Raw genomic sequence first — 55200 nt, forward strand, 5'->3', positions numbered from 1 at the left:
ACTGTTCAGGTTGAACGAGCGAAGCGGGAAGGGACCAGGCCATGCCACGATCTCCCGAAGGGCGATCCGGATCCCGTCGGTCTCCTTCCCGCACCCTTCATACACCAAGCCAAACACACAGGATCCCGGGTCAGGCCCGGGATGACGATGCGGTGATGGCGCCACCTCTTCCGGGGTGCGACTCCGGCGGCAGCCAGTTCAGATGCTCGCGCCAATCCGCGCGAAGGCCATCGAAGCGCGAAAGCGACAGCTTCGACAGATCCGCAAAGCTGCAGACCCCATCCATCACCAGATCGCGGATCGCATGGCCGCTCGCCGGCGACAGGCCGAAGCCGACGCTCGACATCGTCGCCACCGTGACGTTGTCCGGCGAGGACAGCCGTTCGAGCACCGGCCGCCCGTCCGGGGTATTCTCGATGACGCCGGCCCAGGAGCGGATCACCCTTGCATGCGCCGCTTTGGGCAGAAGCTCGGCGACCCGCCTGGCGAGATTGCGGGTGACCGAGCCGGAAGGACGCGGCGGCTCGCGGTCGAACGGCACGTCGTCCATCCATTCGTGCGGCCCGCCGCCATAGGCGAGGTTGCCGCGCAGGGTCTGGCGGCCATAGAGCCCGTTGCCGTCGACACCGGTGATCGGCATCATCGGCAGCGGCTCGGTGACGATCATCTCGGCCCGTGCCGCCGCCATCGGCAGGTCGATGCCGAGCATCGCCGTCAGCTTACCGGTCTGCGGCCCGGCAACGATCACCAGCGCGTCGCAGCCGATCGTCCCTCGCGCGGTCTCGACGGCCGTCACCCTGCCGCCGGTCGTGGTGATGCCGGTGACGACGGTGTGCTGGAGGATGCGCGCGCCGTGGTCCTGTGCGGCCCAGGCATAAGCCTGCGAGGTCCGTTGCGGGTTGGCATGGCCGCCGAAATGGAAGCGCACGCCGGAGACGACGTTGTCGCCGGCCAGCGGCACCAGTTCGCGAACCTGTTTCGGGTCGAGAACCTCCCAGTCGTAGCCCTTGGGCAGGCGCAGCGCGAGCCCTTCGTGAAAGCGCTCCTTGCGCGGATCGACCTGGAAGATCAGGCGACCGCGCCGATATTCCGTCGGATAGCCGAGAAGCTCGTCCATCTGCGGCCACAGCCGCTGCTCCTCGTGGAAGAGCGGGCTCTGATAGTGGGTGCAGCCGCCGCCGTTGCGGCCCGAAGCCTCGAAGCCGACGATGCCCTTTTCGACGACGGTGACGGAAACGCCGGAGCGCGCCAGCCACCAGGCGGCGGAAAGCCCGGTGACGCCGCCGCCGGCGATGACGACCGAAGTGCCTCTTTCGCTCATCGCCGTCTCCTCAATAGGGCATGCCGGCGCGAAGCTGCTCGGCCTCGCGTTCGGTGCCGATGTCCTCGTAGCCGATCCACTGGGTGGCGATGCCGAACCAGACGTTCCAGCCGGCGTCCATGTCGGCCCCTTCCTGCCAGTCGGCGAGCACCGACAAAGGCAGCGGGCGCACCGGCGCGCGATAGCCGGCGAGCGGCACCGTCTCGGGCGCCACGCCGGCCCCGAGCGCCATCATCACCGCCACCTGCTCGCGGCAGCGCCGCGCCTGGCACGGCCCCATGCAGGCCCGGGTTAGCCGCTTGATCTGGTCCTGGTTGACGGGCCCGTCCTCGGCCAGCGTCGTCAGGTCTCTCCGGGCGATGGCATTGGAACGCCAGTCGAGATAGCGGGGCGGCTTGACGCCGAGGAGGTCGCCGCGCGTCACGTCTTCGCAGATGCAGGCAAGAACGTCCTCGCCGCCGGTGGCGAGCATCGCCCGTGCCCAATCGAAGTGATAATCGAGGCCGCCGCTCCCGGTCGGCAGTCCGGCTGCGTCGGCATGCGCCTCGGTGTCGCTTGCTGCCGCTTCGACGGCCTTGCCGAGGGAGCGCAACGCCGCCCGCCCTGCCCGCTTGCCCGATGCCGCCGCGTCGCCGCCGAGCCCGGAGCAATCGCCGGCGGCGAAAACGCGCGGCAACGACGTCGCGCCGTCTTCCGAAACGATCGGCACGTGGCCGCCGCGCTCCGGCGCCAGCGTACGCCTGGCGCCGAGGACGTCGAGAAGTTCGATGGCCGGCACGCTGCCGATCGCCATCACCACCGTGTCGCAGGCGACCTCGCCGCAATCCTCGGGATCCGAGCATCTGGCAGCGACGAGGCCCGTGATGCCCTCGGCATTGCCATGCGCCCTCAGCGGCACATGGCCGTTGACGACCCCGACCCCGCGTGCGGCCAGCGCCGCAACCTTCTCGACCGATCCCTGCGGCGTGTCGCGCACCTCGATCAGCGCCACTACGTCGAGCCCGCGATCGAGCGCCAGCGCGGCGGTGTCCAGCGCCAGGTCACCGGAGCCGACGACGACGATGCGCCGGCCGGCGAAGGCGTCGTAACGCGCGAGAAGCGTGTGGAAGCCTTGCGCCCCCATCACGCCCGGCCGGTCGGAGCCGGCGAAGGTGAAGTTGAGATCGCGCGCGCCTGTGGCCAGAACCAGCCGGTCGAAGCCGACGAGCCAGCTCTTTTCCTCGTCTGCGAGGCCCGCGATGCCGGACGCAAGACCGTTCAGCCCCGGCGCCTTCACCCAAGCACCCCAGACGCTGGTGGAAAGCCGCACGTCGACGCCGACGTCGAAGGCTTCCGCCAGCGCCGAGTTGGATTCCAGCACCCGCTCGACCAGCCGCTCGGGCGTCTGCACGGCGTTGGTCGCGCGACCGCCGAAATGGAACGGTACGTCCATGCCGACCAGCCCGGCCGGGACCGGGTTCTCGTCGACCAGCAGCACCGAAGCGCCCGCCCTCGCCGCCTCGATCGCGGCGGCGCAGCCTGCTTCGCCGGCGCCGACGACGAGGATCTCGACATGCTCTTCGACGGTGATGGACTTGCCCGCGATCGAGAAGCGATCGGGCGGCGGCAGCGTCGGTTCGGTCATTTCAGAATGCGTCCAGGGCCTGAGCGAGATCGGCGATGAGATCGTCGGGATGTTCGATGCCGACGGAGATCCGCAGCGAGGAATCGTCGACGCCGACCTCCCGGCGAATGTCCGGCGGAACGGAATAATGCGTGGTCGAGGCGGAATGGCAAATCAGGCTTTCCGTCCCGCCGAGGCTGACCGCCATGCGGAACACCTTCAGCCGGTCGAGCATGGCGAAAGCTTGCCGCTCGCCGCCCTTGATCCTGAAGGAGAAGGTCGATCCGGGGCCGGCGCATTGCCGGTCGTAGACGGCCTTTGCGGGCGATCCTTCCTCCAGGAAGCCGAGATAGGTAACACCGGTCACCTTCGGATGGTCCCGCAGGAAGGCGGCGATCGCGCCGGCGTTGGCGTTGGAGCGGGCGTTGCGCAGCGGGAAGGTCTCGAGCGAGCGCAAGAGCAGCCAGGACGTGAACGGGTCCATATGCGTGCCGAGCAGCGTGCGCAGCATCCGCACCGGCCCGACCTGCTCCAGCGAGCCCGTCAGGCAGCCGCCGAGAAGGTCCGAATGGCCGCCGGCATATTTGGTCAGCGAGGTGATGCAGAGGTCGGCCCCGTGCTCCAGGGGCTTTTGCAGCAGCGAGCCGAGGAAGGTGTTGTCGACCGAGATCACCGGCCGCTCGTGCTCGCGCCGGGCAAGCTCCCCGGCGAAGTCCGCGATCATCCGGATGTCGGCGATGCCGGCAGTGGGATTGGCCGGCGATTCGATGTGGATCAGGCCGATCGGGCCGTGCTTCCGCGCCGTTTCGGCCGTTTCGGAGACGCTCTGCCGGCTGAGTGCGTCGGCAATGCCGACGGCCTTGATGCCGAGCCCCGCCAGCGGCCCGTAGAGCAGCCCGTGCGTCCCGCCATAGAGCGGCGTCGTGTGGAGGACGCTGTCGCCGGGCTTCAGATGGGCGAGCATCGTCGCCGAGATCGCCGCCATGCCCGAGGCGAAGGCCGCCGCGTCCTCGGCCCCGTCGAGGATGGCGAGCCGTGACTGCAGGAGCTTCAGGTTCGGATGGTCGAGCCGGGCATAGATGAAGGGGGCGTCCCGCTCCGGCGCCGGGCCGTCGAAATAGGCACGGTGCACCTCCTTCGCCGCTGCGGCGGAGGGATAGGCGAAGGTCGAAGACAGGACGATGGGCGGCTTGACCGCGCCATAGGCCTCGGCCGGATCGTAATTGAAGCCGACCGCGAGCGTGTCGGGATGCAGTCCTTCATGCAGACTCGCCTCCGGCCGCTCCGGCAGCCCGTCGCCGCTCACGAAGCGTCCGGCCACGGTTCGGCCGCGGCGGCCTCCCCGGCGAAGGCCAGCGTCATTGCGAGCCCCGGCGTCGCCGCCAGACCCGGAGCCGTCACATGGGCGCCATCCGCAGAAGCCGGAACCGCACTGATCGACATCGGCCGCCGGTCGATGCCGGTGCGCGCGGCGATGAAGTCCTGCGCCTTGTCGCAATACCAGTCGACGAAGCGCTGGACGTAGGATTCCCCCTCTTCGCAGTAGGGCCCCGGCGTATACCCGAGCGAATGGACCCCGCGCTGGTTCATCTCGACCAGGTCGCGATCCTGCAGGTTGGTGACGTTCCACAGCGCCGTCAGCCGCTCGACGTCGTAGTCGACGCCCTCGACGGCGTCCTGATGGACGAGCCACTTGCAGGTCACGAGCGTCTCGTGCGGGCCGGTCGGCATGGCGCTGAAATAGACCGTCGTGTCGGAGGTCGAATGGCAGAAGCTGTGGGGCTCGATCGCCCAGCGCAGCGAGCCGACGTCCGGGTCGTCACCGTCGATCATCAGCTTCTTGACCGCCGGCCGGCCGTCCATCGTCAGCGACACCTGCCCTTCCCTGAGCGGGAAGCGCTCGACCTGCCACCACGGCCCGATATGGGGTCCCTTGGACAGGCCGAGCGACGCCAGCTTGGCGTCGAAGGCCTGATGCCTCGGATCGTCGTCCTTGGCGAAATGGCCGCCCTTGGCCTCGCCGATCGGGAAGGTCAGCGACAGCTCCGGATGGCCGACGGCGCAGTGGTAGCACTCGCGGGCGTTCTCCATCACGAGCTTCCAGTTGCCCTTCTCCACCAGCGTGTTCTGGTGGGCGAGCTTGGCCTCGTTCAGCCGGTGCGGCGCGAGCAGCGGCTCCAGTTCGGCCCGGAACCGGTCGAAGGGCGGTGGCGTCTCGGCCATCGAAACGAACAGCGCGCCCGCGACCTCCTCGACATGCACCGGCTTCAGGCCGTGGTCCTCGGCCTTGAAGCTCGGCTGCATGTCCTTGGCATGGACCAGCTTGCCGTCCAGGCCGTAGACCCATTGATGATACGGGCAGGTCAGGCGCGAGCGGGCGCCGGCGCCGTCGCTGCAGACCTGGGCGCCGCGATGGCGGCAGGAATTGTGGAAGGCGTTCAGCGTTCCGTCGCGGTCGCGGGTGATCACCACCGGCGAGCGGCCGATGGTCAGCGCCAGCACGCCGCGCGGCCGCGGGATCTCGCAGGTGAAGCCGGCGAGGATCCACGATTGGCCGTAGATCGCCTGAAGATCGAACTCGTAGACGTCGGGGCTGTTGTAGAGCGCCTGTGGCAGACTGTGGCCCGGCTTGCGCTGGGCGAAAACTGCCGCGATCATGGACAGGTCGAGCATCGTGCCTCCTTATTGAGCCACGAGCTTGTCAGCGGTTGGAATCGCTTTCAAATACCGTTTTTGCATCGTCCCATCGAATTGAGGCAAGAGATGCCGATCCGTCCGCCCGCAGCGGTCGACGAACCCCGAGCGAAGGTGAAGGCCGCACCGGCCGAACCCTCCGATGCCGCCCGGCTTTGGCTGCCGCTCAACGCGCTGAGAGCCTTCGAGGCGGTGGCGCGGCGTCTCAGCTTCACCGGCGCCGCCGCCTCGCTGCACATTTCCCAGAGCGCACTCAGCCGCCATGTCAGCCGGCTGGAGGAGCTTCTCGGCTGCAAGCTCCTGGAACGACGACCGCAGGGCCTCGTTCTGACGCCGGCCGGCGCGGCGCTCCTGCCGGTGGTTTCGAAGTCGTTCGACGGGCTGGAGTCCACGATGCAGGCGCTGCGCCACAGGGCCGGCCGGACGCAGCGCATGCTGCGCGTCCACATGCCGCCGACCTTTCTCGACGTCATGGGAATGTCGCTCCTGAGGGAATTCCGGCTGGCCTTTCCGGACGTCTCCATCGACCTGTTCTCGTCGAATGGCGTCGGCCTGCCGCGAGCCGCCCCTTGCGACATCGCCATCGTCTTCGACCGCCAGCGCTACGGCGATGCGGTGCGCGACCCGCTCTGGCCGATCAGCCAGACGCCGGCCTGCGCGCCGGAAATCGCCGAACGCTGCGAGGGCATGGATCTCGAAACGTTCCTGCGCTCGAACGAGCTTCTCCACACCCGCCTCGAGGGCGAACCCTTCGGCGTCCTGTGGGCGGCCTTCGCCCGGCATTTCGATCTGGAGATCGGGCCGGAACGCGGCCTGGCGCTCGACAGCGAGCGGCTGACCGTGGAACTCGCCGTCACCGGCAACGGCGTCATTCTGGTCGACGTCGACATGTTCGCCAAGGAAATTGCCGACGGCCGGCTGGTGACGCCCTACGCGGCGACGTCGCAATCGGGCTTCGGCTACTATCTGACGGTCCATCCGGACGACATGTCGGATCCCGCGATCGCCCTCTTCCGCTCCTGGGTGATCCAGCGCTTCACCCACGTCAACCGCGAGGGGGGTGCCCAGCCTTCGGACGGTCTCAGCGCAGGATGACGATCTCGTCGTCGCGGGCGACGTTGAGCGCCCGGCGGGCATTCTCGTCGATCATGTCCCGTTCGAGCGTCCCGTCCTTCATCGCCCGGACCCGCCTTTCGAGCGCGTCGCGCTTGGTCAGAAGCTCGGAATAGGCGGCGTTGCGCAAGGCGAGTTGCCGCGCGAACGCGACCTTCGCCTCGCTGCCATATTGCCCGGTCTTGGCGCTGACGACGAAATAGGCGAGCACGGCCGTGGCCATCGCCGGCACGATCAGCTTGCCGAGAAAGGATTTCCGCTTTTGGATCGTTTGCATCTGGCGCCTCCGATGCCAGATCTCGCACGCGCGTGGTTAAGACAGCGTGAACACGCCCGGCAAATGGGGGCCGACGAAAATTCGCGCCGCGGCCGATTGCCGTCTTCTTTCAGATCGTTGTCACGCTATTTTCCAGGCGTCGGCGGTTGATCACGGATGAACCCGGGAACGCCAGGCGTGGAACCCATCGATGGCGCGAGCGGCGAATACCGGGGAAGACGATCTGAACGAAGACGCGGACGAAGCCGAAAAGGCCCGCAAGGATCCGGAGGAATCCCTCGACAACGCGCCCGACGAGGGCGAGACCATACGCGACTTCTTCTCCTTCGAGGAGATCTTCGCCCGCGTCCTTTCCGTCGCCGACCATGAGCTCGAAGCCTCGAACCGCTACCTGTTCTGGAGCGGACTCGGCGCCGGCGGCGCGCTGGGCCTGACCTTCCTCGCCCGGGTGGTCTTCACCGAAAGCGCCCAGGAGGCCGAGCCGGGCCTTCTCGGAAACCTGCTCTATCCCGTCGGGTTCCTGATCATCGTTCTCGGCCGCTATCAGCTTTTCACCGAGAATACTTTGACGCCGGTGGTTCTGGTCCTGACCAAGCTCGCCAGCGTCGCCAATCTCGCCCGTCTCTGGCTGGTCGTGCTCGTCGCCAACATGGTCGGCGCCGTCGGGGTCGCCGCGCTGCTTGCCTATTTCGACGTCCTCAATCCCGAGCGCCTCGAAAAGGCGATCGAAATGGGCCGGCATGCCCACGAGGCGGGATGGTTCGAGATCTTCTCCAAGGCGGTGATCGCCGGCTGGATCGTCGCGGCCATGGTCTGGCTGGTGCATGCCTGCAGGGATACCGTGTCCCGCATCATGGTCGTCTGGTTCCTGATGTATTTCATCGGCGTCGGCGGCTTCTTCCACGTCATCACCTCGTCGGTGGAAGTGTTCTTCCTCGCCTTCCGCGAAAGCTCCGTCGACCTTCTGCCGCTGCTTCCGCAGTTCGTCCTGCCGGTCCTTCTCGGCAACACCATCGGCGGCGTCACCTTCGTCGCGGTCTTGAACTACGCCCTCTTCGCCGAACACAAGGATTCCAGGCTGTTCGAGCGGTACGGGGACAAGCTGGACTGGCGCGACTGGATGTTCGGCATCGAAAAGACCCGTCGCCGCCCCGCCTGAGGGCGCGACGGCAAAAGGGTGATGATCCGCTCCCTCCCGCAATGTCATGGGCGAGGTCTGCGAATTGGGACCCGTTCATGTCGGGCGCCTCTCGGCAGCGCCGTTCCATGCAATTCGATACAATATTTACTGCTTAACCAACTGCGACATCTTCGATCTATACCAAGCTCCATTTCGGGATCATCTGCATTATCCTACCGCAACTCCTGATCGACGCGGAAGGACGATGGCATGACCGGCAGACTGCTCATCTCGCTCGTGACAGCAGCAAGTTCGCTTGCCGTCGCGGCCAGCCCGGCCAGCGCCGGCGGTCGCAGCGTCTCGTGCTACCAGCCGGTCGTCGAGCCGGCCGCCTATGCGACACGGCTCGAAACCGTGGTCGTTCGCCCCGCCGAGACCGTCTACGACGTCGTCCCGGCGCGCTATGGCTGGGGAACGCGCGAGGTCCTGGTCGAGCCCGGCGGCGTGTCCGATACCATCCTGCCCGCCGAGTACCGCTTCGTCGAAAAGCAGATCGTGCTGGAGCCCGCCCGCGTCATCGCCCGCTCGACCCCGCCCGTCTACCGCACGGTGAACCAGCAGGTGGTCGTCGATCCGGGCGGCGAGCGCTGGGAGTGGCGCATCGTGGACGGCAAGCGCGTCTATTGCCGGATCGTCGTGCCACCGCGCTACGGCACCCGGCCGACCACTGTCGTCGTCGAGCCCGGCCGCCAGTGGACCGAAGTCGTCCCGGCCCGCTACGGCGTCTCGCGCGAAAAGGTCCTCGTGCGCCCGGAATCGGTTCAGAGATACGTCGTTCCGCCCCGCTACGAAACCGTGCGCGAATGGGTGATGATCGAGCCGGAACGCCGCGTCGCGCGGATCATTCCGCCGGAGTACGGGACGCGCGAAGTCACCGTGAAGGTGCAGGAAGAGCGCAGCGGCTGGCGGCAGGTCCATCTCGGAGGATCCTGCTGAGGTCGCGGAAAGGCTCGTCCGCCCCGAACGACGACCGCCGCAGAAGATCCGCCCCCTTGCGTCGCGCCGATCATGGCGCGATGCAAGGGGCATGACACTTTCGAGCCCGACGACCGCCCTTCCCGCCAGCTTTCGTCTCGAAGGCGGGCGGCTCTGTCTCGACCCGCGCGATCCGACCTTCTTCGAAAATCCCTATCCGGCCTATGCGGCGCTCGTCGAAACCGGCGGGATCGCCTTTTGGGACAGGCTCGGCGGCCATGCCGTCGCCCGGCACGATCTCGTCTCGTCGATTCTGAAGGACCGGCGCTTCGGCCGCATCGTCCCGAACGATGCCGAGGGCCGGCCGGACTTCTCGCAGAAACCCGAGCACCTCCGGGCCTTCTATGCCCTGGAAGCCCATTCGCTGCTCGAATTGGAGCCACCCACCCACACGCGGCTGCGGGCCCTCCTGACGAAAGCTTTCGTCTCCCGCCGGATCGAGCGGCTCGCTCCCCAGATCGCCGCCATCGCAGACGCGCTGGTCGACGACTTCGCCGATGGCGACACGGTCGACTTCATCGCCGCCTTTGCCTCGCCCCTGCCCGTCCGGGTCATCGCCGATCTGATCGGCGTGCCGGCCTCCGCTTCACACCTCCTGCTCGACTGGTCGCATCGCATCGTGGGAATGTACACGCCAGGCCGGACCGCGGAGGTAGAACGCGCCGCCGACAGGGCTGCCGAGGAGTTCGCCGCCTTCCTGCGGGAGATCGTCGAAGAAAAGCGCAAGAAGCCGGCGGACGACCTGATCTCGGCCTTGATCGCCGCCGAGACCGAAGGCGGCAAGCTGGATCGCGACGAACTGATCTCGCTCGTCGTGCTTCTCCTCAATGCGGGCCACGAGGCGACCGTCCATCAGATCGGCAACGGGGTGAAGGCGATTCTCGCATGGAGCGCCGCCACGGGAACTCCGCCCGCATCGCCGTTTGCGAGCGAGGCGGCGGCCGAGGCCGCGATCGAGGAGACGCTGCGCTTCGACCCGCCTCTCCATCTCTTCGAACGCTATGCCCTCGCCCCGGTGGAACTCCCCGGCGGCGTCACGCTCGCGCGCGGCGACAAGGTGGCGCTGCTACTGGCCGCCGCCAACCGCGATCCCGCCGCCTATGCCGAGCCGGACCGCTTCCTGCCCGACCGCTTCCTCGACCGGTCGGCGAAGACCGTCACCTCCTTCGGCGGCGGCATCCACTTCTGCATCGGCGCGCCGCTCGCCCGGCTGGAGCTGAGGATCGCGCTGGAGCGGCTGTTCGCGCGGTGTCCCCATGTGCAGATGACGGCCCGGACTCGATACCGGGACTCTTGGCATTTCCATGGATTGGAAAGGCCGGAGGTGATCCCCGGGCCGGTCGATCGACGGCCACGACAGCCGCCGTCCTGAGGGTGCGGGCGTTCACCTTTCTCAGAACCCTCCCGCGCTTCGGCGCTTGGCTCAGATCTTCACCACATAATGCTTCTTCGTCGGCTCGACGACCTTCCACCGCCCCTTGAAGCCGGGGCGGATGACGAAGCTGTCGCCGGCCGTCAGCTTCACCGGCTCGCCACCCTCTTCGGTGAGAACCGACACGCCCTCGAGAATGTGGAAGAACTCCCACTCGGTGTAGTCGACGTCCCATTCGCCGGCGGTCGACTCCCATATGCCGGCGTAAAGGCCCTTGCCGTCGTCCTCGAGGTTCCAGGTCTTCTGGGTCGGCCGGCCGCTGCGGAGCTTTTCCTTCGCCGGCGTCGCCGTTTCCGGCTCGACGCCGTCCTTGGCGAAACGGATCAGATGGTCGGTCATGTTCGGCCCCCTGGCTGAGATCCCGCAGACCGGATCGCACGATCCGGCAGACGGGCCGAAATGGCCGGCACGATCTTTCGTTCCCGCATGGCAGCAATGAGCCGAGCGGAATGCTGTTGGGGCCGGGCGGGCACCCGATCCCCTGCCGATCAGACCTTGGCGAGCGCCTGGTCGAGGTCGGCGATGATGTCCGAGACGTCCTCGATGCCGATCGACAGGCGCACCACGTCCGGCCCGGCGCCGGCCGCCGTCTTCTGCTCGTCCGAGAGCTGGCGGTGGGTGGTGGAGGCCGGGTGGATCACCAGCGAGCGCGTGTCGCCGATATTGGCGAGGTGGGAGAACAGCTCCAGCGCCTCGACGAAGGTGACGCCGGCATCAAAGCCGCCCTTCAGGCCGAAGGTGAAGACGGCGCCGGCGCCCTTCGGGCAGTATGTCTGCATCCGCGAATGTCCGGGGTCCTCCGGCAGGCCGGCATAGGAAACCCAGGAGACCTTGTCGTGGCCCTCGAGGTGCTGAGCCACGGCCAGGGCGTTGTCGCAATGGCGCTGCATGCGCAGGGGCAGCGTCTCGATGCCGGTGAGGATCATGAAGGCGTTGAAGGGCGAGATCGCAGGTCCGAGGTCGCGCAGACCGAGCACCCGGCAGGCGATGGCGAAACCGAAATTGCCGAAGGTCTCGTGCAGGACGATGCCGTTGTATTCCGGCCGCGGCTGCGACAGCATCGGATAGCGGTCGTCGGCCGACCAGTCGAACTTGCCGCCGTCGACGATGACGCCGCCCATCGAGTTGCCGTGGCCGCCCAAGAATTTCGTGAGCGAATGGACGACGATGTCGGCCCCGTGCTCGAAAGGCTTGCAGAGATACGGCGTCGCCATGGTGTTGTCGACGATCAGCGGCAGCTTGTGGCGACGCGCGACCTCGGCGATCGCCGCGATGTCGAGCACGACGCCGCCGGGATTGGCGATCGATTCGATGAAGATCGCCTTGGTCTTGTCGGTGATCTCGGCCTCGAAGCTCGCCGGATCGAAGGGATCGGCCCACTTCACCCGCCAGTCGAAGGACTTGAAGGCGTGGCCGAACTGGTTGATCGAGCCGCCATAGAGCTTGCGCGAGGCGACGAATTCGTCGCCCGGCTGCATCAGCGCCTGGAACACGATCAATTGCGCGGCGTGGCCGGAGGCGACGGCGAGCGCCGCGGTGCCGCCTTCGAGCGCCGCGACGCGCTCCTCCAGCACCGCCTGGGTCGGGTTCATGATGCGGGTGTAGATGTTGCCGAACTGCTGGAGGCCGAACAGCGAAGCGGCATGGTCGACGTCGTCGAAGACGAAGGAGGTCGTCTGGTAGATCGGCGTCGCCCGCGCGCCCGTCGCCGGGTCGGGCTGCGCGCCCGCATGGATCGCCAGGGTCTCGAATTTCGGTCCGCTCATCGTCGTTCTCCCACTTCGCCAGCCTGTGTGAATTCTTCGGCCTGCCGGCTTTCCGCCGATCCCGCCCGCCTTATCATGTGAGCCGATCGCCCGACGAGTGGGCGACACCCCGTTTTTCGGCCGGCGCGGAGCAAATTCGCCCGCCGATCATCCCTTCATTCCATCAGGAGCGCCGCCATGCCGAGCCTCGAAGGAAAAATCCGCTATGCCGTCGTCGGCGGCGGCTGGATCTCCCAGGCCGCCTTCATGCCGGGCGTCGGTCAGACCTCGAACTCGCTGATGACGGCCATCGTCACCGGCGACAAGGAAAAGGGCGCCGAACTCGCGCGCCGCTACGGCCTCGACGTCTATGGCTACGACGAATACGACGCGATGCTGAAGAGCGGAACGGTGGACGCCGTCTACGTCGCGACGCCGAACTTCCGCCACCGCGAATTTGCCGAGCCGGCGCTGAAGGCCGGTATCCACGTGCTCCTCGAAAAGCCGATGGAAGCCAGTCTCGAAGACGCCGAGGCGATCCGGGCCGCGGCCAAGGCCTCCGGCGCCAAGCTGATGATCGCCTATCGTCTGCATTGCGAGCCCGGCACGATCGCCATGGTCGAAGCCGTGCGCAAGGGCGAGATCGGCAAGCCGCGCTTCTTCACCTCGACCTTCTCGCAGACCGTCCGGGCGACCAACCACCGGGCTACCAGCGGCTACTGGGCCGGGCCCGTGCCGGACATGGGCACCTATCCGATCAATGCGGTGCGCAATCTCTTCGAGGCCGAGCCGACCGAAGTGATGGCCTTCGCATCGAAGACCGATCGCGATCTCGGCTGCGACGATACCGTCAGCGTCGTCCTCAAGTTCACCGAGGGCCGTCAGGCGAGCTTCACCCTCTCCTATTCGGCCGAAGGCGTCGACCAGTTCTATCTCGTCGGCACCGAAGGGGCGATGACCGCTTCGCCCGCCTTCGGCTTCGGCGAGGGCACGAAGATCGGCTACGAACTCGCAAAGGACGGCGAGACCAGCACCCACGAGGCGCCGGAGGTCGACCAGTTCGGCGGCGAAACCGCGTATTTCTCCGATTGCATCCTCTCCGGTCGCGAGCCCGAGCCGGACGGCGAGGAAGGCGTCCTCGACATGATCGTGCTCGCCGCCATCGAGCGGGCGATCGAGACCGGCGAGGTGCAGAAACTCCAACCCCGCTCGCGCCTCCGCCGTATCGGCCAGGAGCAATCTCGCGAGCTGGCGCTGGCAAAGAGCCCGTCCCTCGTCGGCATCGAACGGCCGGTGGAGTGAGGCCCTTCGCGCCCTCGCAGCCCCTGTGCGAACGGCGGAGCGTCGCGAACCCGCATTCGGGTCGCGGCCAACCGTTCGCGTTGGAACCAGAAGGGCAACCATCCCCTTCATCGGGCAGAAGTTCGCTTGAAGGCCCGGCTTCTGCCGGTGACGGAAATCCACGGCCGGTCGGTTGGCAGCCTCCACATGGCGCAGACTTCGGGCGGATGCCTCCCCCGACCCGAAGGCCTGGCGCCCGCCCTCCATCCGGTAAAGCCCTCGTATCGGCGCCGGGCGGTGCCCGTCTTCGAAACGAGAAATCCGAGCTGACCACCCACGGCGGGGACGCATCTCCTTTCGCGAGGAAGCGCGTCCATCTCGTCGACCGCATTCGAGAAAGTTCCCATGGAAGCTGAACACGCAAGACACTGGGCGGCCACACCGGCTCGACCGATCGCAAACTTCCTGATCCCGTTCCCGGCGGTTTGCTTCACCCTCGCCCTGGCGACCGATCTCGTCTACTGGCAGACGGCAAACCTGATGTGGCAGAATTTTTCCGCCTGGCTTCTGTTCGTCGGCGAAGTCGTCGGCGGGCTCGCTCTGGTGGTCGGGATCATCGAGCTTCTCGTCCGAAAGGACCTGCGCGCCACCGGCCCCGGCTGGGGGTACGTCGTCCTCGGCGCCATCATCCTCATCGTGGCCTTCTTCAACAGTCTCATCCACGCCGGCGACGGGTGGACCGCCGTCGTCCCCTGGGGTCTGACGCTTTCGGTCGTCACCTTCGTCCTCGTCCTCGTGGCCGCCGTCCTCGGCCGCGTGACGACACGCCAGCATGCCGCAGGAACCTACCACCATGCATGACAGAACGCCCTTCCTTCGCACCTCGCTGCTCGCCGCGACGTGCCTTGCCGTCGCCGGTTCTCCCGCCGCCGCGCAGGACAACGGCTCCGACTTCGACATTTCGACGCAGATCGGCCCCGACCCCGTATTGCCCGACCCCGCCCAGTCGTTGCTTCCCAGCCTGAAGGTCGCGGAAGTGATCGGCTGGCAGGACGGACAGACGCCGACCGTGCCCGAAGGTCTGACGATCACCGCCTACGCCACCGATCTCGCCAATCCCCGGACGGTCCACACCCTGCCGAACGGCGACGTTCTCGTCGTCCAGTCGCGCGGGCCTTCCGGCGAGCCGCAGAACCGGCCGAAGGACATCATCCGCGGTTGGATCATGTCCATCGCCCACGGAGGTGGCGGCGGCGAGCAGAAGCCGAGCAACATCGTCACGCTGCTGCGCGACACCGACCGTGACGGCAAGGTCGACGATCGACACGACCTGTTGACCGGGCTGAACTCGCCCTTCGGCGTCGCCTGGGCGGATGGCACGCTCTATGTCGCGGCGACCGACGCGATCCTCGCCTATCCCTACGAGCTCGGCCAGACGGAAATCACCGCCGAGCCCACCGTGCTGACGCCCCTGCCCGGCGGGCCGATCGATCACCACTGGACGAAGGATCTCGCGCTCAGCCCCGACGGCCGATACCTCTACGCCTCGGTCGGCTCGAACTCGAACATCGTCGAGAATGGCCTCGAAGCCGAAAAGGGTCGCGCGGCGATCTGGCAGGTCGACAGGCAGACCGGCGCGTCGCGCGTCTTCGCCTCGGGGCTGCGCAATCCGAACGGTCTGACCTTCCATCCCGAGACCGGCGAACTCTACACGGTGGTCAACGAGCGGGACGAACTCGGCCCCAATCTCGTCCCCGACTATATGACATCCGTGAAGGACGGCGCCTTCTACGGCTGGCCCTGGAGCTATTACGGCCAGCACGTCGATCCGCGCGTGCGTCCGCAGCGGCCGGACATGGTCGAGAAGGCGATTCCGCCGGACTACGCGCTGTCGAGCCACGTTGCCGCCCTCGGCCTGACCTTCTCCTACGAAGCGGCAGGCTCGGCGCTGCCCGACGAGTATGCCCACGGCGCCTTCATCGGCGAGCACGGAAGCTGGAACCGCAGCTTCTTCAACGGCTATCACGTCGTCTACGTGCCCTTCGAAAACGGCAAGCCGTCCGGCAAGGCCGAAGAGGTCGTCGGCGGCTTTCTCGACGGGGATCAGGCCCATGGGCGACCCGTCGGAGTCGGCATCGACGGCACCGGTGCGCTCCTCGTCGCCGACGATGCCGGCAACACCGTCTGGCGGGTCGCTGCCTCCAACGGCACCGTGTCGCCGCAGCCCGTGGGCACCGACGGTCAGCAGATGCAAGGGGCTGCCGCCGGTGGCGGCAGCGCCGACACAGCCGGTGAAGCGGGCGATGCGGCGGCAGGATCCGCGAATGCCGGGGCGGAAGGCCCGGGCGTCGCCACGCCCGCCGGCGGCGAAGCAACGCCGACCGAACCTCAGTCGAACGGAGGCAGCCAGGCGCCGGCCGCCTCGATCGACGAGCAACTGACCGGAGAGGAGCCCGTCGCTCGGCCGAGCGGCGACACCCCGGACCCCTCGCAGACCGAGGTGGCACCGGCCACGCTGCCGCAGGGGAGCGGCGAAACCGGGACCACCGCCCCCAACGGACCGCAGTGACCGAATGATCGAAGCGCGGAGGGATCTTCCCTCCGCGCTCCGTTTCGCAAACGACTGCGCTCGCCCCGACCGGCGGCGTCGGTCAGCACCCGCCCTCCTCCGGCAACTCTCAGTAAGGTCGCAGCCAAGTGTTTGAAATGGAACCGAAAATACGGACGACGCCTTGAAGGAGCAACGCCGGGGCGAACGGTGCCCCGGCGCCGAACCTCAGGGAGAATGCACATGAAACGGATCGTGCTGACCGCCGCCGCCGCCCTTCTCATGTCGGGATCGGCCCCGGCTCTCGCCCAGTCCTCCAGCGAAGGCTCCAGTGGCCAGGCGATGGGCACCAACGCCATGGACACCGACCAGGCGTCGATGCCGGCGCCGCAGGACGTCGAGACGGCGAAGAACTTCGTGCCGATGGCCGCCGTCGGAAACAGCTTCGAGATCGAGTCGAGCAATCTCGCCTTGACGAAGTCGCAGGACGAGAACGTCCGCAACTTCGCCCGGACGATGGTCGACGATCACTCCGCCGCCGCCATGAAGATGAAGCAGGCGGTCGAGGAGTCCGATACCGGGCTTTCGGTGCCCACGGGGCTCGACGCCAAGCATCAGGAAATGCTGAACCAGCTTTCCTCCGCCGACGACAGCGAGTTCGACGCCATGTATGCCGACATGCAGGCCAAGGCCCACGAGGAGGCGGTCACCCTCTTTACGGCCTATTCGCAGAACGGCGAAGACGGCCCCATCAAGACCTTTGCCGCAAACACGCTGCCGACACTGAAGCAGCACCAGTCGATGGTCGACACGATGCAGTAGACGCCACTCCGGTCTTCACGAAAGCAGCAACGGCGTCTGGCCGGGACGGAATTCGTCCCGGCCATTTTTTCGTGCGATAGACGACGTTTGGAAAAGAGGGCGGGCGATGCGATCCGGCACATCAGCGACGGCGTAGACGCCGTTGAATGACGGGTGCTGGAAGCGAGCAGGAACAACCAGCCGGCAACGGGAGGGCGGGGAGTGTGGTGAGCGAGTCGATCAGCATATCGGCGACATCCGCACCGTTTGCGGCCTTGGCGCGGTCTTTCTGTTGCGTCTCCCGATCTATCCGAGCATGGCCGACGGGATCCCGTCTTCCTCCGGTCTGGATCGGTCGGAAATCGCCCGTCTTCGCTTGCCGGTCAGTGCGTTTCTCGCCCTTGCCGCCGTCCTCTTGGCGGTCGCCAGGGTCGTCGAACGGTTGGTCGCCGATTGCCGGAGGAGATCCGAACGGGACGGCATGACGAACCTGTTCAGCCGCCGGCTTTCGAACGGATGACACGGGCCGCTCGGGTGGCGTGGCGATCCTCTGCGACATCGACGACTTCGAACCCGGGAACGACGGCTACGGCCATGGCCTCGGCGACGACGTCGTCCGCGCCTTCGCCGCGTTGCTGCAGACGGCCTGTCCGACGGCCGCGCGGCTCGGCTGTCCGTCCGCTCGCGGGACCCAGACCTCGTCCGGCGGTCAGTCCGTGCGCCGCGGGTTCAGGCCGTAGCTCTGGTACCCCTTCCCGAGTTTCGGCTTCTTCGACGACAGGACCCGCGAATTCACTCCGTTCCAACCGATCTCGCCGCAGAGCCGGGCATATTCGATCTTCGGGCAGCGATCCATGATCACCGTGAGGCCGGCGGCCTCCGCCCTTGCCGCCGCCTCGTCGTGGCGGACGGTGAGCTGCATCCAGATCACCTTGGGCAGGGGATCGAGGCCGAGAGCCTCGTCGACGATTCCGGGAGCCGCCTCGGAGGCGCGGAAGACGTCGACCATGTCGATCGGAACCGGAATCGATCCGAGGTTCGGATAGACGGTCCTGCCGAGGATCTCCTTGCCGGCGAGGCCCGGATTGACCGGGAACACGTCGAAACCCTTGGCGAGGAGATATTTGAGGACGAAGAAGGACGGGCGGACCTCCTTGGCGCTGGCGCCGACCATGGCGATGGTCTTCGTCTCGGAAAGGACGCGCCGGATCAGCGCGTCCGGATAGACGAGCGGTGCCGTGCCGCGCGGAGCGCTGGTCTCTGTCGATGCCTCGAGGGTCATTCGTTCGTCCATTCCGGCTGGCGCTTTTCGAGAAAGGCACCGATGCCCTCCTGCGCGTCACGCGCCAGCATGTTCTCGACCATCACGCCGGCAGCATAGTCGTAGGCCTCGGCGAGCCCCATCTCCGCCTGGGCGTAGAAGGCCTCCTTGCCGGTCTTCACGGTCATGGCGGATTTGGAGGCGATGGTCGTCGCATATTTGCCGACGACCGTGCCGAGATATTCCGGCGGCACGACGCGATTGACGAGGCCGAACTCGCGGGCCGACCGCGCATCGATGCGCTCGCCGGTGAGCAGCATTTCCATCGCATGCTTGCGGGTGAGATTGCGCGACAGCGCCACCATCGGCGTCGAGCAGAACAGGCCGATGTTGACGCCGGGCGTCTGGAACTGCGCTTCTTCCGAAGCGATGGCGAGATCGCAGGAGGCGACGAGCTGGCAGCCGGCGGCCGTCGCGAGGCCGTTCACCTCGGCGATCACCGGGCAGCGATGGCGGACGATCTGCTGCATCAGGCCCGAACACTGGCGCATGGTCTTCTCGAAGAAGGCGCGGCCACGGTCCTCGTCGCCGCGATGGGCGGTGAGTTCCTTCAGGTCGTGGCCGGCGGAAAACACCTTGCCGTTGGCGGCCAGCACGACGACGCGGCAGTCGGCGTCGTCGGCGGCCTCGCCGAGAGCGGCGCTGAGGGCATCCATCATCGCGATCGACAAGGCATTGGCCGGCGGGTTCGACAGGGCGATCCGGGTGATGCCCGGCGCCTTCTGCACCTCGATCGGATGGGAATTGGGTTCAGGATTGAGCGGAAGGATTTCGGCCATGCGGCTCTCAGCTTTTCGTCAGGAGACGGAACAGGATCGCAACGGTTGCAGCGAGATTGAAGCCCACCATCCACTGCAGGAGATTGAGACGGCCATCCAGGGCGGTAAACCGCTTGTCGTACTGATTGAGCTTTTCTTCGTAGTTGGCGACTTCCTCGGCAGCCTTGCGCGCCTTCTCGTCGTCGACATTGGCGGCGCGCAAGGCGTCGTAGAGTGAACTCATCATCAGCGCCATCTGCATGCCCTCCTTGCCGCTGGCGGCAGTTCCTGATCTGAACATAGTCGGGAGAGCCGGCTGCGCCAATGCTTCGCAGTCGGGGATGGCGGGAGGGCTTTCGATGAAACCGGTGATGACGCTGCACGAGTTGCAGAGCTTCCTGACCGACGAATTCCCCCAGGTGATGGGCCCCGACAGCGGCTTTACGCTCGACGCGGTCGGCGATGGCTCCATCACCATGAAGCTGATCGCCGCCGATCGCCATCTGCGTCCCGGCGGCACCGTCTCCGGCCCGACGCTCTTCACCCTCGCCGACGTCTCGGCCTATGTCGCGATCCTCGCCCATATCGGTCCGGTGGCGCTCGCGGTCACCACCAACATGTCGATCAACTTCCTGATCAAGCCGCCGCCCGGCACCCTGGTGGCAAAGGCTTCGATCCTCAAACTCGGCAAGCGCCTCGCCGTCGTCGAAGTGGCGATCTCCGGCAAAGCGGACGCCCGGACGGTCTGCCACGCCGTCGCAACCTATTCCATTCCACCTGAAAGGTAGGGCCGGCGACATCTCACAACCAAAAGGAGCATTTAACCCGAGGCGTCAGCAAAGTCCGCATACGTTCCGCTTGGATCGACTGCAGACAGAGCCTTTCGCGATAAATATCGATGTAAGTTCCCCGCCCACATATGAGCACGACTTAAAATCGCTAAAAATAGAACATGCAAATACGGTCGCCGCCAGTCCACCCAGAAAGTCCTCGACTTCCTGCGCGGACGCGCCTGTTATACCCGCACCACCCAGGATCATTACACAAGTCCCCGGATATTCTCCGCATAGACGCTCGAAGCGGTCTTTCAACTGGTTGTCTTCAGTTCGAAGATCGCTGCAGGATTGGGCATTACAATGCGACGAAAAAGACAAAACGAAAGCGACCGCGATCGCAGCAACGGAGCTTCTCATGATCGTCATCCCAGTGATGCCAGATGAGACACGCTACCTGAAATTGCATATTCGCGCCAGTCTCGATAGGATTTTTCCCGCATAAGGTGTGGACAATGCCCGTTGAGTCGAGGTGCTGTCACGGTTTCCCATGGATCGTACTCTGTTCCCCACGGCCATGCCCTTCAGGCAAGCGGCATGAGAAGTGGTTCCAAAGTCGATCCGACCTGGCTCCCGCCTTCTTCGCGACATGTCACCCGCTGCGGAGAAAGAGCGCCAAACAAAAGCACTACGAATTTCGTGGTATCATAATACCTTTACCCCTCAACGTACTGCAATAGAGGCATGAGGAGGAGGCAGAACGCGGACTTTTGCGTTGACAGCCCGCCGCTGCGACCGTATGGAGACGCCCAGGAAGAGCGGCCGCGGGCCGCCCTTTTTGCATGGCGGCCACAGATGGCTTGCCTCGAAACCAGACCAACATCCAGGGGCAACCCATGAAGACCTTCTCGCAGAAGACCGAGACGGTGGAGAAGAAGTGGATTCTGATCGACGCCGAAGGGCTCGTCGTCGGCCGCCTCGCCTCTCTCGTCGCGCTCCGCCTTCGCGGCAAACACAAGGCCACCTTCACGCCGCATGTCGACGATGGTGACAACATCATCATCGTCAATGCCGACAAGGTGGTCCTCACCGGCAAGAAGTACTGGAACAAGACCTACTTCTGGCACACCGGCTATGCCGGCGGCATCAAGGAGCGCAAGGCGCGCGAAATCCTCGAAGGGCGCTTCCCCGAGCGCGTCGTCGAGAAGGCCGTCGAGCGCATGCTGCCGCGCGGACCGCTCGGCCGTCGCCAGATGAAGAACCTCCGCGTCTATTCCGGGCCGGATCATCCGCACGTCGCGCAGAATCCCGAAGCGCTCGACGTCAAGTCGCTGAACTCCAAGAATGCGAGGGCCGCATAATGTCCCAGCTCTCCTCCCTCGAAGAACTCGGCTCGGCGGCGAACGTCCCGTCGGCGCAGCCCGAGGCTCCCGTCCACGTCCAGAAGCTCGACAAGTTCGGCCGCGCCTATGCCACCGGCAAGCGCAAGGACGCGGTCGCCCGCGTCTGGGTCAAGCCCGGCTCCGGCAAGATCATCGTCAACGACAAGGACTACACGGCCTATTTCGCCCGTCCGGTCCTGCAGATGGTGCTGCGCCAGCCGATCGTCGCGACCAGCCGTGACGGCCAGTTCGACATCATCGCCACCGTCGCCGGCGGCGGCCTTTCCGGCCAGGCCGGTGCGGTTCGCCACGGCATTTCCAAGGCGCTGACCTATTACGAGCCGGGCCTGCGCGCCGTCCTGAAGAAGGGCGGCTTCCTGACCCGCGACTCGCGCACCGTGGAGCGCAAGAAGTACGGCAAGGCGAAGGCCCGCCGGTCCTTCCAGTTCTCCAAGCGCTGAGCTTCGGCTCGCGCTTCAAGGCGCATGGATCGAAAGCCGCCGAGCATTTTGCCGGCGGCTTTTTTTTCGTGCTCGGTCCGTCGGAAATCCTCGCCGTCAGAGCTCGTTTCGGGCCGAATCCGGCCGTCTGCGGCAGAGCTGCCCTCACAGCCGAGAGAGCACCCGCCAAAATTCCGAACTGTCATCTTCTCGCCGTCCGAATCTGGCACATATCCGCTGCTCTCAACGAGGATGAGAATGATGGATTCTCCAGACAATCCAGAACGTTTCAAAGATTCCTTCGAGCGGCTTCGAGCACAGCCGACGCAGCGGCGGCCGACGCTGTCGGAAGACTGCATGGAGGGCGAGCCGACGCTCGAGGAACTGCTCGACGAACCGATCGCCCGCCTGCTCATGGCCTATGACCGGGTCAATCCCAATCTTCTGGAGGAACTGGTGCGGCGACGCTTCGCCTGACGAGCCGACGTCCGCCATGACGAAGGCCTGCCGCGGGATGCCGTGGCAGGCCTTTTCATGTTCCCACGCGCCGATCCAGCGCACGAACACGGGGCGAACGGCTCGGGTTTGTCTGCTCCTGATTGCCGGCGCAGCGAGAACCCCCCCCCCCCCCGCAGCATCAGAATTCGGACCAGCCCCCCTCTTCCGCCGCCTCGGCCGACCTGACCAGGGCCAGATTGCCGACGACGCGGCGGGCTCCGCCGGACGGCGCCGCCGGCGCCTTCGCCTGTACTCGGGTCGGCTGCGCCCTCACCGTCGCGCTTGCATTCGCGAGCTCGAACTGGCCGATCAGCCGGGCGAGTTCGTCGGTCTCCTTCAGCAGGTGATTGGCCGCCGCCGTCGACTGCTCGACCATCGCCGCGTTCTGCTGGGTCATCTGGTCCATGTTGGCGACGGCGGTGTTGACCTCGGCAAGGCTCGAAGCCTGCTCCTCGGACGAACGGGCGATTTCCTGGACGATGCCGTTGATCGTCCCGACATGCTCGGCGATCGACCGCAGGGCCTTGCCGGCAGCGCCGACGAGTTGGACGCCGTCCTCGACCTGGCTCGCCGAACGGCCGATGAGGGCCTTGATCTCCCGCGCCGCCTCGGCCGAGCGCTGGGCGAGCGCCCGCACTTCCTGGGCAACGACGGCAAAGCCCTTGCCGGCCTCGCCCGCCCGTGCCGCCTCGACGCCGGCGTTGAGCGCCAGGAGGTTCGTCTGGAATGCGATTTCGTCGATCACCCCGATGATCTGCGAGATCTGCTGGGAAGAGTTCTCGATGCTGCCCATCGCAGCGATGGCGCCGTCGACGACGCTGGCCGACTGCTCCGCCTCCTGCTTCGCCAGGGTGACGGCGCTGCGGGCGTGTCCGACATTCTCGGCGGTGCGTCTGATCCCTTCGGTCACCTCGCCGAGAGCCGCGGCGGTCTCCTCGAGGCTCGCGGCCTGCTGTTCGGTCCGGCGCGAAAGGTCGTCGGTCGCCTGGAACATTTCCTGCGACCCGACACGGATCTGTTCGCCGCCGTCGGAAATCGTCGCCATCGTCCGATCGAGCGTGGCCACCGCCGCATTGAAGTCGGCCTTCAGCCCCTCATAGGCAGCCGGGAACTGCGCCTCGATCCGATAGGCCAGCCGGCCGTCCGAAACCGCCGACAGCGCCTTGCCGATCGCCGCGACGACCATCGCCTGTTCGCGGGCGGTGACGGCCTGGAACTCGGCGGCCCGATCGCGCTCTTCATCGGCCTCCTGGCGCCGCACGGCCGCGTCCTGCTCGAGCTTCGCCTTTTCCTCGGCGGCGCGCTTGAAGGCCTGGAAGGCGCGGCCGAGATCGCCGATCTCGTCGCGGCGTCCGGCCTCGGCGAGATCACCCACGCGCTCGCTGCGGGCCAGTCGGTCGAGCGCCTCGGTGACCCGGTCGAGTGGCGCCAGCAATTTGCGGCGAGTGAACAGGATGAGGGCAATGCCCGTGGCGATCGTAAGGAAGGACAGAACGTAGGAGAGCGCCGCAGCAATCGCGGCTCTGTCGGAAGCATCTGCGTCCGCCGCGGCCTGATGCCGGTCGATCCGTTCGAGCAGCCCGTCGATGCTCGTCTTCGCCTTGTCGACCGCTTCGCCGAGCCGCTGGGCGGTGGCGTCGAAATCGCCCATCAAACGGTTGCCGCCGGCCGGCCCCTCGGCGACATAGGCTCGCGCCATTCGCTGGCCGAGGTCGTAGAACGGCGGAAACGCGGCTTCGAGTTCGTCGAGGGTCGAAAGGGTTTCATCCGCGCCGAGGCGCCTTGCGAGATCCCTCGCGGCGGCGAGGTTCACGACGAAGGAATCGGCATGCTCCCTGGCGAGATCGAACCCGTCCGCCAGACCGTCGAGCCCACGCGTCGCCGAGACGTCGGTCAGGAACTGCTGCACCTGGACGACGTCGAGCTGAATCGCTTTCTGCAAGAGAGCGAGATCGAGACTCTCGCGCGCCAGGGCCAGTTCGTTTTCCGCCGTCTGCCGCAGATGATCCGTGTTCGTCGCATGCAGACGGTCGACGACGATCTCGCCGCCGAGAATCACCGCAATCGCTGCGACGATCGCGATGGAGATGGTCTTCTGAATACGCTTCGAGCGTTCGCCCATGCGTCGTGCCCCGTCAGTCGGTTTCAGTGGAGTTCGCGAACTGGATACAGCGGAACGTTTGCCGACTTTCTGTTCAGCCCGGTCCCGATTTTAATCAAACCAATAGATCGCTCTGCTTTAAGAACCCGTGACTTCCGCAATGATTGCCGCTCTGGAAATTGCCCCTCCGGTGTCGGCCGGCCTTCCACCACGTCGATTTCGCGCCTTGCAGACGCCGGAACGAAGCGCGCTTCCAGCGGTTAGCAGTCTGAAGCCTCCCGGCCCTTCCGATACGGGCCGGATGGAGACGATCAGCAGGGAAGGACCGGACGATGAGCAACGCGCCGGACAAATTCGACAATCAGCAGAACCGCGCCGACGAGCAGGATCGCGACCAGGACATGAGCTACCGGCAGAACGCGCCCAAGGCCCGGCCGAGCCAGGACAACGCCTTCGACCGCCCCGGCAGCGTCGATCCGACGGGCGGCGAGCAGGCGCGTCGGCCGGCCGAAACCGTCGAGATCGGCGAGGACGTCGAAGATCCGCAGAAGTAGGCCCGGCAATTCCACCGCCTTCGGGGCCGGATGCGCGCTCGCGCGTCCGGCCTCTTTCGTTTGCCGTGCCCGGCGCACACGGCCTCCGGCGCCGCAGACAAGATGCTCGCATCCGATGGCGGTTCGCCCTACCCTGACATCATGTTCCTGACCTTCTTCCTCGAACTCAAGGCCGCCGGCGTTCCGGTCACCCTTCGCGAGCATCTGCAGCTTCTCGAAGCGATGGAGGCCGATCTCGTCACCTACGACGTCGAAGCCTTCTATTTTCTCGCCCGCGCGACGCTGGTGAAGGACGAGCGCTTCGTCGACCGGTTCGACCGGGTCTTCGCGACCGTCTTCAAGGGCGTCGAAGCGGTCGCCGGCGCGCCAGACGGCGAGATCGCGGCGCGGGACCTTCCCGAGGAATGGCTGCGACGACTCGCCGAAAAGCATCTGACGGAAGAGGAAAAGAAGCTGGTCGAAAGCCTCGGCGGCTTCGACAGGCTCATGGAGACGCTGAGAGAGCGGCTCGAAGAACAGAAGGGCCGACACCAGGGCGGCTCGAAATGGATCGGGACCGGCGGCACCTCGCCCTTCGGCGCCCATGGCTACAACCCGGAAGGCGTTCGCATCGGCCAGAACGAAAGCCGCCACCGCCGCGCCGTGAAGGTCTGGGACAAGCGCGAGTTCAAGGATTTCGACGACGACGTCGAACTCGGCACCCGCAACATCCGCGTCGCGATGAAGCGCCTGCGCCGCTGGGTGCGCGCCGGCGCACGGGAGGAATTCGCCCTCGACGAGACGATCGATTCCACCGCCCGAAAGGGGTATCTCGACGTCAGGACCCGGCCCGAGCGGCACAATGCCGTCAAGCTGCTGCTCTTCCTCGACGTCGGCGGCTCGATGGACGACCACGTGCGCGAAGTGGAGCAGCTTTTTTCGGCGGCCCGCGCCGAGTTCAAGCATCTCGACTTCTTCTATTTCCACAACTGCCCCTATGAGCGGCTGTGGAAGGACAATCGCCGCCGCCACACCGAGACCATCGCGACCGACGAGGTGATCCGCACCTACGGCGCGGGACACAAGGCGCTGTTCGTCGGCGACGCCTCGATGAGCCCCTACGAGATCGCCATGCCCGGCGGCTCGGTCGAGCACTGGAACGCCGAACCCGGCCGCGTCTGGCTCGACCGGCTGACCGGCAAGTGGGGCAAGGCCGCCTGGCTCAACCCGTCCAACCCGCGCCACTGGCACTACACCCAGTCCGTCGGCATGATCCGCGAGGCGATGAACGGGCGGATGTTTCCGCTGACGCTCGCCGGCATCGAGGCGGCGACGCGGGAACTCGCCCGCTGAAGATCCTTGCCGCCCGGCGTGGACTGGACGGACCGGCGCGGCGATCCGCGGCGGCGGTTCGCGCCCGCCCGGGCCGACCATTCCCGCATTCTCGGCCATGTCCCATGGCGGAGGTATGAGCGGGCCGCTCGCGACGAGCACGCTCTTTCTCATATTGCCGCTGCGACGCAGTTTGTAACGATTCTTAATTTGCCGCCGCGACGGATCCTACGGCATCTTCGGCAGGGACGGTCGATGGTCTGCGGCAAGCGCGACGGGTCGTCTCCGGTTTTGAAATTGCTGAGGAGCAACGACCTTCATGGCTATCTCCGCCCCCCGCTCGCGCGGCTGGTCGACGCTCAGCGTCGTGCTTCACTGGGCCATCGTCGTCCTCATCGTCGTCCAGTTCATCAACCACGAATGGATGGTCGACCTGTGGCGCGCCACGCGGCGCGGTGCCGAGGTCGACGCCACGACGCAGACGGCGGGATGGGCTCACGTCGTCGCGGGTTCGCTGGTGCTTCTGGCGGCACTCCTCCGGCTCTGGGATCGCTTCGCTCATGGCCGCCCGCCCTACCCGGCCGAAGAGCCGACATGGTCGCTCTGGCTCGCCAGGATCACCCACGCACTGATTTACGCGATCCTGATCCTCATGCCGATCGCCGGGCTGATCGCCTGGTTCGGCATGATCGGAGAAGCCGGCGAGATCCACGAGTTCATGTGGACGCCGCTTCTCGTCCTGATCGGGCTGCATGTGATCGGCGCCCTCGCCCAGCAGTTCTGGTTCAGGACGGGCGTCCTGAAGCGGATCTTCGTGCCGGGAACCGTCTGAGGCCGGGGCGGCGCCCCGAGGCGTCACGAGCCGAGCGCCCGCGCCCCGGCCACCATCGCCGTGCCGATGACCACGACGGCGATCAGCGGCAGGCGCAGCGACAGGATGGCGCAGACGATGATCGCCACCCGCTCCGGCCAGTCGCCGGAAACCAGCACCGGCGCGACGATCGCCGTCATCACCGCAGCCGGCACCGCGTCGAGCGCCGCGGAGGCGCGCGGCGGTATGGTGCCAAGCAGCGAGATCAGAATGTGGCCCCCGAACCGCGTCAGATAGGTCAGGGCGCCGCCAATCAGGATGACCAGCCAGATCGATCCGGTGGACCACCCGGCGTCGGACAACAGCGCTTCGCCGTTCACGAGGCACCTCCCGCCCGGCCTTCACGGGCCGCTTCGGCGGGACGCTTCTGCGGGCCGATCGCCGCCGCGACGGCAATGCCCGCGAGCCCGCCGAAGCTGACGTGCCAGGGCGGCCCGGCCAGCCAGTAGACGACGACGGAGACGGCGAGACTGGTGCCGGCGACGGGATAGAACGCGCCACGCTTGCGGAAGCCCATGACCAGCCCGAGAAAATAGACCGGCAGGACGAAATCGAGGCCAAAGGCCTCCGGATCCTCGATAAGCTCGCCGAAACTCGCACCCGCCAGCGTCGCAAGCTGCCAGCTGAGATACATCAGGATCGCATAGGTCAGGTAGAAGGCCGGCGTCAGCCGTCGCTTCGCCGCCCTCGCCTCGGCGGCGCCGAACAGCGGGTCGACGAGCAGGAAGAAGGCGAGCGCCTTCTGGCCGCCTGAAAACGCCCCGAGATGCCGGCTGATCGAGGCCGAATAGAGCACGTGCCGGAAGTTCAGCGCAAAGACCGTGAGGAGAACCGACCAGAGCGGCGCCCCGATCCCCATCAGCTGCAGCGCCGCGAGCTGCGAGGCGCCGGCGAAGATCGCGGCGGAAAAACCCAGCGCCTGGAGGACCGTCAGCCCCTCCTGCACCGCCACCGCACCGTAGACGAGGCCGAAGGGCAGCACCGCCAGAAGCACCGGCAGCAGCGTGCGAATGGCGGCCATGCGTTCGCTCGCCGCATCCGCCGGCGTCTCGTTCGAAGGGCCGTCTGCCAAGCTCAAGGGGTCGCTGCCGGGATTTCAATCGTCTTCGCTGCGGGGTGGCCGAAAGGGCAGTCCGATTCGGCCACGACGGACGATACAGCAAACCGCCCGCGCACGAAGCCGTCCCTAGGACGGGGTGCGATCCGCGCTATTCGCCCGCCTTGCCCAGAACCTCGCGCGGGAAGGCCGCGAGCGTCACGGTCCAGCGGTCGAAGAGATCGGCGAGACGATCCCGTCCGAGATCCAGCGCCGAGGCGTTGAGCTCGACCACCGGCAAGCCGTCGGTGGTCAGATAGGCCTTGTTGTAGGCCCCGAGCGCATTCCAGCGGTTGAGCAGTTCGAGCGAGACACCGGCCGTGCCCCACACCGCGTAGAAATTGAGCGTTCGGCAGTCGCGATGGTCGCGGCAGTCGAGGAAGAAGAGCTGGTAGGCCGTGCCGTTGATGTCGCCGGTGATGACCGGGTCGCCGCTTTCGGTCTTGGTCAGCTCGGCCTCGCCATACCCCCTCGCGACGTCGAGCATGGAACCGAAATCATTCGCCTCGATCGCCTGCGCGGCCGGCCGCGCTTCTGTGGCTCGCGCCGCCTCAGCGAAGACGCCTGCTGCGGAAAGCAGGCAGGCCAGGGCCAGAACGGCAGGGCGGTTCAAGCGCGACGGATGGTGGAGCATGGAAAATCCGCGTGTTCGTTTCGCGCGAGGCTGCGGCGCGGAGGCTGCCAATGCAAGAGGCAGGCCCGGCCGGGCGGTTCATTCGCGCCCGCCCGTGGCGGTTCTGCACCGCAGCAACCACGCTCCGTTCAACTGCCGTCCCCTTGCGGAAAGGCGTCTCGATACTCGGCATTCCCGCCCCGAAAGACGCCACGCTCCGATGGTGATTGCGCCGTCCCAGACGGAGCGGGCCGACCGGTCCGTAGAGACTTCGAGCCCCCGCCTCTCACCCCTCCGCCACCTCGCGGCCGATCAACCGGAACCATCCGTTCTCGTCGATCACCTCGATGCCGAATTCCGTCGCCTTCTTCAGTTTCGAACCGGCGCCGGGGCCTGCCACGACCAGGTCCGTGCTCTTGGAGACCGAGCCGGCGACCTTCGCCCCCAGCCCTTCCGCCATGGCTTTCGCCTCGTCGCGGGTCATCTTTTCGAGCGACCCGGTGAAGACCACCGTCTTGCCGGCGACCGGCGAGGAGACCTCCTCCGCAGAGGCGAGTTCGTTGGTGGTCGTCACGCCCGCATCGAGAAGCGCTTCGACGGCTTCGCGATTGTGGTCTTCGCTGAAGAACTGGATCAGCGAGGCCGTCGCCACCTCGCCGATGTCGCGATCGGATTTCAGGAGCTGGTAGGCCGGGCCCGGCGCCTCGGTCCTTGCCGCGAGCATGGCGTCCCGCAGACCCGCCGCGTCGCCGAACCGCTCCTTCAGCGCCGCGCGCTGGTTGGCTTTCAGCCCGACCGCCTTGTCGCGAAGAGGATCGTATGTGTCGTCGGCCAGGGCGTCCTCGCCGACCGACAGAAGCGCGTCGAAGGTACTTTCGCCGACATGGGGCGTCTCCTTCAGGGCCAGCCAGGCATCGCCGGCCTGCTCCCTGCCGGCCGCGTCCACCCCTTCCAGAAAGCCGCGCACATCGGCGAAATGCCGGGCCAGCGCCTTGGCGGAGGTCTCGCCGATATGGCGGATGCCGAGGGCGAAGACGAAACGGTGGAGCGCGACCTCGCGCCGCGCATCGATCGCTGCCAGGAGATTCTCGATCGCCTTGGAGGTCTCCGCCTTCTTGGCCGGCTTCTCGGGTTCGGCCTTGCCCTGCAGCTTGCGGCGCGCCTCGGACACCTCGCGGCGGCGCGCTTCGATCGCCTCGCGCAGGGGCTCGAAGGTCAGGGCGAAGATGTCGGCCGGCTGGCGCACCAGCCCGGCGTCGAACAGCGTCTCGATGTAGGTCTGGCCGAAACCCTCGATGTCGAAGGCGCCGCGCGAGACGAAGTGCTTCAGCCCCTCGCGCCCCTGCGCCGGGCAGGTCAGCCCCGCCGTGCAGCGGCGCTTGGAGTCGGGCCGCCCGGTGCGCGGATTCATCTCGCGCACCGCCTTCGAGCCGCAGACCGGGCAATGGTCGGGAAAGCGGTAGGGCTCGGCGCCCTTCGGCCGCTTCTCCATCAAAACGTCGAGCACCTGCGGGATGACGTCGCCGGCGCGCTGGACGATCACCGTGTCGCCGATCCGGATGTCGCGACCGTCGCGGATCTCGTCGCCATTCGAATCCCGGCCGGCGATGTAGTCCTCGTTGTGCAGCGTGGCGTTGGAGACGACGACGCCGCCGACGGTCACCGGCTTCAGCTTGGCGACCGGTGTCAGCGCCCCGGTGCGGCCGACCTGGATGTCGATGTCCTGAAGCACCGTCGTCGCCTGTTCGGCCGGAAACTTGTGGGCGATCGCCCAGCGCGGCGAGCGCGAAACGAAGCCGAGCCGCTTCTGCAGGTCGAGATCGTCGACCTTGTAGACGACGCCGTCGATGTCGTAGCCGAGATCGGCCCGCTGTTCCTCGATCGCATGGTAGTGCTCGATCAGGCCCTCGATCGTATCGAAACGCTGCATCAGCGGGTTGACGGAAAAGCCCATCTTGCCGAGCGCGGCGACGACCTCGCTCTGGGTCCTGCCCGGCACCTCGCTGACCTCGCCCCAGGCATAGGCGAAGAACTTCAGCGGCCGCGAGCGCGTCACGTTCGCATCCTTCTGGCGCAGCGACCCGGCGGCCGCATTGCGCGGATTGGCGAACTGGCGGACCTTGACGGCGTCGTCCGTCTCGTCGCCGGGCACCTCCAGCGTCCCGTCCTCCGTTCCAGACGATTCTGCGGCCGTCTCTTCCTCCGGCGACGCCGGCTCCACGCCTGCCGCCAGCCGCTCGTTCAGGGCCGCGAAGTCGGCATGGCTCATATAGACCTCGCCGCGCACCTCGAAGACGGCCGGTCGGATGCCGCTGAGGCGATGGGGAATGTCGTCGATGGTCAGCGCATTCGCCGTGACGTCCTCGCCGACGGTACCATCGCCGCGGGTCGCCGCCGAGACGAGCCTTCCGTCCGCGTAGCGCAGCGACAGCGACAGCCCGTCGATCTTCGGCTCGGCGGTGATCGCCAGCGGCGCGTCGTCGGCGAGTTTCAGGAAGCGGCGAACCCGTTTGGCGAAGTCCTCGACGTCCTCGTCGGAAAAGGCGTTGTCGAGGGAGAGCATCGGAATGGCATGGGTGACCTTGGCGAATTTCGACGACGGCGCCGCCCCCACCCGCACCGAGGGCGAATCCTCCCGCACCAGCGCCGGAAAGCGCCGTTCGATCGCGGCGTTGCGCCGGCGCAGCGCATCGTAGGCGGCATCCGAAATGGTCGGCGCGTCGTTGCCGTGATAGCGGCGGTCGTGCTCGGCGATCTCGGCGGCAAGGCGCTCCAGCTCCGCGGCGGCCTCGGCCTCGTTCAGATCTTCGACCGGTCGTTCGGCCATGGGTGTTTCCGTCTCACTGTCATTTGTCGTCGAACGGCGTCCGGCAGATGCCGAATCGAGCTGTAAGGTGGGTGGCGGACCTTGCTCCGCAGCGCCGCTTACCGCATTTTCCCTGCAACGATGACCATTTGGGAAACCGAGATATGGCCCGGTCTCTGCAAGTCACGCTGCCGGATGATCTCATGCAGGATATCGCCGACGCCGTCGAATCCGGCGAGGCGCCGACGACGAACGAACTCGTGAACCGAGCGCTCGATGCCTATTTCCGGATGGATCGAGAGAAGCGGCTTGCCGCCCTGCGGGCAAGGATCGCCGATGCCGTGAACGACCCTCGCCCCTCCGTCCCGATCGGCGAGGCGTTCGAACGGATACGGGCAGACGTATCGAGACGACATCGCCAGTCGTGACAAATCTGCCGGTTCGGCTTTCGGAAACTGCAATCGCGTCGCTTGCGGACATCGCTGCCTACGTGGCGACCTCGGCAGGATCGCTCGAGGTCGCCCTGTCTTTCATCGAACGCATCGAGCGCCGATGTAAAAGGATCGGCAATGTTCCAAACGGTGGAGTGCCGCGTCCCGACCTTGGCAATTCGATTCGCGTCGTGCCCGTTCGAACGCTCCGCTGTCATTCTCTACCGAGCGCTCGAAGATCACGTCGAAATCGTCGACGTCTTCTACGGCGGACGCGACTACGAGACCATCATGGGCCGCAGATCATGAAGCGAGCCATTCCGGCTGCGGCAGGTCAAGGGCGAGCACGCGTTCGGCGATCCGCCGGCTGACCGGGCGCAGCCTTGTCGCGGCGGGCATGAGATAACGCAGGGCGAGCGACGCATAGGCGGGCGGCGCACCGAGCGTCGTCGTGCCTTCCAGCGTCTGGTCGAGCACGGCCTTCACCACCGGCAGCCGCTGCGATTCGTATTCGGTCTCGCGGCCTTCGGAAAACAGCCAGGCGAAGGTCGCGGCGTCCCAGATGCCGAGATTCATGCCCCGTCCGCCCACCGGCGAGTGGACGTGCGCGGCGTCGCCGGCGAGGAACACCCAGCCGCGCGACATCCGTTCGGCCCTTCGGAAAGCGACGCGGAAAGTCGACTGCCAGGTGACGGTTTCGATGCCTTCGACGGCTTCGACCAGCTTTTCCGGCGCATCGTGAAAGCCGATCAGCCGGGCCGAGCGGTCGCTCATCGGCAGCAGCGCATGGGACCTCTCATTGTCGGCGCCGAGCGAAATCTTCGCGCGGTGCGGATCGAGCGGCTCCGAAAACGTCACGTCGGCGAGAGCGAAGACGCCGGGATAGCTCTCGCCGACCCACGGAACGCCCAGTTCCTCGCGCACCGCCGAATGGCTCCCGTCGCAGCCGAGAACCGCCCGCGCCGCCACCGCCTCGCCGCTCGAGAGCGTCACCGTCGGCCGGCGGGTATCGGCGATCCCCGTGACCGCGACGTTCCATTCGACGGCGATGGCGCGATCTTTCAGCCAGGCGATCATCGCCCGCTCGGTCCGGCCCTGAGGCAGCGACAGGATGAAGGGATAGGGCGTCCTCGCCTTCGACAGGTCGAGCGAGAACGCCGGCTTTCCGCCGATGGCGATTTCAGCGCCGGTGATCTCCGTTCCCGCGCCGAGCAGTTCCTGCGTCAGACCCGAGGCTTCGAAGATGCGCAGGGTGGTCGGCAGGATTCCGAGGGCGCGCGACTGCTCCACCGGCGTCGGTCCCGCGCCGACATCGACGATCCGGACGGGAACGCCACGCCGCGTCAGTTCGACGGCCGCGGCGAGGCCGACGGGGCCGGCTCCCGCAATGAACACCAGGTCGTCGCGCGCCATGCAGATCCCCGTCCCTCTCCCGTCGGCCAGCCATCATGCGGGGCGGACCTTCCGGCGATCAAGAGTTCACGCCCCGCCGGCGCCGATCAACCTTGCGGCCGCCGCCCGCGCCTCTTCCGTCACGCTCTCGCCGGCCAGCATGCGGGCGATCTCCTCGCGGCGGCCATCGGGATCGATCGTGGCGACGCGGGTGGCGACGCGATCTTCCTCGCCGACATCCGATTTCGAGATCAGAAGATGGGTCGAGGCCCGGGCCGCGACCTGCGGCGCGTGGGTGACGGCGAGCACCTGCACCGAGCCGGCGAGGCGCTTCAGCCGCCGGCCGATCGCGTCCGCCACCGCCCCGCCGACGCCGGTGTCGATCTCGTCGAAGACGAGGGTCGGTGCCGAGCCGCGATCGGCGAGCGCCACCTTCAGGGCGAGCAGGAAGCGGGAGAGTTCGCCGCCGGAGGCGACCTTCATCATCGGCCCGGCCTTCGTGCCGGGATTGGTGCGGACGTGGAACTCCACCGTATCGATGCCGGAAGCGTCCGGCCGCCCGGCGTCGGTGTCGATCGTCACCATGAAGCTCGCCCGTTCGAGCTTCAGATCCGGCAACTCCGCCATCACGGCGGCTTCCAGCATCCGCGCCGCCGTCGTGCGCTTCGCCGACAGCGAGGCCGCAGCCGCGTCGAAGCGTTCGCGTGCCGCCTCGACCTCGGCTTCGAGGGCGACGAGACGCTCCTCCCCGGCGTCGAGATCGGCCAGATCGCCGATCATCCGCGCCGTCAGCTCCGGCAGGTCGTCGACGGCGACGTTGTATTTCCGCCCCGCCGCCCTGAGCGCGAACAGCCGCTCCTCGGTCAATTCCAGCGCCCGCGGATCGAATTCAAGGCTGCGCAGCGCCCCTTCCAGCGACGTCTGCGCCTCGGAGAGTGCGTCGAGCGCAACGTCGAGCCGGTCGATCGCCTCGTCGAGCAGACCGGGAAGCTCGTCCCGCTTGCGGTCGAGGCGCTTCAACAGGTTGGCGAGACCCGGGATCGGCGAGCCCGGGCCGGACAGCTCCTCGTTGGCATCGTTGACGTCCGTCGCGATCTTCTCGGAGCGCATCATGATCTGACGTCGTTCGGCGAGTTCCTCCTCCTCGCCGGCGAGCGGCTGAAGGTCGGACAATTCCTCGACGGCGCTGCGCAGGAAGTCCGCCTCGCGCGCGGCGGCCTCGACCTTGGCCCGGTGCTTCTGCAACGCATCGCGCGCGCCGCGCCATTCGCCATAGAGGCGGCCGACGGCGGCGGCGTCGGGATCGAGTCCGCCGAACTCGTCGAGCAGCGTCCGGTGGCTGTCGCTGTCGACCAGCGCGCGGTCGTCGTGCTGGCCGTGGATCTCGACGAGGGAGAGGCCGAGCTGCCGCATCAGCCCGACGCTGGAGGGGCGGTCGTTGACGAAGACGCGGGTGCGCCCGTCGGCGTTCTGGACGCGGCGGAGCACGAGGTCGCCGTCGTCGTCGAAGCCGTTGTCGGACAGAAGTCGCCGGGCCGGGTGATCCGACTCGAGGTCGAAGGCGGCGATCACCTCGCCCTGCTTGGCGCCGTGGCGGACCAGCGCCCCGTCCCCCCGCCCGCCCAGCGCCAGCGACAGGGCGTCGAGCAGGATCGACTTGCCGGCGCCGGTCTCTCCGGTCAGCACGGACAAGCCTTTGTCGAGCGTCAGGTCGAGGCGCTCGATCAGGACGATGTCACGAATCGAAAGATGGACCAGCATGTCCGAATCGTCGGTGAGAAGCAGGATGCGGCCCAGGCAATGTCGGTCGCCGAGCGTGGTTTCGCAACCCCGCGCACCGCGGCGAGCGCTGCGGCCCCGGCGATGCCGAACAGCGCGCCCGCGGCGAGCCCGCCCTCATCAACCCACCGGCGATGCCGAGCGCCGGCCTCAGGACGCGCCGACGATCTTCTTCGTCGCGGCGGCGAACCAGGAATCCGACGAGCCGTCCCGCGGCTCCAGCCCGTGGCCCTGGAGAAGCGCGTAGGAGTCCCGGTACCACGGCGAATCGGGGAAGTTCTGGCCGAGCACCGAGGCGGAGGCCTGCGCCTCCCGCGTCAGGCCCATGGCGTAATAGGCTTCCGTCAGACGCGCGAGCGCCTCCTCGACCTGGCGCGTGTCCGGATAGACGTCGACGACGTTCTTGAAGCGGTTGACGGCGGCGAGATAGTCGCGCCGCTCCAGATAGTAGCGTCCGACGAGCATTTCCTTGCCGGCCAACTGGTCGCGGGCGATGCGCAGCTTCGACCTGGCGTCGTCGGCATACATCGTGTCGGGGAAGCGCTCCATCAGCGCCCGCATCGCCTGGGCCGTATAGGCCGCCTGCTTCTGGTCGCGCGTCACGTCCGGGATCTGGCGGTAATGGGACAGGCCGATGATGTATTCGGCGTAGGGAGCGTCTTCGGAATCGGGATAGAGCGAGATGTAGCGCTTCGCCGCGGTCTCCGCCGCGTCGTAGTCGCCGCCGCGATAGCTGGCGAAGGCCTGCATGATGAGCGCCTTGCGAGCCCACTCCGTATAGGGGTGCTGGCGGTCGATCGCCTCGAACTTCTTCGAAGCCTCGCCGAGCCGGCCGCCTTCGAGATTGGCGAGGCCCTGATTGTAGAGCACGTCCGGCGGATCCGTCTCGGCGGCCAGTGCCAGCACGTTGACGTCGTTGTCGCCGCCCGACATGCAGCCGGCTAGGCCGAACGCCGCACCGAGAACCGTGGCCGTGAGCCCCAGCCGCGCAGCTTTGGTGATTGATCCGGCGAAGTGCCGCGACGTGTCGATCATGTTCTGCGGGTCCCCTAACCCCATTCAGCCTGCGACCGGCATCACTATCCCCCGATCGTGGCACGAACAATGGCGAAGCCCGAGCAAGGTGCCTTTTTTGTGACCGGCAGGCGGATTTCGCCCGAGCCGCGCGCTTCCCGCCGGCGCTGTTGCCGTTGCGTCACGTCCGACGACGGCGAAACGTCGCGTGCCGCATCGGCCGACCGCAGCGAGCCACGACGACCGACTCGGTCACCGGGACGTCTGCAGCATCCGCGACGGGGCAAGTTTCGACGACGAAGGCGCCGGAGGCGACCGCGAGCGCCGCCGGACGAGACACCGGCCGCGCGGACCGATGGCGTCGGTTCGATCAGAGAACCTGCGGCCCGTAGGCGGGCGCGGCGACGGCGACCAGCGGCGCATGGCGCACCGGGTCGACGCGGCGGGACGGCATCTCGACGATCTCGTAGGCCTTGCGGTCGGCGAGCAGCGCCTTGAGCGCCAGGGCGTTCAGCCGGTGGCCGCCGCGATAGGACCGATAGCAGCCGAGAATGCGGACACCGCCCAGCGCCTGGTCGCCGACGGCATCCAGCGCCTTGTGGCGGACGAACTCGTCCTCGAAGCGCAGTCCCTCCGGATTGACGACGCGGCCGTCGTCGGACAGCACGACCGAATTCTCCAGCGACGAGCCGAGCGCGTAGCCCGCCGCCCACAACCGCTCCACGTCGGCCATGAAGCCGAAGGTGCGGGCCCGCTGGAGATCCCTGGTGAAGCGCGCGGCGGTGAGGTCGGCCCGGTAGGCTTGCCGGCCGATCGCCGCATTGGCGAAATCGATCTCGATCTCGAACCGTGTCCCGGCATAGGGACGATACTCCGCCCTCGCCTCGTTCAGCTCGACGCAGACCGGCTTGAGGATCCGCAGATAGCGGCGCTTGGCGACCTGGCTGACGACGCCCGCCTCGCTGATGCCGCGCACGTATTCGGCAGCGCAGCCGTCGAGGATCGGCGTTTCCTTGGCGTCGATCTTCACGACGACGTTGTCGACGCCCATCGCGTAGAGCGCGGCCATCAGATGCTCGACGGTGGAAACGTGGGAGCCCTTGAGGTCCCCGACGACGGTCGACAGGTCGGTCGGCACGGAATTGCTGGAGACTGCGGGAATTTCGTGAACGAGGCCGTCCGCTCCGGCAAGGTGGAAGACGATGCCGGTATCAGGCTCGGCGGGAAGCAGGGCGAGCCGGACCGGCAGACCGCTGTGCACACCCACGCCGTAAAAATCGATACGCGATGCTATCGTCTGCTGGAACATCAACACGTCAGGACAACCTTTCCCCGCGGCATGCCGGTCGTTTCGATCCACCGGGCCCCCGCCCACACACAGAATTCCGCCCGCTCTACGACCGACGCCCCCTGAAGAACTTTCCCCCGTTCTTCATTCGTTGAGATCGTTGGTAAATCGCCGGCCCAATTCGGCAAAATCACGCTTTCTTACCCCGTGTTAAAAGCGCTGCAGCATCGAGCCGCGATATCACTGTATTTTCAATACGTTAACCAAAAATGCCCGCCGGATTTCTCCGGCGGGCACTGTCACATCGCCGCAACAATCGGCGCGATCAGTTAGCCTGCCGCCGGAGGAACGCGGGAATCTCCAGCTGATCCTCTTCGCTGACCGGACGCGAGGCCGTCGCCGGGCGGGCAGCCGACTCGGATGCGACGCGGCGCGGCGCATAGGGGTTCGGCTCGACATGGGCGCGGCGCGCCGGCTCGGCGGCCTGATGCTCCTCGTCCTCGCGGCGCGACAGGCCCGTGGTCAGACGGCGCAGCAGCCCCATGGCGCCCCGCTCGTCCGGCACCTGTTCGTTGGCGGCGGCCCGCTGCTCCATCTCGCCCCGCACCACCGGCGGGAAGTCCTCGACGCGCGGCATGCGCGGAGAGGCGACCGGCTCCGACGCCGTGTCCGCACTCGGGACGGTGGGACGGGCCGCGGGCTGCGGTGCGACATGGGCGATCTCGGCAGCGAGCGCGGCGGAGAAGGCATCCTCGATCTCCGGCTCCTCTTCGGCCGGCTGGACCGGCGCGGCAGGAGCGGTCGCGGCGGGAGCGTGCTGAACCGCCGGCTGCGGCGCCTGTGCGGCCTGGGCCGAGACCCGCTGCTGCGACACGAAGGCCGTCTGGCTGGCGGTCATCGTCGGCCGCGCCGCCATTTCCACTTCGCTCTTGTCGATGCCGGTCGCGACGACCGACACGCGGATCACGCCCTCGAGGTTCTCGTCGAAGGTGGCGCCGAGGATGATGTTGGCGTCCTGGTCGACTTCCTCGCGGATGCGGGTCGCCGCCTCGTCGACTTCGAAGAGGGTCAGGTCGCGGCCGCCGGTGATGGAGATCAGCAGGCCCTTGGCGCCCTTCATCGAGGTCTCGTCGAGCAGCGGGTTGGCGATCGCCGCCTCGGCGGCGGCCATGGCGCGGCCCTCGCCCGAGGCTTCGCCCGTGCCCATCATCGCCTTGCCCATCTCGCGCATCACCGAGCGGACGTCGGCGAAGTCGAGGTTGATCAGGCCTTCCTTGACCATCAGGTCGGTGATGCAGGCGACGCCCGAATAGAGCACCTGGTCGGCCATCGCGAAGGCGTCGGCGAAGGTGGTCTTGTCGTTGGCGATGCGGAAGAGGTTCTGGTTCGGAATGACGATCAGCGTATCGACGTTCTTCTGCAGTTCCTCGATGCCCTGCTCGGCGATGCGCAGCCGGCGCTGGCCCTCGAAGTGGAACGGCTTGGTCACGACGCCGACGGTGAGGATGCCCTTCTCGCGGGCGGCGCGGGCAACGACCGGGGCAGCGCCGGTGCCGGTGCCGCCGCCCATGCCGGCGGTGACGAAGCACATGTGCGAGCCGAGGAGATGATCGCAGATCTCGTCGATCGACTCTTCGGCGGCAGCCCGGCCGACCTCCGGCTGGGAACCGGCGCCGAGACCCTCGGTCACGGCGACGCCCATCTGGATGATACGCTCGGCCCGCGAGGAGCGCAGCGCCTGGGCGTCGGTATTGGCGATCACGAAGTCGACCCCCTCGAGGCCGGCACTGATCATGTTGTTGACCGCGTTGCAGCCACCGCCACCGACACCGAACACGGTGATGCGGGGCTTCAGTTCGGTGATGTCCGGCTTTTTCAAGGTGATACTCATGCCCTCATTCCTCTTTCAGATCGCAAAGGCCGTCTCGCCGCGCGGCCGTTTCGTTGTCATGCTTGGGCGCGCGGCGCGCACCGTTTTGTCCTTATCGGCACGGCCCTCGCCGTGCCCGCCTCAAAGCGCCCTTCGCAGCCAGGAGCCGATCCGGCCTCCCTCCATGGCCTTTTCCACGGCCTGGAGGGCGATCGATCGCTCCGCGACGTATTCGCGGTGGGCAACCTGCGGATAGATCAAGAGGCCGACCGCGGTCGAAAATCCCGGCCCCTTGCTCGATGGATTGAGTCCCGTAACACCCAGCGGTCGCCCGAGCCTGACGTTGCGCTGCAGAACGATGCGCGCCGTCTCGGCGAGGCCGGCGAGCTGGCTGGCACCGCCGGTCAGGACGACGCGCTTGCCGATGACGTGGCCGAGGCCGGAGGCATTCAGCCGGTCCCGCACGAGTTCGAGCGTCTCTTCGGCCCGCGGGCGGATGATCTTCGTCAGGAGCGAGCGCTTGACGACGATCGGATGGGCGTCGCCGCTCTCGCCGAGCGGGGTGACGGTGATCGGCTCGCCGCTGTCGTCGAGGAGTTCGGCCATGGTCGAGCCGTGCATCACCTTGATGCGTTCGGCGTCCGCCGGGCTGATCGACAGGCCGCGGGCGAGATCCATGGTGATGTTCGACCCGCCGATCGCGATCTGATCGGCATAAACGAAGCGGCCGTTCTGGAAGATGGCGATGGTGGTGGCGCCCGAGCCCATGTCGATGCAGGCCGAGCCCATCGCGGCCTCGTCCTCGACCATGGTGGCCAGGGCGCTGGCATAGGGCGTCGCGACGAAGGCCTCGACGACGAGCTGCGCCCGATTGATCGCGGCTTCGAGATTGCGCAGCGGCGCGATTTCCGCCGACAGGAGGTGGAGGCTGGAGGACAGCCGCTCGCCGGTCATGCCGACGGGATTGTCCAGCCCCGCGTCGTCGTCGAGCTGAAGATCGTAGACGGTGGAGTGCAGGGCCACGCGGCCCTCGTCGAGCGGCACCCGGGCGGCCCTGGCGGTGACGCGGGACAGATCGGCCGCGGAGACCTCGCCGACGACTTCGGTGTCGGCGCGGCGGCGCTGGCTCTTCAGCCGGCCCGCGGTGAGCGAGACGATGAGCGATTCGACGGTCAGCCCGGCCATGCGCTCGGCGGCGTCGACGCACTGGCGGATCGCCATCTCGGCTGCCGCGATGTCGACGACGGCACCGGCCTTGATGCCGCGCGAGCGATGATGGCCGACGCCGAGAACCTCGATCGTGTGCGAGCGATCGGGAAGCATCTCGCCGGCGATCCGCGGGCGCAGCCGGGCGATCAGGCAGGAGATCTTTTCCGAGCCGACGTCGAGGACCGAGATCACGCGGGAGCGCCGCGGCGACAACGCCTTGATCCTGGGAACGTCGGATTTGCCGAAACCGAACACACTCATACCGGCTTGTCCTTGCCAAGACGCTTGATCAGCTTCGCGCGCTCTTCCAGGCGCTGCTTGCGCCGGGACAGAGAATCTTCCGTCAGCCGGACCACGACGCGATCGGAAAGCCGCATGTCGACCATTGCGATGTCGCGCTCGAGCAGCGTGTTTTCCCTGTCCATACGCACGACCTGCGCCACGGCCTCCAAGGGTTTGTCTTCCGGCAGCCGGATGACGACACCGTTCTTCAACTCGATGTCCCAGCGGCGGCTGCCCACGCGAACATAGGCCCGCACCCTTGCGCGAAACTCGGGAAAGCCCTCCATCTCGTCGACGATGCCGGCGGCGGCCCCCGCCGCGCCGTCGCCGACGACCACCGGCAGTGCGTCGAAGCGGCCCGGCACGTAGGGGACGATCTTCTTGCCTTCGCGATTGACGACGTAGAACGACTTGTCGGTCTGCCAGATCGCATAGGGGCGATGCTCGTCGAGATCGATCGTCACGCGGTCCGGGAAGATCTTCGAGACCGACGCGCGGTCGATCCACGGCATCGCTTCGAGGGTCTCGCGCGCCTCGGTCGGATCGAGCGACAGGAGGGTCTGCGACCCGGTCTGCCAGAGCGCCTGCAGGACGTCGATCTCCGAGGTCTCGCTGTTGCCGTGGACGGATACCTTGTCGATCGAGAAGCCGAGCGGCTGGCCGATGCCGTCCAGCACCGCGCCGGTGTGCCCGCCGACGGTGATGCCGCAGACCACCGCTCCGCCGACGACGGCGAAGGCGACGGCGCCGAAGCTCGGCAGCCGCAGGTTCGAGGCGGTCGCGACGAAGCCGGCGAGACGGCGCGTCATGCGGCTGGCAAACAGCGGCGTGCGGGCGCCGCTCCAGCCGGCCTGCGGATCGATCCTGGCGTTCAGCGGGCGCATGAGGCGTCCTCCACCATCCAGCCGATGAGATCCTCGAAGCTGTGTCCGGCGGCCCGCGCAATGTCGGGAACGAGGGAGGTCGGCGTCATGCCCGGCTGGGTGTTGACCTCCAGCCAGATCAGTTCGCCGCCCTCGCCGAAGCGGTCGTCGTAGCGGAAATCGGAGCGGCTGACGCCCCGGCACCCCATCGCCTTGTGGGCGGCGAGCGAATGTTCCTGGACGCGTCGCGCCACCTTCTTGGGGATATCCGCCGGCACGACGTGGCGCGAGCCACCCGGCGCATATTTGGAATCGTAGTCGTAGAAGGCGTGGCCCTCGGGCACGATCTCGCAGACGTCGAGGGCGACGTCGCCCATCACCGCGCAGGTGAGTTCGCGGCCGGCGACGTAGCGCTCGACCATCACCGTGTCGCCATAGGGCCAGTCGCTCGAATAGAGTTCCTGAGGCGGCTTCGAGCGATCCTCGCGCACGATCAGGACGCCGAAGCTCGACCCTTCGGCGACGGGCTTGATGACGTAGGGCGGCGTCATGACGTGGGCCGGCGCCGCGTCGAGCCGGTGCAGCACCTTCGCCTCGGCCACCGGGACGCCGGCCGCCTTGGCGACGATCTTGGCGCGCTCCTTGTGCATCGCGAGCGCCGAGGCGAGCACGCCGGAATGGGTGTAGGGAAGCCGGAGATATTCGAGGATGCCCTGGATCGTGCCGTCCTCGCCGAACGGGCCGTGCAACGCGTTGAAGGCGACGTCCGGCGCGATCTCGGCAAGCCGCTGGGCGACGTCGCGGCCGACGTCGAGGCGCGTGACGCGATGGCCGATCGCCTCGATCGCGTCGGCGCAGGCCTTCCCCGAAGAGAGGCTGACCGGCCGCTCCGACGAGAATCCGCCCATCAACACCGCCACATGCTTCGCCATGAGATCCGTCACCCGAAATTAACGAAGGGTTTGATTCAATCTTTCGCAGATCGATGGTTAAGCGTCGGTTAACCGACTGTGGCGAAAGCAAGAAATTTGAAAGGGTCTGGCTGGCGGGCCGGTCGTGTCGGGCATCGTCGCCTCGCAATCGGGGCTCTCGTCGCCATTTCGTCCTGCAGAACGCCCTGCCCCGCGACGACGTCGCGGGCCGGCTCCGCACACGCGACGTCTTTTCGCCGGGCGCGTCGGATTCGCCCCTTGCGAAACGGCAGGCGTGTCAGTAGGTAGAGCGCCGGTGAGGCCTCGTGGCGGAGTGGTTACGCAGAGGACTGCAAATCCTTGCACGCCGGTTCGATTCCGGCCGAGGCCTCCAATCGCCTTCGCATTCGTATCACGACAGGGCGAGCGGTTCGACGACGACCCGTCCATCTGCAGGCCTCGAAGGCCGAACGAAGATCGGCCGACCGATGACGGCAGCCAGGGTGTCGGCGTGACATGCGATGGCGGATCCGGGGGCCGGTTGCGGAAAAGCGCCGAAGCCCGAGGCTGGCAATCGGTGGACGAACCACCACATCCCTCTTCGCAACGGCCCGGCCGATTGTGATACAGGACCTTTTGGTCTATTGAGCCGCTCGATATGTGCACGTTCTCAGGCGATTCCCGCCGGACGAAGCCTTACTACGATAGAGTACTTCTGATGACACGTCGCCGCCGAATCTACGAAGGCAAGGGCAAGATCCTCTACGAAGGCCCCGAACCCGGAACCCTCGTTCAGTTCTTCAAGGACGATGCGACCGCCTTCAACAAGAAGAAGCACGAGATCGTCGACGGCAAGGGCGTCCTCAACAACCGGATCTCGGAATACGTCTTCACCCACCTGAACAAGATGGGCATCCCGACGCACTTCATCCGCCGGCTCAACATGCGCGAGCAGCTGATCAAGGAAGTCGAGATCATTCCGCTCGAGGTGGTGGTGCGCAACGTCGCCGCCGGCTCGCTGGCCAAGCGCCTCGGCATCGAGGAAGGCACGGTGCTGCCGCGCTCGATCATCGAGTTCTACTACAAGGCGGACGCGCTCGACGATCCGCTGGTCTCGGAAGAACACATCACCGCCTTCGGCTGGGCGAGCCCGCAGGAGATCGACGACATCATGGCCCTGGCGATCAGGGTCAACGACTTCCTCTCCGGCCTCTTTCTCGGCGTCGGCATCCAGCTCGTCGACTTCAAGATCGAAACCGGCCGGCTGTTCGAGGGCGACATGATGCGCATCGTCGTCGCCGACGAGATCTCGCCGGACAGTTGCCGGCTCTGGGACGTCCAGACCAACGACAAGCTCGACAAGGACCGCTTCCGCCGCGACATGGGCGGGCTGGTCGAGGCCTATCAGGAAGTCGCGCGCCGGCTCGGCATCATGAACGAGAACGAGCCGCCCCGCCCCTCCGGGCCGGTGTTGGTCAAGTGAAGCGGCGAAGGCCCGTGAAACAGCCGGCACCGGCTTTGAGACTAGTCTATTCCAGAGATCGCCAGACCCGTCTGTCTCAACGGCCGACGCAGCCCCGCGCAGAGGACACATGATCAAGGCCCGCATCATCGTCACGCTGAAGACCGGCGTCCTCGATCCGCAGGGCAAGGCGATCGAAGCCGCCCTCGGCAATCTCGGCATCGACGGCGTCGGCCAGGTCCGCCAGGGCAAGGTCTTCGACGTCGAACTCGCCGGCGAGGATGCCGCGAGCGCCAAGACGAAGCTCGACGCCATGTGCGGGCAGCTGCTCGCCAACACGGTGATCGAGAACTATGCTGTGGAGATCGACCACGGGTAGCAGGAGCCGGTGTGATGGCCGAGGTGACGAACGACTTGATCTACGAAGTCCTGAAGAAAATTCAGGCGGATGTATCCGAACTTCGGCACGGCCAGCAGGGCATTCGACAAGAGCTGATATCGATGCGCGGTCACATGCTCTCGATGCAGAACGATATTCACAACATCTATCTGAGGTTCGACCGGCACGACGAGCGGCTGGAGCGCATCGAGCGCCGGCTGGAGCTACGAGAGATGGCCGAGCCGCACACACCCTTCGAGCACGATCGATGAAAACCGCCGTCGTCCTTCTCCCCGGCCTCAACCGCGACCGCGACATGATCGCGGCGCTGACGACGATCACCGGCAAGGCGCCTCTGACCGTCTGGCAGACGGAGACCGCTTTGCCCGACGTCGACCTCGTCGTCGTGCCGGGCGGGTTTTCCTTCGGCGACTATCTGAGGGCCGGCGCCATCGCCGCCCGCTCGCCGGTGATGCGGGCCGTCGCCGAGGCGGCGGCGAAGGGCGTACCGGTGCTCGGCGTCTGCAACGGCTTCCAGATCCTCTGCGAGGCGGGGCTCCTGCCCGGCGCCCTGATGCGCAACGCGGCGCTCCGCTTCGTCTGCCGCGAAGTGAAGCTCGAAGTGACCAATGCGCGGACGCGGTTTTCGACGGCCTATCGGCAGGGCCAGATCATCCGCTGTCCGGTTGCCCACCACGACGGCAACTATTTCGCCGACGAGGCGACGCTGAAGGGTCTTCAGGACAACGACCGGATCGTCTTCCGTTATGCCGAAGGCACCAATCCGAACGGCGCGATCAACGACATCGCGGGGATCGTCAACGCGGCCGGCAACGTCCTCGGGATGATGCCGCATCCGGAAAACCTGATCGAGCCGGAGCATGGCGGCACCGACGGACGGGGCATCTTCGAGAGCGCTCTCGGCGCCTCGCAGAGCGTCGCGGCCTGAGTGGCGCCAGTGCACGGACGGGCCCCGCTCGCGATCGTCGCGTCCCTGTCGCTCGCGGCACTCGCCGCCTGTGCCGCGGGACCGTCGGCACCGGCCGGAAAGACGGCGGACACCGGCCTCGACCGGATGGAGCGTCTGACCCTCAACGCCAATCGCTGCTGGTTCAAGTCGAAGGATCCGGCCTTCGCGCGCTATTCGCTGGCGCCGGAACTTTCCTCCTTCTCCGGTCGGCCGCGCTTCCTGCTTGTGCCGAAGGGCCAGCCGGAAGCCCGCCCGCTCCTCGTCGTCGAGGGCCAGTCCGGCTCGGCGCGGATCGACACTTACGGCCCGCTGACCGGCGAGACCCTCGGCAGGCGCGTCGACGCCGATCTGACGCGCTGGGCCGCCGGCGACGACGGTTGCGCGGCCTGACGATCCGATGACTGACCGCCTGTCGCTCGGCCTCGCGCTCCCGGTAATGCTCGCACTGGTCGCCTGCGCGAGGGGCGGCGCTTCCGATCCGCTGTCTTCGGTGTCGATCCCTCAGATTCAGACTGCGAGCGCTGCTCAAATTTCTGCCGGAAGCGACGGAACCGTCGCGGACATAGCGCCAGCCGGGTCGTCCTCCGAGGCGAGCGCCATCGCGCAACTCGAGACGGCCGGCATCATGACCGGCGGCGGAACACCCACGGCGGGGGAAATCGCCTATGCCAATGCCAATGCGGCCGGTCTGTTTCGGCGCCGTAAGTTCGAGCGGGCGACCACATTCCTGCCGGCCGGCGCAGTCGACGGCTACGGATTGTGCCTGCGCGCGCCGGCCCGCAAGGGCAGTGGCTACGACTACGTGCTGGTTCTCCAGGCCCGGCGGGGCACCGGCGAAGCGGTCAGTCAGGTCGACGACGACACGCTGGTGATGCGCCGGACCGCCGATGTGGCGCCTTGCCGGACGGGATCGCTTGCCTGGGTCGCGGTGCGCTGACGGATCTGCGATCACGCCTCCGCCGTCATGCCCGTCGCGGCCTTTTTCCCGGGTCGCTTGAATGCTAACAGGTCTCCGACCGCCCAAACCATCGCCGGAACCGCAGCCATGACCGCAGAGACCGAGATCACCCCCGAGCTGGTGGCAGCCCATGGCATCAAATCCGAGGAATACCAGCGGGTGCTGGGTCTCATCGGCCGCGAGCCGACCCTGACGGAACTTGGCATCTTCTCGGCCATGTGGAACGAGCACTGTTCCTACAAGTCGTCGAAGCGCTGGCTGCGCACGCTGCCGACCAAGGGCGAGCGGGTGATCCAGGGGCCGGGCGAAAACGCCGGCGTCGTCGACATCGGCGACGGGCTCTGCGTGGTCTTCAAGATGGAGAGCCACAACCACCCCTCCTACATCGAGCCCTATCAGGGTGCGGCGACGGGCGTCGGCGGCATCCTGCGCGACGTCTTCACCATGGGCGCGCGGCCGATCGCGGCGATGAACGCGTTGCGTTTCGGCGCCCCGGATCATCCGAAAACACGGCATCTGGTCGCCGGCGTGGTCTCCGGCGTCGGTGGCTACGGCAATTCCTTCGGCGTGCCCACCGTCGGCGGCGAGGTGAACTTCCACGCCCGCTACAACGGCAACTGCCTCGTCAACGCGTTTGCCGCCGGGCTCGCGAGGACCGACGCGATTTTCTATTCCGAGGCCAAGGGCGTCGGCCTGCCCGTCGTCTATCTCGGCGCCAAGACCGGCCGCGACGGCGTCGGCGGCGCCACCATGGCGTCGGCCGAATTCGACGAGACGATCGAGGAGAAGCGCCCGACCGTGCAGGTCGGCGACCCCTTCACCGAAAAATGCCTCCTCGAAGCCTGCCTCGAACTGATGCAGACCGGCGCCGTCATCGCCATCCAGGACATGGGCGCGGCGGGCCTGACCTGCTCGGCGGTCGAGATGGGCGCCAAGGGCGATCTCGGCATCGAACTCGATCTCGGCGCCGTTCCGGTGCGCGAAGCGAAGATGACCGCCTATGAGATGATGCTGTCGGAAAGCCAGGAGCGCATGCTCATGGTGCTGGATCCCGGCAAGCGCGACGTGGCCGAGGCGATCTTCGTCAAATGGGGGCTCGACTTCGCGATCGTCGGCAAGACCACCGACGACAAACGGTTCCGGGTGCTCTTCGAGGGCCGGGAGGTGGCGAACCTGCCGATCAAGGAACTCGGAGACGAGGCGCCGGAATACGACCGGCCCTGGGTCGAGCCGAAGCCGCGGCCGGTGCTCGCCGCCGCAGACGTTCCTTCTCCGCGGGATTGCGGCGCGGCGCTGTTGTCGCTGCTCGCCTCGCCGGATCTCTGCTCGCGCCGCTGGGTGTTCGAGCAGTACGACACGATCATCCAGGGCAACTCGCTCCAGCGCCCGGGCGGCGACGCCGGCGTCGTGCGCGTCGACGGCCATCCGTCCAAGGCGCTCGCCTTCACCTCCGACGTGACGCCGCGTTATTGCGAGGCCGATCCCTTCCGGGGCGGCGCCCAGGCCGTCGCCGAATGCTGGCGCAACCTGACGGCGGTCGGCGCCGAGCCGCTCGCCGCCACCGACAACCTGAATTTCGGCAATCCGGAAAAGCCCGAGCTGATGGGCCAGTTCGTCAAAGCCGTCGAGGGCATCGGCGCCGCCTGCACCGCCCTCTCCTTCCCGATCGTCTCCGGCAACGTCTCGCTCTACAACGAGACCCACGGCCAGGCGATCCTGCCGACGCCGACCATCGGCGGGGTCGGGCTGATCGAGGATCGCGCCAGGACCGCCCGGGTCGATTCGCTGCGCGATGGCGACGTGCTCTTCCTCGTCGGCCGCGACGGCACCCATCTCGGCGCCTCGGCCTATCTCGCCACCATCGAGGGCCGCGAAGAGGGCGCACCGCCGCCGGTCGACCTCGAGGAGGAAAAGCGTCACGGCGACTTCGTCCGCGGTTTCATCCGCGACGGCGCGATCCGCACCTGCCACGACCTGTCCGACGGCGGCCTCGCCGTCGCCATCGCCGAGATCTGCATGGCCTCGCGCCTCGGTGCGACGGTCGAGGCCGGCGAAGGCGCGGACCACGCGATCCTCTTCGGCGAGGACCAGGGGCGCTACGTGGTGGCCCTGTCCGAGGCCGAGGTCGGCCGCTTCGAAAGCGCGGCGGCGGAGGCAGGCGTGCCGATCAGGCGTCTCGGCGCGGCGGGCGGCGAGCGCTTGTCGATCGCGGGCCGCCTGGACCTGACCGTCCGCGCCATGACCGTCGCCCACGAAAGCTGGTTCCCGAGCTACATGTCGGGCACCGTGCTGGAGCCGTCGGCCGCAGCGTGAGCCCGGCGCTCGGCGTCGGGGCCGGATTGCGAGGCGGCCGGGCGATCACTATCATCCGACGAAACCACCGACCGCCAGCGCCGGAGATGCGAAATGCCGATGAATGCCCGCGACATCGAGAAGATGATCAAGAAGGAGATCCCGGACGCCGTCGTCTCGATTCGCGATCTCGCCGGAGACGGCGACCATTACGCCGCCGAGATCGTCTCCGAGAGCTTCCGCGGCAAGTCCCGCGTCCAGCAGCACCAGATGGTCTACAAGGCCCTGCGCGGCAACATGGGCGGCGAACTCCACGCGCTTGCGCTGCAGACGAGCGCACCTAAATAGCGGTGACGAACGGTCGGGCGCGCTGGCGAGCCACAGACGCCGACGCAAGGGGCCAGACGCGAGGCGCGCCACACGGGGCACCGACACGGGGAATGGCGCGAGCGCCGCGCGGGATGATTTCGAGAAGCTCGTTCGGCCAGACGGAGCCGACGGGTTCCCAAGGGCGCAGGTCCCGTGAAGGCTGCCTTGTCCCGGTCGCGACACGACAACGCCTTCGACGCGCCGGGCGCCTTGGCGAACCTGGATTGAGATGAGAGTTTCGCGGCGTCTCGAACGCCCCGACCACATGATTGGAAGACGGATCCGGCCAGCCGGCGTCCCCACCCTCTGAAGGAGTTTCACATGAGCGGCATCAACGAGTGGATCGACAACGAAGTGAAGTCGAACGACGTCGTCGTCTTCATGAAGGGCACGCCGTCCTTCCCGCAATGCGGTTTCTCGGGCCAGGTCGTCCAGATCCTCGACTATCTCGGCGTCGCCTACAAAGGCGTCAACGTCCTCACCTCGGACGAGCTGCGCCAGGGCATCAAGAGCTATTCCGAATGGCCGACGATCCCGCAGCTCTACGTCAAGGGCGAATTCGTCGGCGGCTGCGACATCATCCGCGAGATGTTCCAGGCTGGCGAGCTGAAGGGCTTCTTCGCCGAGAACGGCATTGCGACCAGCGAGCCCGCTGCGGCCAACGGCTGACGCGCCGGCGATGCGGAACGGCGCCTGCGGAGCCGTCCCGCCTCGGTCGAAATCGGCGGGGCGAAGTATCGCGGCGATAAACCCGGGCGGCGCTGTCTGGGCGGCTCGCTCGACCGATGGCATCCATGCCTGCGACGCGAGGCGTTGCCGACCGCTCCCGCAGCCGATGGCGAGTGGGCTCGGCCTTTGGTGAACGGAGCGTATCTCGGCCATGCGCCGCCGGCGGATGGTCAATGCGCGTCCGCATGCTATGTCTCCCGCAGCAAACCCTCGCAATTCCGTCCGAGATCGCTCCAGCATCTCTGTTCAGGATGCCCTGCAATCACTTGCGCCGTGCCGTCTCGTCGCTTCCGACGATGACGGCGACGGCGTTTGCTGCTTCGAAACGCTGAGGTCCGCATGGCTCCGCCTGCACGCAATATCGATACCCACGGGGTGCCCTACCGGGAACTCGTCTTGATGGTCGCCTGCCTGATGGCGATGAACGCCGCTGCGATCGACATCTTCATTCCTGCCCTCCAGGACATCGGCAAGGCGCTCGACGTCGGCGACGCCAACCAGCGCCAGTTCGTCATCACCGCCTATCTGCTCGGCTTCGGCCTCGGGCAGATCGCCTATGGGCCGCTCAGCGACCGCTTCGGGCGGCGGCCGCTCTTGCTCTTCGGCATTGCCGTCTACGTCGCCGCAGCGGGCATCGCGACGTTCTCTTCCAGCTTCACCATGCTGCTCACCATGCGCCTGATCCAGGGCCTGGGTGCCGCCGCGACACGGGTGATCGCCGTTTCCGTGGTGCGCGACTGCTTCGGCGGACGGCAGATGGCGAGCGTCATGTCGCTGGTGATGATGGTGTTCATGGCCATTCCCGTCCTCGCGCCGAACATCGGCCAGGGCATCATGCTGTTCGGCTCGTGGCGGGAGATCTTCGTGGTGGTCGCGCTGTTCGGCGCCGGCGTCGGCATCTGGTCGTCGCTGCGGCTGCCGGAAACGCTGGCGCCCGAAAACCGCCGCGAACTGACCGGCAAACGCGTCGCCGAGGCCTTCCGGATCGTCCTGACCAATCGCGTCGCCTTCGGCTACACCATCGCCACGGCGATGATCTTCGGCGTCCTGTTCGGCTTCATCAATCAGGCCGAACAGATCTATACCGGCGCCTACGGCCTCGGCCCGTATTTCACCCTGGTCTTTTCCGCCACGGCGATCTTCATGGCGCTCGCCTCCTTCGCCAATTCGCGGCTGGTGGAGCGGTTCGGCATGCGGCGGCTCTCCCACGGCGCGCTGATCGTCTTCATGGCGACCGCCGCCCTTCACCTCGTCGTCGCCTGGCTCTGCGGGGGTGCGGCTCCGCTGTGGTTCTTCATCCCGGTGATGACCTTCAATTTCTGCATCTTCGGCTTCATCGGAACGAACTTCAACGCTCTCGCCATGGACCCGCTCGGCCATGTCGCCGGCACGGCGTCGTCGGTGCTGGGCTTCATGCAGACCTTCGGCGGCGGTCTCGTGGGCGCCTTCCTCGGCTATCTCTACGACGGGACGCTCGTCCCGCTGCTCATCGGTTTCATCGTTCTGTCGGGCTTGTCGACCCTCTGCGTCTTCCTTGCCGAGGGCCGGCTGTTCGACGCCAAATACGACGACTCCACCGGGCCGCACGCCACGCCTGCCGAGGCCCGAGCCGCCGAGTGAACCGACGAGATCGCGAGACGACGTGGAAATGGCCGGCAATCGCCGGCCATTTGCTTTCCTGCGCCCGGCAAATGAAAACGGTCTTTCGGGCGCGCGACGCGCGTAGCGGGCATCACGCGCACTGTTGGGCGCACCCTCGAAGCGCGACGCCCGCCGGCATGGAGCCGGGTCTCAAGCCCCGGGAAACAGGCCCTCGCGCGCCGCATGCCAGCTCTCTTCGCTGCCGGCGGCGATCAGCGTGCCCTGCCGGTCCCGCGGCGTGTAGGGCGTGCCGTCGATCTTGGCGACATGACCGCCCGCCTCGGTGGCGATGAGGACGCCCGGCAGATGGTCCCAGGGCATCAGCTTCGAATAGACCGCGAACTGCGACCCGCCGGAGGCGAGCAGGCGATATTCGTGCCCGGCACAGCGGAGATTGGCACTGACCTTCACGTCACCCAACCGCGGCAGGACGGCCTTCTTCAGCTCCGCCGGGAAGTAGGTGTAGCTGACGCAGCCGACCGCCTCGGACAGAGGCACGTGCGCGGCCGTCGCGAGCGGAAACGTCTCGCCCGTGGCGAGCCGGCGCTGCGCGCCCGCGCCCTTCTCGGCGAGCATGCAGTCGTCGCCGAGCGGGTCGTAGATGAGACCAGCAACCGTCTCGCCGCGGCTGACGACGGCCATCATCACGGCGAACAGAGGAACGCCGGCGGCAAAATTCGCCGTGCCGTCGATCGGATCGACGACGACGGCGAGGTCGGCCTCGTCGAGCCGGGCGAGCAGCGAGGCGTCCGCGGCGACGGACTCTTCGCCGACGAACAGGGCGTCCGGCAGAAGACTCCGGCATTCGCGGGCGATGAACCGCTCGGCCGCCTCGTCGGCCTCGGTCACGAGATCGGTGGCGGAGGTCTTCTCGCGGATGTCGCCGTCGGAGAGATTGCGGAAGCGCGGCATGATCTCGGCCTTGGCGGCCTCGCGCAGGAGATCGGCGAGGCGGGCGACGTCGATGGTGGCGGTCAAGCGTCTGGTCCTTGTTTGAGCGACAGTCCGGCGAAGTCGAAGAGGCTCGCATCGACGAGATGGCCCGGCCGGACGTTCGCGAGCGCGCGCGTCATGACGGTCTTGCGGCCGGGATAGCGGGCCTCGATCTCGTCGAGCATCGTCTTGGTGAGATTGCGCTGCAGGCCGTCCTGGCTGCCGCAGAGATCGCAGGGAATGATCGGGAAGCGCATGGCCGCGGCGAAGCGCTCCAGATCGCTCTCGGCCGACTGGATCAGCGGCCTGAGGACGAAGAGGTCGCCTTCGTCGTTGACGAGCTTGGCCGGCATCGCCGACAGCCGACCGCCATGCAGGAGGTTCATGAAGAAGGTTTCGAGGCAGTCGTCGCGGTGATGGCCGAGGACGAGCGCCTCGCAGCCCTCTTCGCGGGCGATCCGGTAGAGATGGCCGCGCCTGAGACGCGAGCAGAGCGAGCAATAGGTGGCGCCTTCCGGCACCTTGTCGGTGACGACGGAATAGGTGTCGCGATATTCGATCCGGTGGGCGATGCCGTTGGCGCTCAGCCACTCCGGCAGGACGTGTTTGGGAAAGTTCGGCTGACCCTGGTCGAGATTGCAGGCGAGAAGATCGACCGGCAGCAGGCCGCGCCATTTGAGATCGTGGAGCAGCGCGAGCAGCGCGTAGGAATCCTTGCCGCCGGAGATCGCGACGAGCCAGCGGGCGCCCGGTCGCACCATGGCGAAGCGCTCGAGCGTTTCGCGCATTTCTCGCAGCAGACGCTTGCGCAGCTTCTTGAAGCCCACCGTCGACGGCACGTCGCGAAACAGCGGATGGGCCCCCGCGCCGGTGTCGTCGGCGTCGTTTCCGAGAGCCGCACCGTCGATTGCTGGCTTGTCGAAATGCGTCTTCGCCTCTTCTGCCTCAAGCATGGATCACCTCGCAAGTTGCGAGGCCGGTTTAGAGGGCCGGGCAGGAAAACGGAAGAGCGCGCGGCGCGGACACTGTGCCCGCCCTTCCATTCTTTCGATGTGCCCCAAGCTCTAGCGGGCCGCCGTGGAGGCGGACTTCACTTGTCATGCGAGCGGGCTGCAAAAGCCACACACAGCGCGCCTGACGGCAGATGCGAGAACAGGACATCTGTAAAGCTGCGCCACATGACCCGTTCCTTCACGGGTCTTCCGCCGGTGCAGTGAGTCTATACCATGACTTTTGCCATGACAGCGACGTTGAGTCGGGTGGATGGACTAGTTTCGGCCTGAGCAAAAATGCGACGTTCCGAAACCGGTGTCGCGCTGGATTGTTCGGCAGTTGGATGCACTACAGGCACGGGTTCCAAACCGGCTTTCGCGGTACCGACAATATGTCGTCCAAGCCCGACTGAAACTTTGCGGCGCCGAAATTTAGAATAAGTATCTCAAGAAATCCACCCTCCGCCGACATGAGCACATTGCACTGTGTGGGGGGAGAGTTACGAGCCTGCCGCTCGGTGAATCCTGCGGCCTGCTGCCGTGTCCAGCCATTCGCGACCTCGAACTCTTCCAGGCGCCGCAGCGACTTGGCGAGGTTGCGAATCTCCGTCTTCTTTTCCGGGACACATCGTTGAGCAAGAGCCCAGGCGGTGGCCACAAGCGAGTGGACGCATAGGATCGCCCCTTTGCCCGAGCCGTCGATCTCCAAGGATCGCTCCTCGGCGGTAGCGGAGATCGTACCGAGACACAGGACCAAAATCAGCGCCAGTCGCATCGAATCAGAGCTCCAAAAAGAAAGGCCGCACCTGCAGGCGCGGCCTTTCTCGATGTAGAGCAGAATGAATATCAGCGCGAGTAGAACTCGACCACCAGGTTCGGCTCCATCTGGACGGCGTAAGGCACGTCGTGGAGGCCCGGAACGCGGAGATAGGTCGCGACCATCTTGTGGTGGTCGACCTCGATGTAGTCCGGCACGTCGCGCTCGGCGAGCTGCGTCGCCTCGATGACGGCGACGTTCTGCTTGGACTTTTCGCGAACCTCGATCACGTCGCCCGGCTTGCAGACGTAGGACTGGATGTTCGTGCGAACGCCGTTGACGTTGACGTGGCCGTGATTGACGAACTGGCGCGCGGCGAAGACCGTCGGGACGAACTTCGCCCGGTAGACGATGGCGTCGAGCCGGCTCTCGAGCAGGCCGATCAGGTTCTCCGAGGTGTCGCCCTTCTTGCGGGCCGCCTCGGCGTAGATCTTGTGGAACTGCTTCTCGCGGATGTCGCCGTAATAGCCCTTCAGCTTCTGCTTGGCGCGAAGCTGCACGCCGAAGTCGCTGACCTTGCCCTTGCGGCGCTGGCCGTGCTGGCCCGGGCCGTACTGACGGCGATTCACCGGGGACTTCGGGCGTCCCCAGATGTTTTCGCCCATGCGGCGATCGATCTTGTATTTCGACGATGTGCGCTTGGTCATCGCATTTCCTTTTGGCAAAACATGTAGGCCCGCGGATCGCCCACGGGCCGGCAAGGAAACGCGCCCTCCTCTGCCCCGAAGGGCCGACAGAACCGCATGGGCACAAACCGACGCAGCTCACGGGACACGTTGAAAACCGGCCGGAGCGGTGCTCCAGCCGGTTGGCGGGGTTGTTAGGCGGATGTCGTGGAGATGTCAACAGCGCCGCGGATAGTCGCGCCGCCGGAGCCGCTCAGTATTTCGCGATCACCCACACCGCGTGAACGATGCCGGGGATATAGCCGAAGATCGTCAGCAGGATGTTGATCCAGAAATGCTTGCCGAGGCCGACCTGCAGGAAGACACCGAGCGGCGGCAGGAGAATGGCGAGGATGATGCGGACGATATCCATGGACAGGCCTCCGTTGGAAGATTTGTGACCTTAACGTGGTGATGTGACGCCCGTTCCGCCTTCTCGCCCGTAAGGAAGGCCCCGCTT

Annotated in this window: 56 protein-coding genes and 1 tRNA gene; 29 read left to right on the plus strand and 28 right to left on the minus strand. The window is 66.7% G+C overall.

Features of this window, described 5'->3' with window-relative positions; genetic code table 11:
• Positions 1-130: 130 nt before the first annotated feature.
• Genes LZD57_RS02300 through LZD57_RS02315 form a run of 4 tightly spaced genes read right to left on the minus strand, consistent with a single transcriptional unit; the run spans position 131 to position 5597 of the window.
• Positions 131-1321, minus strand: a complete 1191-nt coding sequence (locus tag LZD57_RS02300) for an NAD(P)/FAD-dependent oxidoreductase (protein ID WP_233717513.1) — start codon at positions 1319-1321, stop codon at positions 131-133.
• 10 nt (positions 1322-1331) lie between these two features.
• On the minus strand, positions 1332-2945 hold the full coding sequence (locus LZD57_RS02305) for an FAD-dependent oxidoreductase (protein ID WP_233717514.1): 1614 nt from the start codon (positions 2943-2945) through the stop codon (positions 1332-1334).
• Position 2946: 1 nt separating this feature from the next.
• On the minus strand, positions 2947-4230 hold the full coding sequence (locus tag LZD57_RS02310; RefSeq protein ID WP_233717515.1) for a cystathionine gamma-synthase family protein: 1284 nt from the start codon (positions 4228-4230) through the stop codon (positions 2947-2949).
• Complete coding sequence (locus LZD57_RS02315) at positions 4227-5597, minus strand: aromatic ring-hydroxylating oxygenase subunit alpha (RefSeq protein ID WP_233717516.1); 1371 nt, start codon at positions 5595-5597, stop codon at positions 4227-4229. Before LZD57_RS02315 ends, LZD57_RS02310 begins: the two co-directional genes overlap by 4 nt.
• Positions 5598-5687: 90 nt before the next feature.
• Here LZD57_RS02315 and LZD57_RS02320 point away from each other — a divergent pair, with 90 nt between their 5' ends.
• The gene (locus LZD57_RS02320; protein WP_233717517.1) at positions 5688-6713 is read left to right on the plus strand and encodes a LysR family transcriptional regulator; all 1026 of its coding nucleotides are present in this window, start codon (positions 5688-5690) and stop codon (positions 6711-6713) included.
• On the opposite strand, the gene LZD57_RS02325 is transcribed toward LZD57_RS02320, so the two are convergent.
• A complete protein-coding gene (locus LZD57_RS02325) occupies positions 6700-7008 on the minus strand; it encodes an FtsB family cell division protein (RefSeq protein WP_233717518.1) in 309 nt (102 codons plus the stop codon). The two genes, LZD57_RS02320 and LZD57_RS02325, sit on opposite strands and share 14 nt — an antisense overlap.
• A gap of 190 nt (positions 7009-7198) precedes the next feature.
• Between LZD57_RS02325 and LZD57_RS02330 the strand changes: the two genes are divergently transcribed.
• The 3 genes from LZD57_RS02330 (at position 7199) to LZD57_RS02340 (ending at position 10535) form a co-directional block, all read left to right on the plus strand.
• The gene (locus tag LZD57_RS02330; RefSeq protein WP_233717519.1) at positions 7199-8167 is read left to right on the plus strand and encodes a formate/nitrite transporter family protein; all 969 of its coding nucleotides are present in this window, start codon (positions 7199-7201) and stop codon (positions 8165-8167) included.
• Between the two features lie 231 nt (positions 8168-8398).
• Positions 8399-9124, plus strand: a complete 726-nt coding sequence (locus tag LZD57_RS02335; protein ID WP_233717520.1) for a hypothetical protein — start codon at positions 8399-8401, stop codon at positions 9122-9124.
• A gap of 91 nt (positions 9125-9215) precedes the next feature.
• Positions 9216-10535 carry a cytochrome P450 gene (locus LZD57_RS02340; RefSeq protein ID WP_233717521.1) on the plus strand — a complete coding sequence of 440 codons (1320 nt, stop codon included), beginning with the start codon at positions 9216-9218 and terminating at the stop codon, positions 10533-10535.
• 51 nt (positions 10536-10586) lie between these two features.
• Here the strand turns inward: LZD57_RS02340 and LZD57_RS02345 are convergent, their stop codons facing one another.
• Together LZD57_RS02345 and LZD57_RS02350 are read right to left on the minus strand one after the other, a co-directional pair.
• On the minus strand, positions 10587-10934 hold the full coding sequence (locus tag LZD57_RS02345; RefSeq protein ID WP_233717522.1) for a cupin domain-containing protein: 348 nt from the start codon (positions 10932-10934) through the stop codon (positions 10587-10589).
• A 149-nt stretch (positions 10935-11083) separates the two neighbouring features.
• The gene (locus LZD57_RS02350) at positions 11084-12361 is read right to left on the minus strand and encodes an O-acetylhomoserine aminocarboxypropyltransferase (protein ID WP_233717523.1); all 1278 of its coding nucleotides are present in this window, start codon (positions 12359-12361) and stop codon (positions 11084-11086) included.
• A gap of 177 nt (positions 12362-12538) precedes the next feature.
• Here LZD57_RS02350 and LZD57_RS02355 point away from each other — a divergent pair, with 177 nt between their 5' ends.
• The 5 genes from LZD57_RS02355 (at position 12539) to LZD57_RS24210 (ending at position 17710) form a co-directional block, all read left to right on the plus strand.
• On the plus strand, positions 12539-13642 hold the full coding sequence (locus LZD57_RS02355) for a Gfo/Idh/MocA family protein (RefSeq protein WP_233717524.1): 1104 nt from the start codon (positions 12539-12541) through the stop codon (positions 13640-13642).
• A gap of 384 nt (positions 13643-14026) precedes the next feature.
• Positions 14027-14482: a DUF2231 domain-containing protein gene (locus LZD57_RS02360; protein WP_233717525.1), complete on the plus strand. Its 456-nt coding sequence runs from the start codon at positions 14027-14029 to the stop codon at positions 14480-14482.
• Positions 14475-16190 (plus strand): PQQ-dependent sugar dehydrogenase, encoded by a 1716-nt coding sequence (locus LZD57_RS02365; protein WP_233717526.1) that lies wholly within the window; start codon positions 14475-14477, stop codon positions 16188-16190. The genes LZD57_RS02360 and LZD57_RS02365 overlap by 8 nt, the downstream gene beginning before the upstream one ends.
• A 222-nt stretch (positions 16191-16412) precedes the next feature.
• Complete coding sequence (locus LZD57_RS02370; RefSeq protein WP_233717527.1) at positions 16413-16991, plus strand: DUF4142 domain-containing protein; 579 nt, start codon at positions 16413-16415, stop codon at positions 16989-16991.
• Between the two features lie 518 nt (positions 16992-17509).
• Positions 17510-17710 (plus strand): GGDEF domain-containing protein, encoded by a 201-nt coding sequence (locus LZD57_RS24210; RefSeq protein ID WP_420844725.1) that lies wholly within the window; start codon positions 17510-17512, stop codon positions 17708-17710.
• On the opposite strand, the gene LZD57_RS02375 is transcribed toward LZD57_RS24210, so the two are convergent.
• The 3 genes from LZD57_RS02375 to LZD57_RS02385 are packed head-to-tail and all read right to left on the minus strand — an operon-like array spanning position 17680 to position 19305.
• Positions 17680-18252 (minus strand): CoA-binding protein, encoded by a 573-nt coding sequence (locus LZD57_RS02375; RefSeq protein WP_338034672.1) that lies wholly within the window; start codon positions 18250-18252, stop codon positions 17680-17682. The genes LZD57_RS24210 and LZD57_RS02375 overlap by 31 nt on opposite strands.
• Complete coding sequence (locus LZD57_RS02380; protein ID WP_233717528.1) at positions 18249-19070, minus strand: enoyl-CoA hydratase; 822 nt, start codon at positions 19068-19070, stop codon at positions 18249-18251. The genes LZD57_RS02375 and LZD57_RS02380 overlap by 4 nt, the downstream gene beginning before the upstream one ends.
• A gap of 7 nt (positions 19071-19077) precedes the next feature.
• Positions 19078-19305, minus strand: a complete 228-nt coding sequence (locus tag LZD57_RS02385; RefSeq protein WP_233717529.1) for an integrase — start codon at positions 19303-19305, stop codon at positions 19078-19080.
• Between the two features lie 103 nt (positions 19306-19408).
• On the opposite strand from LZD57_RS02385, the gene LZD57_RS02390 reads away from it, so the two are divergent.
• The 4 genes from LZD57_RS02390 (at position 19409) to LZD57_RS02405 (ending at position 22121) form a co-directional block, all read left to right on the plus strand.
• Positions 19409-19837 carry a PaaI family thioesterase gene (locus tag LZD57_RS02390; protein WP_233717530.1) on the plus strand — a complete coding sequence of 143 codons (429 nt, stop codon included), beginning with the start codon at positions 19409-19411 and terminating at the stop codon, positions 19835-19837.
• Between the two features lie 881 nt (positions 19838-20718).
• Positions 20719-21183, plus strand: coding sequence for a 50S ribosomal protein L13 (gene rplM, locus LZD57_RS02395; RefSeq protein ID WP_233717531.1), 465 nt, complete (start codon positions 20719-20721; stop codon positions 21181-21183).
• The gene (rpsI, locus tag LZD57_RS02400; protein WP_233717532.1) at positions 21183-21665 is read left to right on the plus strand and encodes a 30S ribosomal protein S9; all 483 of its coding nucleotides are present in this window, start codon (positions 21183-21185) and stop codon (positions 21663-21665) included. Before rplM ends, rpsI begins: the two co-directional genes overlap by 1 nt.
• Positions 21666-21902: 237 nt before the next feature.
• A complete protein-coding gene (locus tag LZD57_RS02405) occupies positions 21903-22121 on the plus strand; it encodes a hypothetical protein (protein ID WP_233717533.1) in 219 nt (72 codons plus the stop codon).
• Between the two features lie 160 nt (positions 22122-22281).
• On the opposite strand, the gene LZD57_RS02410 is transcribed toward LZD57_RS02405, so the two are convergent.
• Positions 22282-24264, minus strand: a complete 1983-nt coding sequence (locus tag LZD57_RS02410) for a methyl-accepting chemotaxis protein (RefSeq protein WP_233717534.1) — start codon at positions 24262-24264, stop codon at positions 22282-22284.
• A gap of 311 nt (positions 24265-24575) precedes the next feature.
• On the opposite strand from LZD57_RS02410, the gene LZD57_RS02415 reads away from it, so the two are divergent.
• From LZD57_RS02415 to LZD57_RS02425, 3 genes are all read left to right on the plus strand, one after another.
• A complete protein-coding gene (locus LZD57_RS02415) occupies positions 24576-24797 on the plus strand; it encodes a hypothetical protein (RefSeq protein ID WP_233717535.1) in 222 nt (73 codons plus the stop codon).
• A gap of 141 nt (positions 24798-24938) precedes the next feature.
• A complete protein-coding gene (locus LZD57_RS02420; RefSeq protein WP_233717894.1) occupies positions 24939-26129 on the plus strand; it encodes a vWA domain-containing protein in 1191 nt (396 codons plus the stop codon).
• Between the two features lie 298 nt (positions 26130-26427).
• A complete protein-coding gene (locus tag LZD57_RS02425) occupies positions 26428-26940 on the plus strand; it encodes a cytochrome b (protein WP_233717536.1) in 513 nt (170 codons plus the stop codon).
• A gap of 23 nt (positions 26941-26963) precedes the next feature.
• Here LZD57_RS02425 and LZD57_RS02430 read toward each other — a convergent pair whose 3' ends face one another.
• From LZD57_RS02430 to ligA, 4 genes are all read right to left on the minus strand, one after another.
• On the minus strand, positions 26964-27299 hold the full coding sequence (locus LZD57_RS02430) for an AzlD family protein (protein WP_233717537.1): 336 nt from the start codon (positions 27297-27299) through the stop codon (positions 26964-26966).
• Positions 27296-28000 carry an AzlC family ABC transporter permease gene (locus LZD57_RS02435; protein WP_233717538.1) on the minus strand — a complete coding sequence of 235 codons (705 nt, stop codon included), beginning with the start codon at positions 27998-28000 and terminating at the stop codon, positions 27296-27298. The genes LZD57_RS02430 and LZD57_RS02435 overlap by 4 nt, the downstream gene beginning before the upstream one ends.
• 187 nt (positions 28001-28187) lie before the next feature.
• Positions 28188-28562, minus strand: coding sequence for a YbjN domain-containing protein (locus tag LZD57_RS02440; RefSeq protein ID WP_233717539.1), 375 nt, complete (start codon positions 28560-28562; stop codon positions 28188-28190).
• Positions 28563-28974: 412 nt separating this feature from the next.
• The gene (gene ligA / locus LZD57_RS02445; protein WP_233717540.1) at positions 28975-31515 is read right to left on the minus strand and encodes an NAD-dependent DNA ligase LigA; all 2541 of its coding nucleotides are present in this window, start codon (positions 31513-31515) and stop codon (positions 28975-28977) included.
• A gap of 71 nt (positions 31516-31586) precedes the next feature.
• Between ligA and LZD57_RS02450 the strand changes: the two genes are divergently transcribed.
• Together LZD57_RS02450 and LZD57_RS02455 are read left to right on the plus strand one after the other, a co-directional pair.
• On the plus strand, positions 31587-31922 hold the full coding sequence (locus LZD57_RS02450; RefSeq protein WP_233717541.1) for a ribbon-helix-helix domain-containing protein: 336 nt from the start codon (positions 31587-31589) through the stop codon (positions 31920-31922).
• Positions 31923-31984: 62 nt separating this feature from the next.
• Positions 31985-32296: a hypothetical protein gene (locus LZD57_RS02455; RefSeq protein WP_338034678.1), complete on the plus strand. Its 312-nt coding sequence runs from the start codon at positions 31985-31987 to the stop codon at positions 32294-32296.
• Here LZD57_RS02455 and LZD57_RS02460 read toward each other — a convergent pair.
• The 8 genes from LZD57_RS02460 to LZD57_RS02495 form a co-directional block, all read right to left on the minus strand.
• Positions 32229-33338, minus strand: coding sequence for an FAD-dependent oxidoreductase (locus tag LZD57_RS02460; protein WP_233717542.1), 1110 nt, complete (start codon positions 33336-33338; stop codon positions 32229-32231). The genes LZD57_RS02455 and LZD57_RS02460 overlap by 68 nt on opposite strands.
• Positions 33339-33404: 66 nt before the next feature.
• Entirely contained in the window at positions 33405-35078 is a 1674-nt protein-coding gene (recN, locus tag LZD57_RS02465) for a DNA repair protein RecN (protein WP_233717543.1), read from the minus strand.
• Positions 35079-35246: 168 nt separating this feature from the next.
• Entirely contained in the window at positions 35247-36155 is a 909-nt protein-coding gene (locus LZD57_RS02470; protein WP_233717544.1) for an outer membrane protein assembly factor BamD, read from the minus strand.
• A 325-nt stretch (positions 36156-36480) separates the two neighbouring features.
• Positions 36481-37419, minus strand: a complete 939-nt coding sequence (gene lpxC / locus LZD57_RS02475) for a UDP-3-O-acyl-N-acetylglucosamine deacetylase (RefSeq protein WP_233717895.1) — start codon at positions 37417-37419, stop codon at positions 36481-36483.
• Positions 37420-37723: 304 nt separating this feature from the next.
• Positions 37724-39289 (minus strand): cell division protein FtsZ, encoded by a 1566-nt coding sequence (ftsZ, locus tag LZD57_RS02480; protein WP_233717545.1) that lies wholly within the window; start codon positions 39287-39289, stop codon positions 37724-37726.
• A 120-nt stretch (positions 39290-39409) separates the two neighbouring features.
• Positions 39410-40738, minus strand: coding sequence for a cell division protein FtsA (gene ftsA / locus LZD57_RS02485; protein ID WP_233717546.1), 1329 nt, complete (start codon positions 40736-40738; stop codon positions 39410-39412).
• Entirely contained in the window at positions 40735-41643 is a 909-nt protein-coding gene (locus LZD57_RS02490; RefSeq protein WP_233717547.1) for a cell division protein FtsQ/DivIB, read from the minus strand. Before LZD57_RS02490 ends, ftsA begins: the two co-directional genes overlap by 4 nt.
• Positions 41631-42554: a D-alanine--D-alanine ligase gene (locus tag LZD57_RS02495; protein WP_233717548.1), complete on the minus strand. Its 924-nt coding sequence runs from the start codon at positions 42552-42554 to the stop codon at positions 41631-41633. Before LZD57_RS02495 ends, LZD57_RS02490 begins: the two co-directional genes overlap by 13 nt.
• 299 nt (positions 42555-42853) lie before the next feature.
• On the opposite strand from LZD57_RS02495, the gene LZD57_RS02500 reads away from it, so the two are divergent.
• From LZD57_RS02500 to LZD57_RS02550, 11 genes are all read left to right on the plus strand, one after another.
• Positions 42854-42927 (plus strand) — tRNA-Cys (locus LZD57_RS02500).
• A 324-nt stretch (positions 42928-43251) separates the two neighbouring features.
• Entirely contained in the window at positions 43252-44016 is a 765-nt protein-coding gene (gene purC / locus LZD57_RS02505) for a phosphoribosylaminoimidazolesuccinocarboxamide synthase (protein ID WP_233717549.1), read from the plus strand.
• A 109-nt stretch (positions 44017-44125) separates the two neighbouring features.
• A complete protein-coding gene (purS, locus tag LZD57_RS02510) occupies positions 44126-44374 on the plus strand; it encodes a phosphoribosylformylglycinamidine synthase subunit PurS (protein WP_233717550.1) in 249 nt (82 codons plus the stop codon).
• Positions 44375-44388: 14 nt separating this feature from the next.
• Positions 44389-44646 (plus strand): hypothetical protein, encoded by a 258-nt coding sequence (locus LZD57_RS02515; RefSeq protein WP_233717551.1) that lies wholly within the window; start codon positions 44389-44391, stop codon positions 44644-44646.
• Positions 44643-45323, plus strand: coding sequence for a phosphoribosylformylglycinamidine synthase subunit PurQ (purQ, locus tag LZD57_RS02520; RefSeq protein WP_233717552.1), 681 nt, complete (start codon positions 44643-44645; stop codon positions 45321-45323). Before LZD57_RS02515 ends, purQ begins: the two co-directional genes overlap by 4 nt.
• Positions 45324-45332: 9 nt before the next feature.
• A complete protein-coding gene (locus tag LZD57_RS02525; protein ID WP_420844726.1) occupies positions 45333-45734 on the plus strand; it encodes a hypothetical protein in 402 nt (133 codons plus the stop codon).
• Positions 45735-45741: 7 nt separating this feature from the next.
• Positions 45742-46281: a hypothetical protein gene (locus tag LZD57_RS02530; RefSeq protein ID WP_233717554.1), complete on the plus strand. Its 540-nt coding sequence runs from the start codon at positions 45742-45744 to the stop codon at positions 46279-46281.
• 108 nt (positions 46282-46389) lie between these two features.
• Positions 46390-48615: a phosphoribosylformylglycinamidine synthase subunit PurL gene (gene purL, locus LZD57_RS02535; protein WP_233717555.1), complete on the plus strand. Its 2226-nt coding sequence runs from the start codon at positions 46390-46392 to the stop codon at positions 48613-48615.
• Positions 48616-48708: 93 nt separating this feature from the next.
• Positions 48709-48942 carry a BolA/IbaG family iron-sulfur metabolism protein gene (locus tag LZD57_RS02540; RefSeq protein ID WP_233717556.1) on the plus strand — a complete coding sequence of 78 codons (234 nt, stop codon included), beginning with the start codon at positions 48709-48711 and terminating at the stop codon, positions 48940-48942.
• A gap of 342 nt (positions 48943-49284) precedes the next feature.
• On the plus strand, positions 49285-49632 hold the full coding sequence (gene grxD / locus LZD57_RS02545; protein ID WP_233717557.1) for a Grx4 family monothiol glutaredoxin: 348 nt from the start codon (positions 49285-49287) through the stop codon (positions 49630-49632).
• Positions 49633-50031: 399 nt separating this feature from the next.
• Positions 50032-51312, plus strand: a complete 1281-nt coding sequence (locus tag LZD57_RS02550) for a multidrug effflux MFS transporter (protein WP_233717558.1) — start codon at positions 50032-50034, stop codon at positions 51310-51312.
• 171 nt (positions 51313-51483) lie between these two features.
• Here the strand turns inward: LZD57_RS02550 and LZD57_RS02555 are convergent, their stop codons facing one another.
• The 5 genes from LZD57_RS02555 to LZD57_RS02575 form a co-directional block, all read right to left on the minus strand.
• A complete protein-coding gene (locus LZD57_RS02555) occupies positions 51484-52311 on the minus strand; it encodes an inositol monophosphatase family protein (RefSeq protein WP_233717559.1) in 828 nt (275 codons plus the stop codon).
• Positions 52308-53219: a tRNA 2-thiocytidine(32) synthetase TtcA gene (gene ttcA / locus LZD57_RS02560; protein WP_233717560.1), complete on the minus strand. Its 912-nt coding sequence runs from the start codon at positions 53217-53219 to the stop codon at positions 52308-52310. Before ttcA ends, LZD57_RS02555 begins: the two co-directional genes overlap by 4 nt.
• Positions 53220-53607: 388 nt before the next feature.
• Positions 53608-54033 (minus strand): hypothetical protein, encoded by a 426-nt coding sequence (locus tag LZD57_RS02565; protein ID WP_233717561.1) that lies wholly within the window; start codon positions 54031-54033, stop codon positions 53608-53610.
• Positions 54034-54104: 71 nt separating this feature from the next.
• Positions 54105-54722: a 30S ribosomal protein S4 gene (gene rpsD / locus LZD57_RS02570; RefSeq protein ID WP_233717562.1), complete on the minus strand. Its 618-nt coding sequence runs from the start codon at positions 54720-54722 to the stop codon at positions 54105-54107.
• Positions 54723-54954: 232 nt separating this feature from the next.
• Complete coding sequence (locus LZD57_RS02575) at positions 54955-55113, minus strand: YqaE/Pmp3 family membrane protein (protein ID WP_233717563.1); 159 nt, start codon at positions 55111-55113, stop codon at positions 54955-54957.
• Between the last annotated feature and the right edge of the window lie 87 nt (positions 55114-55200).

Origin of the sequence: Jiella avicenniae (assembly GCF_021390325.1) — a bacterium.
Classification (GTDB): domain Bacteria; phylum Pseudomonadota; class Alphaproteobacteria; order Rhizobiales; family Rhizobiaceae; genus Jiella; species Jiella avicenniae.

Bases quoted from the DNA above. Each gene is read 5' to 3' on its own strand.
- LZD57_RS02405 (WP_233717533.1), top strand. From the start codon at position 21,903: ATGATGGATTCTCCAGACAATCCAGAACGTTTCAAAGATTCCTTCGAG.
- LZD57_RS02345 (WP_233717522.1), bottom strand. From the start codon at position 10,934: ATGACCGACCATCTGATCCGTTTCGCCAAGGACGGCGTCGAGCCGGAA.
- LZD57_RS02530 (WP_233717554.1), top strand. From the start codon at position 45,742: ATGACTGACCGCCTGTCGCTCGGCCTCGCGCTCCCGGTAATGCTCGCA.
- LZD57_RS02565 (WP_233717561.1), bottom strand. From the start codon at position 54,033: ATGCGACTGGCGCTGATTTTGGTCCTGTGTCTCGGTACGATCTCCGCT.
- LZD57_RS02325 (WP_233717518.1), bottom strand. From the start codon at position 7,008: ATGCAAACGATCCAAAAGCGGAAATCCTTTCTCGGCAAGCTGATCGTG.
- LZD57_RS02315 (WP_233717516.1), bottom strand. From the start codon at position 5,597: ATGCTCGACCTGTCCATGATCGCGGCAGTTTTCGCCCAGCGCAAGCCG.
- purQ (WP_233717552.1), top strand. From the start codon at position 44,643: ATGAAAACCGCCGTCGTCCTTCTCCCCGGCCTCAACCGCGACCGCGAC.
- ttcA (WP_233717560.1), bottom strand. From the start codon at position 53,219: ATGCTTGAGGCAGAAGAGGCGAAGACGCATTTCGACAAGCCAGCAATC.
- LZD57_RS02380 (WP_233717528.1), bottom strand. From the start codon at position 19,070: ATGGCCGAAATCCTTCCGCTCAATCCTGAACCCAATTCCCATCCGATC.
- LZD57_RS02440 (WP_233717539.1), bottom strand. From the start codon at position 28,562: ATGCTCGACGTCGCGAGGGGGTATGGCGAGGCCGAGCTGACCAAGACC.
- LZD57_RS02550 (WP_233717558.1), top strand. From the start codon at position 50,032: ATGGCTCCGCCTGCACGCAATATCGATACCCACGGGGTGCCCTACCGG.
- LZD57_RS02490 (WP_233717547.1), bottom strand. From the start codon at position 41,643: ATGCGCCCGCTGAACGCCAGGATCGATCCGCAGGCCGGCTGGAGCGGC.
- LZD57_RS02360 (WP_233717525.1), top strand. From the start codon at position 14,027: ATGGAAGCTGAACACGCAAGACACTGGGCGGCCACACCGGCTCGACCG.
- recN (WP_233717543.1), bottom strand. From the start codon at position 35,078: ATGCTGGTCCATCTTTCGATTCGTGACATCGTCCTGATCGAGCGCCTC.
- grxD (WP_233717557.1), top strand. From the start codon at position 49,285: ATGAGCGGCATCAACGAGTGGATCGACAACGAAGTGAAGTCGAACGAC.
- LZD57_RS02335 (WP_233717520.1), top strand. From the start codon at position 8,399: ATGACCGGCAGACTGCTCATCTCGCTCGTGACAGCAGCAAGTTCGCTT.
- LZD57_RS02420 (WP_233717894.1), top strand. From the start codon at position 24,939: ATGTTCCTGACCTTCTTCCTCGAACTCAAGGCCGCCGGCGTTCCGGTC.
- rplM (WP_233717531.1), top strand. From the start codon at position 20,719: ATGAAGACCTTCTCGCAGAAGACCGAGACGGTGGAGAAGAAGTGGATT.
- lpxC (WP_233717895.1), bottom strand. From the start codon at position 37,419: ATGTTCCAGCAGACGATAGCATCGCGTATCGATTTTTACGGCGTGGGT.
- LZD57_RS02425 (WP_233717536.1), top strand. From the start codon at position 26,428: ATGGCTATCTCCGCCCCCCGCTCGCGCGGCTGGTCGACGCTCAGCGTC.
- LZD57_RS02415 (WP_233717535.1), top strand. From the start codon at position 24,576: ATGAGCAACGCGCCGGACAAATTCGACAATCAGCAGAACCGCGCCGAC.
- LZD57_RS02300 (WP_233717513.1), bottom strand. From the start codon at position 1,321: ATGAGCGAAAGAGGCACTTCGGTCGTCATCGCCGGCGGCGGCGTCACC.
- LZD57_RS02305 (WP_233717514.1), bottom strand. From the start codon at position 2,945: ATGACCGAACCGACGCTGCCGCCGCCCGATCGCTTCTCGATCGCGGGC.
- LZD57_RS02350 (WP_233717523.1), bottom strand. From the start codon at position 12,361: ATGAGCGGACCGAAATTCGAGACCCTGGCGATCCATGCGGGCGCGCAG.
- purS (WP_233717550.1), top strand. From the start codon at position 44,126: ATGATCAAGGCCCGCATCATCGTCACGCTGAAGACCGGCGTCCTCGAT.
- LZD57_RS02410 (WP_233717534.1), bottom strand. From the start codon at position 24,264: ATGGGCGAACGCTCGAAGCGTATTCAGAAGACCATCTCCATCGCGATC.
- LZD57_RS02340 (WP_233717521.1), top strand. From the start codon at position 9,216: ATGACACTTTCGAGCCCGACGACCGCCCTTCCCGCCAGCTTTCGTCTC.
- ftsZ (WP_233717545.1), bottom strand. From the start codon at position 39,289: ATGAGTATCACCTTGAAAAAGCCGGACATCACCGAACTGAAGCCCCGC.
- LZD57_RS02495 (WP_233717548.1), bottom strand. From the start codon at position 42,554: ATGGCGAAGCATGTGGCGGTGTTGATGGGCGGATTCTCGTCGGAGCGG.
- LZD57_RS02370 (WP_233717527.1), top strand. From the start codon at position 16,413: ATGAAACGGATCGTGCTGACCGCCGCCGCCGCCCTTCTCATGTCGGGA.
- LZD57_RS02470 (WP_233717544.1), bottom strand. From the start codon at position 36,155: ATGGGGTTAGGGGACCCGCAGAACATGATCGACACGTCGCGGCACTTC.
- purC (WP_233717549.1), top strand. From the start codon at position 43,252: ATGACACGTCGCCGCCGAATCTACGAAGGCAAGGGCAAGATCCTCTAC.
- LZD57_RS02460 (WP_233717542.1), bottom strand. From the start codon at position 33,338: ATGGCGCGCGACGACCTGGTGTTCATTGCGGGAGCCGGCCCCGTCGGC.
- LZD57_RS02375 (WP_338034672.1), bottom strand. From the start codon at position 18,252: ATGACCCTCGAGGCATCGACAGAGACCAGCGCTCCGCGCGGCACGGCA.
- rpsI (WP_233717532.1), top strand. From the start codon at position 21,183: ATGTCCCAGCTCTCCTCCCTCGAAGAACTCGGCTCGGCGGCGAACGTC.
- LZD57_RS02385 (WP_233717529.1), bottom strand. From the start codon at position 19,305: ATGGCGCTGATGATGAGTTCACTCTACGACGCCTTGCGCGCCGCCAAT.
- ligA (WP_233717540.1), bottom strand. From the start codon at position 31,515: ATGGCCGAACGACCGGTCGAAGATCTGAACGAGGCCGAGGCCGCCGCG.
- LZD57_RS02355 (WP_233717524.1), top strand. From the start codon at position 12,539: ATGCCGAGCCTCGAAGGAAAAATCCGCTATGCCGTCGTCGGCGGCGGC.
- LZD57_RS02515 (WP_233717551.1), top strand. From the start codon at position 44,389: ATGGCCGAGGTGACGAACGACTTGATCTACGAAGTCCTGAAGAAAATT.
- LZD57_RS02330 (WP_233717519.1), top strand. From the start codon at position 7,199: ATGGCGCGAGCGGCGAATACCGGGGAAGACGATCTGAACGAAGACGCG.
- ftsA (WP_233717546.1), bottom strand. From the start codon at position 40,738: ATGAGTGTGTTCGGTTTCGGCAAATCCGACGTTCCCAGGATCAAGGCG.
- LZD57_RS02390 (WP_233717530.1), top strand. From the start codon at position 19,409: ATGAAACCGGTGATGACGCTGCACGAGTTGCAGAGCTTCCTGACCGAC.
- LZD57_RS02320 (WP_233717517.1), top strand. From the start codon at position 5,688: ATGCCGATCCGTCCGCCCGCAGCGGTCGACGAACCCCGAGCGAAGGTG.
- LZD57_RS02575 (WP_233717563.1), bottom strand. From the start codon at position 55,113: ATGGATATCGTCCGCATCATCCTCGCCATTCTCCTGCCGCCGCTCGGT.
- LZD57_RS02435 (WP_233717538.1), bottom strand. From the start codon at position 28,000: ATGGCCGCCATTCGCACGCTGCTGCCGGTGCTTCTGGCGGTGCTGCCC.
- rpsD (WP_233717562.1), bottom strand. From the start codon at position 54,722: ATGACCAAGCGCACATCGTCGAAATACAAGATCGATCGCCGCATGGGC.
- LZD57_RS02365 (WP_233717526.1), top strand. From the start codon at position 14,475: ATGCATGACAGAACGCCCTTCCTTCGCACCTCGCTGCTCGCCGCGACG.
- LZD57_RS02540 (WP_233717556.1), top strand. From the start codon at position 48,709: ATGCCGATGAATGCCCGCGACATCGAGAAGATGATCAAGAAGGAGATC.
- purL (WP_233717555.1), top strand. From the start codon at position 46,390: ATGACCGCAGAGACCGAGATCACCCCCGAGCTGGTGGCAGCCCATGGC.